This window comes from Streptomyces sp. YIM 130001 (assembly GCF_003574445.1).
Lineage (GTDB): Bacteria > Actinomycetota > Actinomycetes > Streptomycetales > Streptomycetaceae > Streptomyces.
In genome coordinates this window covers 267757-324752 of record NZ_KZ984555.1, presented here as the reverse complement: position 1 = coordinate 324752, position 56996 = coordinate 267757, and the positions used below count along the sequence as shown (strand labels likewise).

The 56996-nt window shown below is 70.7% G+C and carries 49 protein-coding genes and 1 pseudogene (2 of these 50 only partly in view); 25 read left to right on the top strand and 25 right to left on the bottom strand.

The window, feature by feature from the left end:
• Together DSC45_RS17000 and DSC45_RS16995 are read right to left on the bottom strand one after the other, a co-directional pair.
• Nucleotides 1–1200, bottom strand: partial view of an ATP-binding protein gene (locus DSC45_RS17000; RefSeq protein ID WP_240434674.1) — the 5' portion only. 15 nt of this gene lie to the left of the window's left edge; the window shows 1200 of its 1215 coding nt (coding positions 1–1200); its start codon is at nucleotides 1198–1200; the stop codon falls past the left edge of the window.
• Nucleotides 1197–4625 carry a DUF4132 domain-containing protein gene (locus tag DSC45_RS16995; RefSeq protein WP_240434673.1) on the bottom strand — a complete coding sequence of 1143 codons (3429 nt, stop codon included), beginning with the start codon at nucleotides 4623–4625 and terminating at the stop codon, nucleotides 1197–1199. Before DSC45_RS16995 ends, DSC45_RS17000 begins: the two co-directional genes overlap by 4 nt.
• Nucleotides 4626–4890: 265 nt before the next feature.
• Between DSC45_RS16995 and DSC45_RS16990 the strand changes: the two genes are divergently transcribed.
• On the top strand, nucleotides 4891–5451 hold the full coding sequence (locus DSC45_RS16990; protein ID WP_119291715.1) for a dihydrofolate reductase family protein: 561 nt from the start codon (nucleotides 4891–4893) through the stop codon (nucleotides 5449–5451).
• A gap of 12 nt (nucleotides 5452–5463) precedes the next feature.
• On the opposite strand, the gene DSC45_RS16985 is transcribed toward DSC45_RS16990, so the two are convergent.
• The 3 genes from DSC45_RS16985 to DSC45_RS16975 form a co-directional block, all read right to left on the bottom strand.
• The gene (locus DSC45_RS16985) at nucleotides 5464–5835 is read right to left on the bottom strand and encodes a GntR family transcriptional regulator (protein ID WP_119291714.1); all 372 of its coding nucleotides are present in this window, start codon (nucleotides 5833–5835) and stop codon (nucleotides 5464–5466) included.
• A gap of 4 nt (nucleotides 5836–5839) precedes the next feature.
• Entirely contained in the window at nucleotides 5840–6802 is a 963-nt protein-coding gene (locus DSC45_RS16980) for a DUF1648 domain-containing protein (protein ID WP_119291712.1), read from the bottom strand.
• Nucleotides 6803–6986: 184 nt separating this feature from the next.
• On the bottom strand, nucleotides 6987–7949 hold the full coding sequence (locus tag DSC45_RS16975) for a LysR family transcriptional regulator (RefSeq protein WP_119291710.1): 963 nt from the start codon (nucleotides 7947–7949) through the stop codon (nucleotides 6987–6989).
• A 183-nt stretch (nucleotides 7950–8132) separates the two neighbouring features.
• Here DSC45_RS16975 and DSC45_RS16970 point away from each other — a divergent pair, with 183 nt between their 5' ends.
• Nucleotides 8133–8777, top strand: a complete 645-nt coding sequence (locus DSC45_RS16970; protein WP_119291708.1) for a dihydrofolate reductase family protein — start codon at nucleotides 8133–8135, stop codon at nucleotides 8775–8777.
• 66 nt (nucleotides 8778–8843) lie between these two features.
• Here the strand turns inward: DSC45_RS16970 and DSC45_RS16965 are convergent, their stop codons facing one another.
• The 3 genes from DSC45_RS16965 to DSC45_RS16955 all read right to left on the bottom strand — a co-directional run bounded on the left by DSC45_RS16965 (nucleotide 8844) and on the right by DSC45_RS16955 (nucleotide 12617).
• Nucleotides 8844–9428 carry a TerD family protein gene (locus tag DSC45_RS16965; protein WP_119291706.1) on the bottom strand — a complete coding sequence of 195 codons (585 nt, stop codon included), beginning with the start codon at nucleotides 9426–9428 and terminating at the stop codon, nucleotides 8844–8846.
• Between the two features lie 128 nt (nucleotides 9429–9556).
• Nucleotides 9557–11482: a right-handed parallel beta-helix repeat-containing protein gene (locus DSC45_RS16960; RefSeq protein ID WP_119291704.1), complete on the bottom strand. Its 1926-nt coding sequence runs from the start codon at nucleotides 11480–11482 to the stop codon at nucleotides 9557–9559.
• Nucleotides 11483–11897: 415 nt separating this feature from the next.
• Nucleotides 11898–12617 (bottom strand): TetR/AcrR family transcriptional regulator, encoded by a 720-nt coding sequence (locus tag DSC45_RS16955; RefSeq protein WP_119291702.1) that lies wholly within the window; start codon nucleotides 12615–12617, stop codon nucleotides 11898–11900.
• Between the two features lie 142 nt (nucleotides 12618–12759).
• On the opposite strand from DSC45_RS16955, the gene DSC45_RS16950 reads away from it, so the two are divergent.
• Complete coding sequence (locus DSC45_RS16950) at nucleotides 12760–13959, top strand: FAD-dependent monooxygenase (RefSeq protein WP_119291700.1); 1200 nt, start codon at nucleotides 12760–12762, stop codon at nucleotides 13957–13959.
• Nucleotides 13960–14071: 112 nt separating this feature from the next.
• Here the strand turns inward: DSC45_RS16950 and DSC45_RS16945 are convergent, their stop codons facing one another.
• A complete protein-coding gene (locus tag DSC45_RS16945) occupies nucleotides 14072–15208 on the bottom strand; it encodes a threonine synthase (protein WP_119291884.1) in 1137 nt (378 codons plus the stop codon).
• Between the two features lie 308 nt (nucleotides 15209–15516).
• Here DSC45_RS16945 and DSC45_RS16940 point away from each other — a divergent pair.
• The 12 genes and pseudogenes from DSC45_RS16940 to DSC45_RS16885 all read left to right on the top strand — a co-directional run.
• Nucleotides 15517–16731, top strand: a pseudogene (locus DSC45_RS16940) (S8 family peptidase); the annotation flags it as partial.
• Nucleotides 16732–16931: 200 nt separating this feature from the next.
• Nucleotides 16932–17882 (top strand): DUF4190 domain-containing protein, encoded by a 951-nt coding sequence (locus DSC45_RS16935; protein WP_119291698.1) that lies wholly within the window; start codon nucleotides 16932–16934, stop codon nucleotides 17880–17882.
• Nucleotides 17883–18242: 360 nt separating this feature from the next.
• Nucleotides 18243–18995, top strand: coding sequence for a GntR family transcriptional regulator (locus tag DSC45_RS16930; RefSeq protein ID WP_119291696.1), 753 nt, complete (start codon nucleotides 18243–18245; stop codon nucleotides 18993–18995).
• A 292-nt stretch (nucleotides 18996–19287) separates the two neighbouring features.
• A complete protein-coding gene (gene urtA, locus DSC45_RS16925; protein ID WP_205571360.1) occupies nucleotides 19288–20496 on the top strand; it encodes an urea ABC transporter substrate-binding protein in 1209 nt (402 codons plus the stop codon).
• A complete protein-coding gene (gene urtB, locus DSC45_RS16920; RefSeq protein WP_119291692.1) occupies nucleotides 20496–21392 on the top strand; it encodes an urea ABC transporter permease subunit UrtB in 897 nt (298 codons plus the stop codon). The genes urtA and urtB overlap by 1 nt, the downstream gene beginning before the upstream one ends.
• A 98-nt stretch (nucleotides 21393–21490) precedes the next feature.
• Entirely contained in the window at nucleotides 21491–22570 is a 1080-nt protein-coding gene (gene urtC / locus DSC45_RS16915; protein ID WP_240434687.1) for an urea ABC transporter permease subunit UrtC, read from the top strand.
• Complete coding sequence (urtD, locus tag DSC45_RS16910; protein ID WP_119291689.1) at nucleotides 22567–23334, top strand: urea ABC transporter ATP-binding protein UrtD; 768 nt, start codon at nucleotides 22567–22569, stop codon at nucleotides 23332–23334. Before urtC ends, urtD begins: the two co-directional genes overlap by 4 nt.
• 59 nt (nucleotides 23335–23393) lie before the next feature.
• Nucleotides 23394–24086 carry an urea ABC transporter ATP-binding subunit UrtE gene (gene urtE / locus DSC45_RS16905; RefSeq protein WP_119291880.1) on the top strand — a complete coding sequence of 231 codons (693 nt, stop codon included), beginning with the start codon at nucleotides 23394–23396 and terminating at the stop codon, nucleotides 24084–24086.
• Between the two features lie 205 nt (nucleotides 24087–24291).
• Entirely contained in the window at nucleotides 24292–24474 is a 183-nt protein-coding gene (locus DSC45_RS16900; protein ID WP_119291687.1) for an SPOR domain-containing protein, read from the top strand.
• A gap of 271 nt (nucleotides 24475–24745) precedes the next feature.
• Nucleotides 24746–25153: an NUDIX hydrolase gene (locus DSC45_RS16895; protein WP_119291685.1), complete on the top strand. Its 408-nt coding sequence runs from the start codon at nucleotides 24746–24748 to the stop codon at nucleotides 25151–25153.
• A gap of 205 nt (nucleotides 25154–25358) precedes the next feature.
• Nucleotides 25359–25769 (top strand): ATP-binding protein, encoded by a 411-nt coding sequence (locus tag DSC45_RS16890; RefSeq protein WP_119291683.1) that lies wholly within the window; start codon nucleotides 25359–25361, stop codon nucleotides 25767–25769.
• A 210-nt stretch (nucleotides 25770–25979) separates the two neighbouring features.
• Nucleotides 25980–28502, top strand: coding sequence for a SpoIIE family protein phosphatase (locus tag DSC45_RS16885; protein ID WP_119291681.1), 2523 nt, complete (start codon nucleotides 25980–25982; stop codon nucleotides 28500–28502).
• Nucleotides 28503–28578: 76 nt separating this feature from the next.
• Here DSC45_RS16885 and DSC45_RS16880 read toward each other — a convergent pair whose 3' ends face one another.
• From DSC45_RS16880 to DSC45_RS16835, 9 genes are all read right to left on the bottom strand, one after another.
• A complete protein-coding gene (locus DSC45_RS16880) occupies nucleotides 28579–29292 on the bottom strand; it encodes a PspA/IM30 family protein (RefSeq protein ID WP_119291679.1) in 714 nt (237 codons plus the stop codon).
• Between the two features lie 78 nt (nucleotides 29293–29370).
• Nucleotides 29371–31398: a TPM domain-containing protein gene (locus tag DSC45_RS16875; RefSeq protein ID WP_119291878.1), complete on the bottom strand. Its 2028-nt coding sequence runs from the start codon at nucleotides 31396–31398 to the stop codon at nucleotides 29371–29373.
• Nucleotides 31399–31836: 438 nt separating this feature from the next.
• Entirely contained in the window at nucleotides 31837–33258 is a 1422-nt protein-coding gene (locus DSC45_RS16865; RefSeq protein ID WP_119291676.1) for a glucoamylase family protein, read from the bottom strand.
• A gap of 150 nt (nucleotides 33259–33408) precedes the next feature.
• On the bottom strand, nucleotides 33409–34611 hold the full coding sequence (locus DSC45_RS16860) for a glycoside hydrolase family 1 protein (protein ID WP_119291675.1): 1203 nt from the start codon (nucleotides 34609–34611) through the stop codon (nucleotides 33409–33411).
• Nucleotides 34612–34719: 108 nt separating this feature from the next.
• Nucleotides 34720–35616 carry a carbohydrate ABC transporter permease gene (locus DSC45_RS16855; RefSeq protein ID WP_240434672.1) on the bottom strand — a complete coding sequence of 299 codons (897 nt, stop codon included), beginning with the start codon at nucleotides 35614–35616 and terminating at the stop codon, nucleotides 34720–34722.
• Nucleotides 35613–36605, bottom strand: a complete 993-nt coding sequence (locus DSC45_RS16850) for a carbohydrate ABC transporter permease (RefSeq protein WP_119291673.1) — start codon at nucleotides 36603–36605, stop codon at nucleotides 35613–35615. Before DSC45_RS16850 ends, DSC45_RS16855 begins: the two co-directional genes overlap by 4 nt.
• 43 nt (nucleotides 36606–36648) lie before the next feature.
• Entirely contained in the window at nucleotides 36649–37893 is a 1245-nt protein-coding gene (locus DSC45_RS16845) for a sugar ABC transporter substrate-binding protein (RefSeq protein WP_119291672.1), read from the bottom strand.
• Between the two features lie 271 nt (nucleotides 37894–38164).
• Nucleotides 38165–39271, bottom strand: a complete 1107-nt coding sequence (locus DSC45_RS16840) for a sensor histidine kinase (RefSeq protein ID WP_119291670.1) — start codon at nucleotides 39269–39271, stop codon at nucleotides 38165–38167.
• Nucleotides 39264–39959: a response regulator transcription factor gene (locus DSC45_RS16835; RefSeq protein ID WP_119291668.1), complete on the bottom strand. Its 696-nt coding sequence runs from the start codon at nucleotides 39957–39959 to the stop codon at nucleotides 39264–39266. Before DSC45_RS16835 ends, DSC45_RS16840 begins: the two co-directional genes overlap by 8 nt.
• A gap of 86 nt (nucleotides 39960–40045) precedes the next feature.
• Here DSC45_RS16835 and DSC45_RS16830 point away from each other — a divergent pair, with 86 nt between their 5' ends.
• On the top strand, nucleotides 40046–41221 hold the full coding sequence (locus DSC45_RS16830) for a lipid II:glycine glycyltransferase FemX (protein ID WP_119291666.1): 1176 nt from the start codon (nucleotides 40046–40048) through the stop codon (nucleotides 41219–41221).
• A complete protein-coding gene (locus DSC45_RS16825) occupies nucleotides 41218–41673 on the top strand; it encodes a GNAT family N-acetyltransferase (protein WP_119291664.1) in 456 nt (151 codons plus the stop codon). Before DSC45_RS16830 ends, DSC45_RS16825 begins: the two co-directional genes overlap by 4 nt.
• Nucleotides 41674–41911: 238 nt before the next feature.
• Here DSC45_RS16825 and murF read toward each other — a convergent pair whose 3' ends face one another.
• The gene (gene murF, locus DSC45_RS16815) at nucleotides 41912–43255 is read right to left on the bottom strand and encodes a UDP-N-acetylmuramoyl-tripeptide--D-alanyl-D-alanine ligase (RefSeq protein WP_119291662.1); all 1344 of its coding nucleotides are present in this window, start codon (nucleotides 43253–43255) and stop codon (nucleotides 41912–41914) included.
• A gap of 127 nt (nucleotides 43256–43382) precedes the next feature.
• Here murF and DSC45_RS16810 point away from each other — a divergent pair, with 127 nt between their 5' ends.
• The 6 genes from DSC45_RS16810 (at nucleotide 43383) to DSC45_RS16785 (ending at nucleotide 49010) form a co-directional block, all read left to right on the top strand.
• Nucleotides 43383–44372, top strand: a complete 990-nt coding sequence (locus DSC45_RS16810) for a D-isomer specific 2-hydroxyacid dehydrogenase family protein (RefSeq protein WP_119291660.1) — start codon at nucleotides 43383–43385, stop codon at nucleotides 44370–44372.
• A complete protein-coding gene (vanA-Sc, locus tag DSC45_RS16805) occupies nucleotides 44365–45405 on the top strand; it encodes a D-alanine--(R)-lactate ligase VanA-Sc (protein ID WP_119291659.1) in 1041 nt (346 codons plus the stop codon). The genes DSC45_RS16810 and vanA-Sc overlap by 8 nt, the downstream gene beginning before the upstream one ends.
• Nucleotides 45406–45410: 5 nt before the next feature.
• Complete coding sequence (gene vanX / locus DSC45_RS16800; RefSeq protein ID WP_119291875.1) at nucleotides 45411–46028, top strand: D-Ala-D-Ala dipeptidase VanX; 618 nt, start codon at nucleotides 45411–45413, stop codon at nucleotides 46026–46028.
• A gap of 150 nt (nucleotides 46029–46178) precedes the next feature.
• Complete coding sequence (locus DSC45_RS16795) at nucleotides 46179–46838, top strand: M15 family metallopeptidase (protein WP_119291657.1); 660 nt, start codon at nucleotides 46179–46181, stop codon at nucleotides 46836–46838.
• Nucleotides 46825–47949, top strand: a complete 1125-nt coding sequence (locus tag DSC45_RS16790) for an endonuclease/exonuclease/phosphatase family protein (protein WP_240434671.1) — start codon at nucleotides 46825–46827, stop codon at nucleotides 47947–47949. The genes DSC45_RS16795 and DSC45_RS16790 overlap by 14 nt, the downstream gene beginning before the upstream one ends.
• A gap of 83 nt (nucleotides 47950–48032) precedes the next feature.
• Nucleotides 48033–49010 (top strand): acetylxylan esterase, encoded by a 978-nt coding sequence (locus DSC45_RS16785; protein WP_119291655.1) that lies wholly within the window; start codon nucleotides 48033–48035, stop codon nucleotides 49008–49010.
• Between the two features lie 16 nt (nucleotides 49011–49026).
• Here the strand turns inward: DSC45_RS16785 and DSC45_RS16780 are convergent, their stop codons facing one another.
• Nucleotides 49027–49881 (bottom strand): alpha/beta fold hydrolase, encoded by an 855-nt coding sequence (locus DSC45_RS16780; RefSeq protein ID WP_119291653.1) that lies wholly within the window; start codon nucleotides 49879–49881, stop codon nucleotides 49027–49029.
• Between the two features lie 161 nt (nucleotides 49882–50042).
• Here DSC45_RS16780 and DSC45_RS16775 point away from each other — a divergent pair, with 161 nt between their 5' ends.
• Nucleotides 50043–50432, top strand: coding sequence for a VOC family protein (locus DSC45_RS16775; RefSeq protein ID WP_119291651.1), 390 nt, complete (start codon nucleotides 50043–50045; stop codon nucleotides 50430–50432).
• A gap of 22 nt (nucleotides 50433–50454) precedes the next feature.
• On the opposite strand, the gene DSC45_RS16770 is transcribed toward DSC45_RS16775, so the two are convergent.
• The 5 genes from DSC45_RS16770 to DSC45_RS16750 all read right to left on the bottom strand — a co-directional run bounded on the left by DSC45_RS16770 (nucleotide 50455) and on the right by DSC45_RS16750 (nucleotide 56549).
• The gene (locus tag DSC45_RS16770; RefSeq protein ID WP_119291649.1) at nucleotides 50455–51870 is read right to left on the bottom strand and encodes an FGGY-family carbohydrate kinase; all 1416 of its coding nucleotides are present in this window, start codon (nucleotides 51868–51870) and stop codon (nucleotides 50455–50457) included.
• A gap of 92 nt (nucleotides 51871–51962) precedes the next feature.
• Complete coding sequence (locus DSC45_RS16765; protein WP_119291648.1) at nucleotides 51963–53429, bottom strand: FAD-binding oxidoreductase; 1467 nt, start codon at nucleotides 53427–53429, stop codon at nucleotides 51963–51965.
• A gap of 76 nt (nucleotides 53430–53505) precedes the next feature.
• Nucleotides 53506–54282 (bottom strand): SDR family NAD(P)-dependent oxidoreductase, encoded by a 777-nt coding sequence (locus tag DSC45_RS16760; RefSeq protein ID WP_119291646.1) that lies wholly within the window; start codon nucleotides 54280–54282, stop codon nucleotides 53506–53508.
• A gap of 148 nt (nucleotides 54283–54430) precedes the next feature.
• The gene (locus tag DSC45_RS16755; protein ID WP_162929248.1) at nucleotides 54431–55747 is read right to left on the bottom strand and encodes an MFS transporter; all 1317 of its coding nucleotides are present in this window, start codon (nucleotides 55745–55747) and stop codon (nucleotides 54431–54433) included.
• Nucleotides 55748–55982: 235 nt separating this feature from the next.
• Nucleotides 55983–56549: a glycerol-3-phosphate responsive antiterminator gene (locus DSC45_RS16750; protein ID WP_119291870.1), complete on the bottom strand. Its 567-nt coding sequence runs from the start codon at nucleotides 56547–56549 to the stop codon at nucleotides 55983–55985.
• A gap of 348 nt (nucleotides 56550–56897) precedes the next feature.
• On the opposite strand from DSC45_RS16750, the gene DSC45_RS16745 reads away from it, so the two are divergent.
• Nucleotides 56898–56996: the start of a zinc-binding dehydrogenase gene (locus DSC45_RS16745; RefSeq protein ID WP_119291642.1), read on the top strand. The gene runs 1020 nt beyond the window's last position; 99 of the gene's 1119 nt are visible here — the first part of the coding sequence; it begins with the start codon at nucleotides 56898–56900; the stop codon falls past the right edge of the window.

The following is a 56996-nucleotide window of genomic DNA, read 5'->3' as shown; positions in this document are numbered from 1 at the left end:
GTGGCGTGCCTCGTGCAGTTCGCGCCACTGCGGGCCCGAACGGCGCGGGACGTCCTGCTCCAGGAAGCGGCGCAGTCGCGCCAGGTCCTCCGGGCTGTCCTTGGCCGCGGTGCCCGCGAGCCCGGCCACCACGTCCGCCGCCGTGCCCTGCTCGCCGCGCAGGAACCAGCCCCGTACCCCCACCGAGTGGGCCACCGACACCGCCTCCGCGGTGCTCATCACCGTGGACATCCGCTCGCCCTGCCCGGTGGTGCCGCGCAGTTCGCGGAAGGTGCCGACCAGGACCTCGAGGACGTCGCGGCGCGGCGGCGGCCGCACACCGGACTGCCGGAGCAGGGCCGTCGTCTCGGCCTCCACCAGGGCCAGTTCGGTGGCGAAGTCGGGGATCGGGAAGACCGTCTCGAAGTTGAAGCGGCGCTTGAGGGCGGCGCTCATCTCGTTGACCCCGCGGTCGCGGGTGTTGGCCGTGGCGATGACGTTGAACCCCTGGCGGGCGAACGTCAGGCCGTCGGGGCCGTCGAGTTCGGGGATCGCGACGACCCGGTCGGAGAGCAGGGAGAGCAGGCAGTCCTGCACCTCGAGCGGACAGCGGGTGATCTCCTCGAACCGTACGATCCGCCCCTCGGCCATCCCGCGCAGCATCGGCGCGGGCACCAGGGAGCGCGGTGAAGGGCCTTCGGAGACCAGGAGGGCGTAGTTCCACCCGTACTTGATCTGGTCCTCGGTGGTGGCCGCGCCGCCCTGCACGGTCAGCGCCGAGGTGCCGCTCACCGCCGCCGCGATCAGCTCCGACAGGAGCGATTTGGCCGTGCCCGGCTCGCCCACCAGCATCAGACCGCGGTTCGTCGCCAGCGTCACCAGGGCCCGCTCGACCAGCGAGGTGTTGCCGACGAACTTGCGGCTGACGCCCGCCGCTTCGTCACCGACGACGAAGCGTCGGGCGGCCCGCAGACTGAGCTGCCAGCCCGGCGGGCGCGGATCCTCGTCGGCCGCCCGCAGCGCGGCGAGCTCCGCGGCGTACCGGACCTCGGCGGGCGGGCGCTGGTGCCGCTCGGCCCCGTCGGCCGACATATCGGCGGCTGACGAGCCGGCTGACGAGCCGGCGGACGAGCCGGCCGACGAGCCGGCTACGGAATCGGCCGCCGAACCGATCGGCGGCGGCCCGCCTTCCGACGAAACCGGCACCGTCGGCCCGGTCATCGCCCGGTCACCTCCGTCAGGTCCGTGAGCAGCTCCGAGACCGTCACCGGATCGAGGTCACCGAGCCGCAGCGGATGGTGCACATCGCGCTGGAAGTAGGCGCTGGCCGAGTCGCCGAGCCACACGACCCGCAGGGTCTGGTCGCCGAATTCGTGCACCATGCCGACAGGGATGCCCGGGGTGAGGTCCAGATTCAGCCACCTGCCCCGGCCGACCCGCCGGGACATCCATTCCTCCATACCCCCGTCCTGCGGCGCACCGCGCTCCCAGCCGCGCTGGGTGAGCCCGAGCAGCTTGCCGACGGGGACGGCGATCCCCTCGAAGCGGGCGAGCCGATAGCCGGCCGCCTCCTCCTCGGTGAGTGCGTACGCCGGACGCCCCAACTGCCGGAACGGCTGCAGGATCTCGTAGTCCGCGAACAGCTCGGACCAGACGTCCTGCTCCGCACCCAGATCCAGCGGATGCGCGACCCGCACGGCCGCCTTCTCCGGCAGCGTCAGCGCATCGTCCTCGACGTCCGCGAACGTACGGTCCTCGGCGACCCGGAAGGAGCGCACCGTGCCGTCCGCCTCGCTCAGCCACACCAGCCGTCGCACCAGATGCCACAGCAAGGGGTGGGCCACGAACAGCCTGTGGAACTCGTCCGTCGTCCACGACCGCTGTGTGACCATCGCCTGCTCGAGCCGAAGGACCTGGTCGGACGCGACCGTACGGACGTCCTTCTTGAGTGCCGCGAACCGCTTGCGCTCGGCAGGCGCCAGCTCCTGGTCGTCCTTCACCCCGGGCGCGGGCAGCGCCTTGCGGACCTTGCCGGCCTCGTCCCGCACGAACGGCCGCAACTGCTCGTCGAAGCCGACGGTGAACCGGCGCGGGCCGTAGTCGACGACCGTGCTGCCGTCGGCGTCCAGGCCGAGGTCGGGAACCAGTCGGTCGCCCAACTGCTCTGCGGTGAGGCCGAGTTCGTCCGCGACTTCGGTGATCTTCTCTGCGGCGCGGGCCCTGAGGCCTTTGAACTTCACCCGCTGCGAGATGCCGTGCAGATGCATCAGCGCCACATCGCTGCCGATCGCCGCGAGTACGTCGAGCCCGGCGACCGCGCGCTGGTGTGCGGCCTCGCCGGGCCAGATGCGCAGCAGCGGGCTGAGGCGGCGCACGGTCTCGTCGTCGCCGAGCAGGCCGAGTGCGTCAAGGACCCAGCCCTCCTTGCCCGGCATGCCGACGAGCTGCCACCGCTCGAACAGGCCCCAGGCGAAGGCCGCGAGGGACGCGGGCGTGCAGTGCTGCCGCAGTACGGCCACGCCCGGGTAGGTGTCGCCCGGCCGGGACATCGCGAGCATGGTGAGTGCGTGCCGGGTCGCGTCGGCGCAGAGTGCGCCGCCGCCGTCCGTCAGCAGGATCTGCGGCAGCGCCGCGGGGTCGGCCCAGGCAGGCAGCGCCGGGACACGCTTGGGCAGCGCGAACTCCATCGGGTCGCTGTCCAGGATCTCCGCGACGATGCCGGCCGCCTCCTGGCCACCGGGCGCCGCGGCCTCGCGGACCGCCTCGATTCCGTGCCGTACGGCGAGGAGCTTCAGCGCCGCCTCGGCGCCACTGCGAGCGGTCCCGACCGGGCCGACGGCGGCGGGGAGCAGATACGGAACGGCCGCCAGGCCGTGCCGCGCGAGCCAGCCGCGGGCCGTGGACTCGGCCGCCTTCGCCTGCAGCAGCCAGTCGCCGACGAGCGCCGCGACCTCGGTGCTGAGGAACGGCAGGACCACCGCTCGCATCCCCGCCGTCTTGGACCGGGCCGCGCCGAGCACCAGCCCCAGCGCGTCGGTCCCGAACTTCGCGGCCAGCGGCTTGAGTTGAGTCTCGTTCCCATAACTGACGGGTGCGTAGTCGGGTAGGAGTGCGCGGATCTCGTCCGTGGGCCCGAACAGGAGCAGCGGGACGGCGCGCGCGACGGCGCGTTCCCTGCCGGCGCGCAGTTGCTCCATGCGCTGTGCCAACTGGTCCTCAGGTACCGCCCGTTGATGAATCCAGCGTGATACGACCGACCACTCCTCCTCCTCGCCGGGCTCCCACACCAGCTGCGGCTCGGGCGCCGCGGGAAGTGTGCCGGCCACCCGGGGCTCGGGCGCCTTCGGGCGCTTGCGGGCCCATGGCGGGTCGGCCAGGACTGCGGGCAGCGCGGTGGCGGGCGCATCCGCCACGCGGTCGCGTCCGTCGAGCAGCGGCGCGATCCGGTCCACCACCTCCGGGGCGAGGTCCCCCAGCGCGGCCTCCAGCAGTGTGCGGTGGGCCAGGACGTGCTGGGTGAGCCAGCCGGCCGCGGACTCCGCCTGCTTGCCCCGGCCGCCCGAGGCCACGGCGGCGAGTACGCGTGTGGCCCGCAGCGGATAGCGCTCCATCGCGCGGGCCAGGCTCGCGCGCACGTTCTTGTCGCCCGCGTGTGTCACGAGGATCCGCAGGGCGTCGTCGTTCGGCAGTTCGGCCAGGGCGCGGGCCACCCAGCGGGTCTCGCCGGCGCTGGGTGTACCCGTCAGCGCCTCGTCGAGCAGCGGTGCGAACGCCTGACCGGTGCCTTCGGCGAGGGTGGCCGTCGTTCTCATGCTCCAGTCGGCCGGGACCAGATTCAGCGGTCGCGGGAACTTCTCGACCTGTTGGGCGGAGCCGAGCGAACACAGCAGCATCGCCCGAAGTTGCGGCCCGGCCGCATCCGCCTCCGAGCAGCATTCCTCCACCCATCCCTGCTCGCCGGGAACCAGGTAGGACACCACGATGCGGCGGCGCAGACAGTCCCGGGACTCGGCGAGGGCCGCTACGACCTCCGCGTACGTGTCGTCGTCGGAAACGGCGATCAGGGCGCGGATCCGGTCGGAGACGTAGTACCGCATCGGGTACGTGCGGAGCGACCCGTCATCCGGTTCCCGCACGAGGTGCCGGTCCCGGCGCTCCCTGCCGCGCTGTGTCCATCGCGCCGCGACGTCGCTGTAGGCGACCGCGGCCCGGGCGGCGAACGGCAGGCCGTGGGTCAGTACCCAGGCGTCCGCCATCCTTCCGTCGCGGAGATCCCAATGCGGGTTCATCGCCGTGACAGCCGCGACGCCCAGCGGATTCGGGCTGCCGTCCAGGTGAGCGCGGGCAGCGGCGACGATCTGGGGGTCGCTGTCCGGCGAGGTGAGGAACGCCTCGTTCGATTCGGCGGTGTCGGCGAGGCGGGCCAGCGCCGCCTGCGCGGCCTCCGGATCCGGGGGCGGCACGCGTTGTGTCGACACCCCACGTCGGGGGTGGACGACCTTTCGCCACGACGCCGGGATCTTGAAGCTTTCCTCATCAGGGAACACCACGGCGACATCACCGCCCGCACCGTCCACGGAACCCCCGTCCCCCGTCACTTCGCCGCTCCGCACCGAACCGTCGTCCCCACCCCGAAAACCCTCCACGGTCTCCTCCTCCTCGACGCACATCACGGTGTGCCCCCTCCGGCAACTGCCGCCACACTAAACGGCCCCACCGACAACACGGCCCCCGCGCCTCTCCCCGCCCCCGTCGTGCGCTCGGCGCAGGTCTCGCCCAGGTCTGGCGCAGGTTGAGCAGGGCTCACCGCCGGATGAGCGATCGGTGCTTGTTCCCGCTCCGGCCCGGGGCGACCATGGGCCGCGCGGGGCTCGTCACCGCGCCCCGGAGACCGCTCAAGGCGGACCACCCATGCCGCAGGGCAAGCTCATCCACTTCGTGGCCCAGTCCCTCGACGGGTACATCGAAGGGCCGCAGGGCGAGTTCGACTGGACCGTCATGGACCCCGAACTCTCCGCGTACTCGCAGGAGGTGAGTGATGTCGCGGACGCGTTCCTGCACGGCCGGGTGGTGTGGGACATGATGTCGGGCTACTGGCCGCGTGCCGAGGAGATCTCGCACCACGAGCACGACCTGAAGTTCGCGCCGATCTGGCGTGAGAAGCCCAAGTACGTCGCCTCCCGCACCCTGGAGAAGGCCGACTGGAACACGCGTGTCCTGAGCGGCGACGTCGCGGCCGAGATCCGCGAGATCAAGGCGTCCGGCACGAACCTGGTCCTCTTCGGCGGCTCCTCCCTCGCCGCGCACCTCACCGAGCACCGGCTGATCGACGAATACTGGATCTCCGTGCACCCGGTGGTGCTGGGTGGCGGCAAGCCCGTCTTCCAGGACCCGCAACGCTTCGGCGTACGTCTCCTCGATGCCCGCACCTTCGACTCCCAGGTCGTCCTGATGCGCTACGCCCCGGCGTGAACTACCGCTGTTTCAGGGGGTGTCGCCCAGATCGCGGCCACTGAGGGCGGACTGCACGAGAGCCAGGAGCTCCGTGTCCGTGACACCGGCACCGCGGGCCCCCTCGACCAGGTGGTCGATCAGGTCGGGGATACGGGCCCGCTCCGGGGTCGCGGTGACGACCGCACCGCGGCCCGGGCGCAGGTCGATCAGGCCCTCGGCCTTGAGGATCTGGTAGCCGCGCAGGACCGTGTGCATGTTGACCTCCAGGAGCCGGGCCGTCTCCCGGGCGCTGGGCAGCCGGTCGCCGAGCGCCAGTTCGCCCTCCGTCAGGGAGCGTCGTACCGAGGCCGCGATCTGTTCGGCCAGGGGCCGGGGTGCGGCCGTGTCCACTCTGATCAGCACGTCGCTACGCCTTCGGGTCCTGGCGCGCGACGAAGTCGTTCAGCAGTGCCGCCGCCGTCTTCGCGTCCCGTACGACGACGAGGAACTCGCGCCCGTGCGTCAACTCGATCCACAGCCCTTCGCCGGACGCCCACGCGAGACCGCTGCGGCGGCCCACTCGCCGGTAGCCCCAGCCGCCGAGGTCGGTCAGCGGATGGATCCGCGCGGCCCGCGCCCGCTGCACCTGGTCGAGGGCGATGACCCGGCGCGGGAAGGCGAGCCACGGCAGGCGCAGCGCGAAACCGTGTCGGGTGACGCTGGCCCGCAGCTGCGAGACGACCAGCATGACGACGCCCAACGGCAGGGCGATCCACGTGAGTTGACGTACCTCGACGAGCAGGCCGATCAGCCCCGCGGCGACGAGCGCGGCGCCGGCCACCTGGACCCAGGCGGGCGACGCGGGCGCCACCCACACGGCCTGCTCACCGGCGCCGAGCCCGATCGACGACGGTTGCTCACCGGTGGCGTCCCGCGACCCGTCGTGCGCAGGGGTGAGCCAGGCGCCGAGGAGGCCGGCCGCGAGGGCCGCCAGGACGCACCAACCCAGGTTCCAGATGGGCAGTTCGGCCTGCAGTCCGTCGTCCACGTCCGCGTTGGCGAGCACGGTGAGGACGAACGCCACGCCGAGTCCGACCGGCAGCGCGAAGGCCGTGACGTACACCGGCCGGGACGGTGCGTCGTCGCGGTGGGCGATCAGGGCGAGGGTGACGGCCAGGGCCAGGAAGACCACCAGCACGATCCACACGAACGCCGGTTTCGCCGCCACCCGGTCGGCGCCGTCCGTGCCGAAGTGGACGGCCACCGGATCGGGCAGCCGGGCCCACTGGGTGGCGGCGACCACGCCCACGGTCAGGCCCGCGAGTACCGCGGGCAGGGCGGCGAGGGTGGCGCGCCGTTGTGGCGCGGCAGCCGGGATCGATCCGTTCATGGAGGGCCTCCCGCTCGTCTCGTACGCTGATTGTTCGCATCATGCTAGAACAATGGGCCGCAGATGGCGAGCCCGCGTATCGCCGGACGGGGAGGCCGGTCAGGGCGGAGTGCCATCAACCAAGCGTCAACAGGCCCTACAGAGCGTGGAGTTGAGGTGCACCCGCACCCTCGGACGGAACCTCTCAGGCGGAACCGTCGCGGCCCGTGCCCGACCCGGTCCACGCCTCCGCCTCGCGCACGACCGCATCGACATACGCGGCGCGCACCCCGGTCGGCGGCTGTCCCGCGGGCCACAGCAGGCCGAACTCGACGGGCGGGGTGTCCGAGAACGGCACGACGGTGACCCCGGGCCGTGCGTAGAACGTGTCCGCCCACGTCACCACCATCGTCACGCCCTTGCCGGCCGCGACCTGCAGGTGGAGCTCCTGCCAGTTGGTGCCCATGGGGCCGTGTGGGATCGGACGCCCGGACGGCGTGGCACGCGGGAAGTACACGTCGAGCCAGCTCTGCGGGATGTCACCGCTCGGAGCGAGCAGTTCCACGTCCGCGAGGTCCTCGAGGCTCACCGTCGGACGCGTGGCGAGCGGGTGGCCGGACGGCACGAGCAGCGCGCGGGAAGTGGTGTGCACCACCGGACCGTGCGCGATGTCCGGCTCGTCGACGGGCAACTCCGTCACTTGCAGGTCGAGTCGACCGGACCGCAGCAGCCCGAGCGGATTGCCGAGCGGCACCTCGCGGATGTCGACGTCCCAGCCGGCGTACGCGGTGCGGACGGTGTCCGCGGCCCGCAGCAGCAGCTCACCGATCGGTGACCCGGAGTAGCCGATCCGCACGGTCCCGGTGGAGGTACCGGCCGTCTCCACGGCACGCGCGAACGCCTGCCGGATCTGCCGGTGCGCGGGGATCAGATCGTCCCGCAGCTGCTTGCCGACCGCGGTCAGTGCGACACGGCGGCTGCTGCGCTCGAACAGGGGCGCACCGATGCGCCGCTCGAGCCGCTTGATGGTCTGGCTCACCCGGCCCTGGGACAGCCCCAGCCGCTCCGTGGCCCGCCCGAAGTGCAGTTCCTCGGCCACGGTCAGGAACGCCTCGATCTCGTGCCGCTCCACCCGTGCCTCCCCGATCAGTGAGTAGCGCTCAATCATCACTGAGTCCGACACACATGGTCCAGCCATCCAACCGGCACCGCGGCCCGCCCGACGGCTGCTTCCAGCTGCCCGTGATCGATGAGTTCGGCTCAACTCCCCTTGAACGAGCGGCTCTTGATCCGATCCTGACCTGCGGGAAAACTGACCCGGCACCGAAGAGATTCCGAGAGGAAACAAGCCATGAAGCTCACCGTGACCACCTTCGTGACGCTGGACGGAGTCCAGCAGGGCCCCGGGGGAGCCGAGGAGGACGCCAGTAACGGCTTCGACCTCGGCGGCTGGCTGGTCCCCTACGTCGACGCCGGTTTCGGCGAGATCTCCGGCCCGTGGATGGACGACGCGGACGCGTTCCTGCTCGGCCGCCGGACGTACGACCTGATGAAGGCCCACTGGCCGAACGTCACCGACCCGGCCGACACCGCCGCGACCAAACTCAACACACTGCCCAAATACATCGCGACCAGCCGGGCCGAGGGCCTCGACTGGTCGGGCTCCCACCGGCTCGACGGGGATCTGGCCCGGCGGGTCGCCGAACTCAAGGAGCAGCCGGGCCGCACGCTCCAGGTGCACGGCAGCGGAAAGCTCGTCCAGTTCCTGCTGCGGCACTCGCTCGTGGACGAGCTGCGGCTGCTCACCTTCCCGGTCGTCCTGGGCAAGGGGCAGCGGCTCTTCGAGCCCGGGGTGGCGCCCGGCGCCTGGAGGCTGATCGCCACGCGCCCGACCGAGAAGGGCGTCATCGGTCATACCTACGCGTACGAGGGCAAGCCGGCCCTCGGTGCGATCGTCGTCGACGCGCAGGGCAAGGAAGAGCTCGTCACCACCTGAACCGGTGACGAGCGCGAGGTGCCGTGCGGCGGGGGCCGGCCGCGGCCGGCCCCCGCCGGCCGTCGTCTACTTGCTGACGGCGAAGCGCATGAGGGCGTGCTCGTCGCCCTGCTTGATCTTGCCCGTCTCGTTGATCACCTGGAGCTTCCAGTTCGCACCGGCGCGCATGGCCTTGGCGACCGCGCAGCCGTTGTCCGAGGTGAGCAGGCTCGGCCAGATGTCGGCGACCTGCGAGGTGCTGCCGCCCGTCGCGTCGTACACCTTGAAGCTCACGTTGCGCGCGAGCTGGAACGAGCTGCGCTTCTTGTAGGCCGCGGCGATGAACACGATGCTCGTGATGTTCTCCGGCACCCGTGCGAAGTCGACGGTGACCGTCTCGTCGTCGCCGTCGCCGTGCCCCGTCTGGTTGTCGCCGGAGTGCAGGAGCGAGCCGTTGCCCAGCGGGTCGAGCGAGTCCAGGCCCGCGAGGCGTACCGGGTCCTCGCCCTGCATGGCGATGGCGATCAGGTCCAGGTCCGTGCCGCCCTTACGGCGCAGCTTCCCGACCAGGCCGCCGCTGCTGCCGGCCGTCGGGTCCCAGGAGACCCCGATGGACAGGTGGGTCACTCCGGCCAGGTCCGCCGGGCCGTCTTCCTTCTTGAGCGTGATCACGCGTCTTCCCCTCCGTGGTGGCTTTCTCTAAGTGTGCCCTCCTGTCGCCGCTACCGGTGCTCCGCCCCCGGACCGTGTCCGGGGGCGGAGTCGCTCACTTTGCCGCTTCCTGCTCGGTCACTCGGTCGTCACTCGGTCGGTTCGCCGTCGATCACGAACTGTGATCCCGGTTCGATCACCACATCGCCCGTGGACGATCCCGAGATGCTCACCTCGCTCAGCGTGGCGCTGCCGCGGGCACCCCCGTGCGCGAGGATGCCGGCCCCGTTGTTGGACTTGTCGATCGTGACGTTCTCGATCTTCGCGTCCGGTACGGCACCGCCGCCCGACTTGAACTGGATCCCGTCGTACGTCGAATCGCTGATCTCGGTGTCCCGGATCGTCACACCCGGGATGTCCTTCGACGCGGCGAACAGGGTGATCGCCCCGAATTCCTGGGCCTCGCCCCAGAAGGCGCCGCCCGTACGGTGCAGGGAGTTGCCCGCGATCAGGGTCTCGCCGGAGAACGGCAGCGGGTCGTGGTCCGTGGCCAGCATGATGCCGGGGTAGTTCATGGTGTCGGACACGACGTTGTTCTCGATGGTGTTGTCGTGGCCGCCGTAGATCGCGATGCCGTTCGCGCGCCACGGGAGTTGGATCGTGTTGTTGGTGAAGTGGTTGTCGTGGCCGATGTCGGTGGCCGTGTCCTTCACGTACTGGCTGGCCCAGACGGCGAGCGCGTCGTCGCCGGTGGTGCGGAACGAGGAGTCGGTGACCGTCGAATTCCTGGTGCCGTTGGTGAAGTTGACTCCGTCGGCGTAGGTGTTGCGGATCCGCATCCCGGTGAACTCGAGGCCGTCGCCAGGCCCCCACAGCTCGGGGATGTTCGAGTAGTCGCGGCCGACCCAGGCGCCGACGTTGGCGTGCTCGATCCAGACGTTGCTGATCTTCGTGTCCTTGCCGAAGCGGCCGTTGAGGCCTACGCCGCCCTCCTGGTTGCCGTCGCCGCCGCGGATGGCGCCCGAGCCGAAGATGGCGATGTCGGAGATCTGGGTGTTGTCGTCGATGTCGAAGCCGAAGTTGCCCTCGTGCGGGTGGTTGATGCCGCCCGCCTCGTGCGGCGGGGTCAGCGTGTACAGCTGCGAGTGCCACATGCCCGCACCCCGCACCGTCACGTCCCGGATACCGACCTGGTTGAACTCGCCGCGGTCCTCCGGGTCGTCGGTGAGGATCTTCTGCTCCTGGCGCCACTGGCCCGCCGGGATCCACACGCAGTCGATCTCGCCCTCCTGGTCGGCGGTGACCGCGCTCTGGATGGCCTCGGTGTCGTCCTTGCCGTCGTCGGGCACGGCACCGTACTCGGTGATGGAGGTGCACTCGGCGGGCTTCTCCGCCGGGGGTGCGACCTCCTCCAGGTCGATCAGGTCGACGATCTGGAACGCGGCGTTGTCGTCGTCGTCCCGCTGCAGCTTGAACTTGGTGCCGGCCGGATACGACTTCTCGAGCAGCGCGTGCGACTCGTCGAACAGCCGCCTGGCGTCGCCGCCCGGGGTGTTCGTCAGGCCTTCGGGGTCGTCGGTGCTGCCGTAGAGCCAGCTGTGCTTGGACGTCAGGTCCAGTTTCTGCACGAACTCGCCGTCGGCGTACAGGCTCAGCGTGGTGTCGGCGCCGCCGCCGCCCGCCGCGTCCGGCACGGAGTTGCGTACGACGATCGAGTTCGAGGCGTTCGTGGAGGTGAACTCGACGTTGTCTCCGGTGGCTTCGAGGCGCACCGACTTCCGCCCCGACGACTCGGTGGCGAAGTTGGTGTGCCCGAAGGTGCGCTTGGCGTCGGTCTCCAGCAACTCGCCCTCGTACGTGGCGTCCTCGGCCTCGTACTCGACGTACGGCAGATCGGCGCCGCGCTCGGGAGCAGCCGCCTGCGGCAGCGCCTTGTCGGTGTCGGCGGCCGAGGAGGTGGCCGGGGAGAGGCCCGCCGCGGCGAGGGCGGCCAGCGCGGCCACCGTGATCAGGGGGCGGGTCCGGCGCTTGCCGGGGCGGTGCTGTGTCGGCTCGTGGGGGTGTCTGCGTCTCATGGGGAAGTCCTCTGCGGCTCGCAGTCGCGGGTTCAATTCCGAGTGACAGTCGGAAACTTGCAGGGCTTGCGTGAGATTTTTGAGCTACATCATCGATGTCTTGCGCATGCGTGACACAGGCTGAACGCGCGCCCGGCGATTGTCAACGGTCCTCACGCCCCTTGCGACAGAAGGCAGTTGGGGCGGGAGAGGCCTCGGCGGCGGAGGTGCGGGGGGCTGCGTCCGTCGCCGTGCCTGCCGTCGGACCTGCCGAATCGCCTGGCCACGCGGCACGGAGCGACGGCGCACGGGGGTCGGGCCGGCGGGCCGATTCACCTGGGTGACGGCCGAACCGCGACGCGCGGCGGATCCGCGGTGAGGGCCTGCGGCGGAGTGCACCGGGGCCCGGCCGGCCGGGCATGCGACTCCGGCGGTGTCACGTGCGGCGTTCGGCGATCAGTGCCGTCAGGCCGTCCAGGATGCTCCGGAGTCCGAACTCCCACGCGTCGTCCTGTGTGCCGGACTCCGCGGCCGAGGCGAGCGCAGCCGTGAGCGCCGGGAAGCGCTCGCCGTGCTGCTCCATCAACTCTCCGAGCAAAGCGCCGAGTCGGGCGTCCGGGTCCTGGGCCGGTCCGGCCGTCCTGCCGTGCTGGGCGATGGTCCTGGCGTGGCCGACGAGCAGTACCGCGGCGTCCATCCGCTCGGAACCGTCCAGGCCCGTCCCGTCCAGCGCGGAGATCGCGCGCTCCATCCAGCTCAGTTCGCGCGGTCCCATCACGCGCGGGCCGGTCGTGGCGTCCAGCAGCCAGGGGTGCCGGTGGAACCGGGTGAGCAGCGCGGCGGCCCAACCGGCCAACTGATCACGCCAGTTGCCGCGACCCTGGCCCGTGGCCGGGCATTCACCCAGTGCCGAGTCCACCATCAGGGCGATCAGTTCCGCCTTGCCGGGGATGTACCGGTAGAGCGCCATCTTGGTGACGCCCAGCCGCGCGGCGACCCGCTGCATCGAGACCTCGGCCAGCCCGTCGGCGTCGGCGAGGTCGATACCGGCGCGGGTGACGCGGTCCAGGTCGAGAGTCGGCCGGGGGCCCCGCGACGGCCGTGCGTGCGGACCCCACAGGAGTCGCACCGTCTCGGCGTGTGTGCCGCCGCCCATGCCTGTCGCCTCCTCCGCGCCTGTCGCCTCTCCCGCCCGGCTTCCCGACCGGCGGGTTGTGCCCGCCCAGAAACCGTGTCTATCGTACACAGTAATTAACCGTGTCCACCGGACACGGTTTCTCGACGGAAGGCATTCCTCCATGTCCCGGCGTGTTCTGATCTCCGGCGCGAGCGTCGCCGGTCCGGCTGTGGCGTACTGGCTCGCCGAGTACGGCTTCCGCCCCACGGTCGTCGAACTGGCCCCGGCGCTGCGCAGCGGTGGCCAGGCCGTCGACTTCCGCGGCGAGGCCCATCTGAGCGTTCTCGAGCGGATGGGCGTGCTGGACGAGCTGCGCCGCCTCGACACGGGCGGCAGCCCGATCCGGTTCGTCGACGAGGCGGGACGCACCCGGCTGCGGCTGCCCGCCGAGTTCGCCGGTGGCGCCGTCGAGGTGCTGCGCGGCGATCTGTCCCGGGTGCTGTACGAACACTCGCTGCCCGGCACCGAGTACGTCTTCGGCGACACCATCACGCGCCTCACCGAGACACCCGGCGGCATACGCGCCGAATTTCGCCACGGCGTGCCCCGTGACTTCGACCTGGTGATCGGCGCGGACGGCCTCCACTCCACGGTCCGCCGACTCGCCTTCGGGCCCGAGGAGGACTGTGTGCGCCACCTCGGCTACTACGCGGCCACCTGGGAACTGCCCAACTATCCCGGCCTGGCGGGCGAATCCGTCGCCCTCAACGTCCCCGGCCGCTTCGCTTCGATCGGCCCGGACCACCGCGATCCGTCCCGTGCGGGCGCCTTCCTCGTCTTCGCCTCCCCCGAGTTGAGGTACGACCGGCACGACCTCGAACAGCACAAGCGGATCGTCGACGAGGCCTTCACCGGCCTCGGTCGGGAGGTGCCGGTGCTGCTCGACTCACTGCGTGCGGCGCCCGACCTGTACTTCGACTCCATCAGCCGCGCGGACGTGGACACCTGGTCGAAGGGGCGGGTGGCGCTCCTGGGCGACGCCGCGTGCGGGGCGACCATCGGCGGCATGGGCACCGGGACCGCTGTCGTCGCGGCGTACGTCCTGGCCGGTGAACTCGCGAGCGCACCCGGCGATCACCTGACGGCCTTCGCCCGCTACGAGAACCGGCTACGGCGTTACGCCCAGACCTGCCAGAGCGGAGCCGACCGCACCGGAAAGTTCCTCGCCCCCCGAACGAGATTCGGCCTCACCGCCCGAAACACGCTCCTCTCCCGTCCCTTGCTCCTCAAAGCCATGCTCAGTCTCGGAGACCGGGTCAGCACGGTGCCGCTGCCGAACTACCCGAACCACCTGACCCCCCGAACCGCCCGAACCAACTGAGCCCGTCCGGTGATTGAGGACACTCCATGCCAGTCCGGCGCTTGCGGACCGGGCCGCCGGGCCGCCGGGCCGGTGCCTGGAACGGCGCCGCCGTCGGCGAGGCGAGAAGGAATCAAGCCGGTCCGGCGCCAGGGGACGCGGCCGGGGCGCCCGCGAAAGCCCCGCGTACGCCCGCGCCGCACAAGGGAACGACCACCCTCCGCGCGCCCCACCGCTCGGACCCCGCAACCGCGGCCCAGCACGCGACTCCCGTGGGCTCCACATACAGCCCGCGCCCCGCGAGATCCCGTTGGGCCGCCCCGATCTCCGCCTCCGTCACGGTCAGCACATCGCCCCCGAACTCCCGTACCACGGAAAGAATTTGGCGGGCCCGGGGCGGACGTGCGATAGCGATGCCCTCGGCCAGGGTCGCGGACGCCTGCACGGGTTCACCGAGGTCCCGCGCCCCTGCGCGCCATGCCGCCGCGATCGGTGACACCGCCTCCGCCTGCACCGCGTACAGCGTCGGAATCCGTCCGATCAGTCCCGCCCCGTGCAGCTCGCGCAGTGCGAGCGCCGCGCCGAGCAGCAGCGTTCCGTTGCCCACCGGCAGTACCAGGACCTCCGGCAGTCGCCCGCCGAGGTCCTCCCACAGCTCGTGCACATAGGTCTTCGTGCCGTGCAGGAAGTACGGGTTGTAGACGTGGCTCGCATAGAACGTGCCGGCCTCGTCCGCCGCCCCGCGCGCCGCATCGGCCGCCGCGGCTCGGTCGCCGTCGACCTCGGCGACCCGCGCCCCGTGCGCCCGGATCTGCTCCAGCTTCTTCCCCGAGGTGCCGGCCGGTACGAACACCGTGGTGGGCAGGCCCGCTCGCGCGCAGTACGCGGCGACCGCGGTGCCGGCGTTGCCCGTGCTGTCGGCGACCACCCGGTCCGGGCCGAGGCGTAGGGCCAGTTCGGCGAGGAGTACGGCGCCGCGGTCCTTGAACGACAGGGTCGGCTGCAGGAAGTCGAGCTTGGCCGACACGGCCCCCTCGAGCGGCACCAGCGGGGTCCGCCCCTCGCCGAGGCTCAGCGTGGGAGAGCCGATCGGCAGGCATTCCGCGTAGCGCCAGAGCGAGTTGACCCGTCCCGCGAGCGACTTCAGCGGGGTGGGCGTCGGGTGGTAGTCGAGATCGAGCGGGCCCTTGCAGACCGGGCAGCACCACGCCAGAGAGGTGCGCACGCGGGTGCCGTCGACGGGGCAGACACAGTCGGGCAGGAGGCTCATCCGCGCAGCGTAGTCGCGGTGCAGGCGCACGGCCGGGGGCGCGCGCCGGGCGCCGCCGGGCGGATCGCGACCCGTCCGACCGGCCCTGCGGTGAGATGTGCTGACACATGACACCTCGTCATGTCACGTGTGTGGCAAGGGCGTTAAGCCACCCACGGGCCTCTTGTGGGAATCATGTGCATCGGTCAATCTTTCACCGGAAGCAGTCGGGAGTACCGGACCCCGGGCACCGGAATCCGGTGGTGATTGTCATGCTCCTGTCGCGCATCCCCCCCCACCAGCGCACCATCGACGAGGAGGACCCTCAGATGGCAGTTGTGCGTCCCCACACCCACAGATTCACCGGTCTGGCCGCCACGGCCGCAGCAGCAGCCGTCGCGCTCGGCCTGACCGCCGCGCTCCCCGCGGGCGCAGCGGACCGCGGCCAGGCCGCCAAGGGCGTCATCGAGAACGCCGGAGCACCGGGCGCGATATCCGGCAGCTACATCGTCACGCTCGACGAGGACGCCGCACGGGCGGGCTCGAAGGCGGGCAAGCAGGTCGCCGCGGAGCACGGCGCGGACATCGAGCAGACCTACCGCTCCGCCCTCAACGGCTACGAGGTCAAGGCGAGCAAGGCCGAGGCCCAACGCCTCGCCGCGGACCCGGCGGTGGCCTCGGTCGTGCAGAACCGCACGTTCACCGTCGACGCCACCCAGGCCGACCCGCCCTCCTGGGGCCTCGACCGCATCGACCAGCCGGCGCTGCCGCTCGACAGCAGCTACACCTACCCGGACTCGGCCGGTGAGGGCGTCACGGCGTACATCATCGACACCGGCGTCCGGATCAGCCACGAGGACTTCGGCGGCCGCGCGACGCACGGCTACGACGCCATCGACGGGGACGAGACCGCGAACGACGGCCACGGTCACGGCACCCACGTCGCCGGTACGGTCGCGGGCACCGCGCACGGCGTCGCCAAGAACGCGGACATCGTCGCCGTCCGCGTACTCGACGACAACGGCTCCGGCACCACCGCCCAGGTAGTCGCCGGCATCGACTGGGTGACCGAGAACGCCGTCAAGCCCGCGGTCGCCAACATGAGTCTCGGCGGCGGCGCCGACAGCGCCCTCGACGAGGCGGTACGCAACTCCATAGCCTCCGGCGTCACCTACTCGCTCGCCGCGGGCAACGAGTCCACCGACGCCTCCACCCGTTCGCCCGCCCGCGTCGAGGAGGGCATCACCGTCGGCGCGACCGAGTCCACCGACGCCCGTGCCTACTACTCCAACTACGGCTCCGCCCTGGACATCTTCGCCCCGGGCTCCGAGATCACCTCGTCGTGGAACACCTCGGACACCGCCACCAACACCATCTCGGGTACGTCGATGGCGGCCCCGCACGTGGCCGGCGCGGCAGCCCTGTACCTGTCCGGCAACGCCGACGCGACCCCGGACCAGGTCCGCGACGCCCTGGTCGACGCGGGCAGCCCCGACGTCGTCGGCGACCCGGGAACGGGCTCGCCGAACGTGCTCCTGAACGTCACCGAGTAGGACGCGGCAGCGTCGCCGGCCCAAGAGGTGACGCTTCGGCGACCGGTGCCCGGCGCCCGCGCACGCCCTCCCGGGCGTGCGCGGGCACCGTGCTCACGCCTCGGGTTCTGTCCGGGTGCCCGCGGCGGTGGGCGGCGTACCGCGTACGATCGCGCTGCGTTCGCCGGACCGAGTGGGGGAGCAGACACATCGTGGCCATACCGCCGCCGCCCGAGGGGCCGCCGTCCCGTCCGCAGTCCGATCCGGCGGCGGGCGGTCAGTCGTATCCACCGGGCGGCGGGCCGCCGCATCCGTATGCGCAGCAGCCGCATCCCCATCCCCATCCCCATTCCCATCCGTCTCCGGGGCAGCAGCCTCCGCCGCCGTACGGCGGGTGGCCGGGCGCGCAGCCGTACGGCTACGTCCCGCAGCCGCCGCCGGTCAACGGCCTGGCCATCGCCGCCCTCGTGCTCGGCATCCTCTGCTTCCTGCCCCTGGTCGGTCTGATCCTCGGCGTGCTCGCGCTGTCGCAGATCAACAAGCGAGGTGAGCGCGGCAAGGGCCTGGCCGTCGCGGGCATCGCGCTCTCCGCGATCGGGGCGGTGCTGCTCTCGGTCTCGCTGGTGACCGGGGCGGCCGGTGAGTTCGTGGACGGCTTCCGCGAGGGGATGGACGAGGCCCGCGAGAGCAGCGGTCCGTTCTCGCTCGAGAAGGGGCAGTGCTTCGACGTCCCGGGCGGACGGATGAGCGGCCAGGCGCGCAACGTCGACGTGGTGTCCTGCGAAGAGCCGCACGACGGCGAGGTGTTCGGCTCCTTCCGGCTCTCCGGCGACAAGTATCCGGGGGAGTCGCGGATCAAGGACATGGCCGACGCCAGGTGCTCGAGCCTGGCCGACACCTACGTGGGCGACCCCGCCGCCGTGGGAGACGAGGTCTACCTCTTCTTCTACGGGCCCACCAGGGCCAGTTACCTGAGGGGGGACCGTGAGGTCTCCTGCATCCTCCACAAGGAGAACGGCAAGCTGACGGGCTCGCTGCGGGACGCGGGCCGCGACGACGGCGGCAGCGGCGGGACGGGCGGCGGCAGCGGTGGTGGCGACGGAGGGTCCGCAGGCACGGGCGGCGGCGTGGAAGACGGGCCGGGCCCGGGACGCGAGGTCTGACCCGCGCCGGGATGTGTGAACCGCGGCCCCCGAAAGGGCGGTTGACGCCACATCTGAGTCACGGAGCGTGATGTTTACCTCGGGGTAAGGTGCACGCTCCGTGAGCGGAACGAGGCGGCAGCGTGGGCGAGACCTGTCGGCATGTGGTGATCCGGTGACGACCCGGTGCGGTTCCGGCGTCGGGGCGCGCTGCGCCCAAGGGGCGCGGTGGGTGGGGGAGTTTCCTTGATCGTGAGGTGGGGCGAAAAGTTCCCGGGCACGCGCAAGTCATCACATTGAGTGGTTCTTTGGCCTGGGGTTGCGGTCAACAACCCACGGTTGCCACGCTGTCGCTGTCTGTCAACCTGATGGGAGCGGCCAGTGACTTTCGGTGAGCAGCCGGCGTATCTGCGCGTTGCGGATGATCTCAGGCAGCAGATTGTCAGCGGCTCGCTGCCGCCGCACACCCGGCTGCCTTCGCAGGCCCGGATCCGCTCGGAGTACGGCGTATCGGACACCGTGGCGCTCGAGGCGCGCAAGGTGCTGATGGCCGAGGGGCTGGTCGAGGGCCGTTCGGGCTCGGGGACCTACGTGCGCGAGCGGACGGTGCCCCGGCGGGTGGCCCGGTCCGGATACCGCGCGGGGGACGGCACCACGCCGTTCCGCCAGGAGCAGGCGGACAGCAGAGCGCGCGGCACCTGGGAGTCCCGCAGTGAACAGGACCTGGCGGACCAGGAGATCGCCGGCCGCCTCGACATCAAGACCGGCGACCGCGTGATGTGCACGCGCTACGTCTTCCGGGACGCGGGCGAGCCGATGATGCTCTCCACCTCCTACGAACCCTTGGCCATCACCGGCCGTACGCCCGTGATGCTCCCCGAGGAGGGTCCGCTCGGCGGCTGCGGAGTGGTCGAACGCATGGCGGCCATCGACCTGGTGGTGGACAACGTGGCGGAGGACGTCTCCGCCCGCCCCGGCCTCGCCGAAGAGCTGCACGCGCTCGGCGGCGTGCCCGGTCATGTCGTCATCGCCGTCGAGCGGACGTACTTCGCCTCGGGCCGGCCGGTCGAGACGGCCGACATCATCATCCCCGCCGACCGCTACCGGGTCGGCTACCACCTGCCGGTGAAATAGCACCGCACCCCGCCGCCCGTCCCTGCCCGGACAACTCGTCGCCGAATAAGCCCTGTTGGGCTTCCCGTCCGTATACGAGGCGCCGGTGGGCGGGGCCGGGGCACGGGCGCGCGGGGGAATATACGCACGGGAAAGTGCAGCGAAACACCTTGGAAACAGGGCCGCTTGAGGCTGTGGACGCGCTTCGGGGGCGCGCTCCGCACGCCCTCGGTCCCTGTTTCACGTGCCCCGCCCCGGGGCCAGGAGGTGGACGTTGTCCAGGTACTTCCCCCGTCGAGTCGTGGCCCCGGCCATGGTTCTCTCGGCCGCCATGGTGCTCTCCGCCTGCGGCGCCAAGACCGACACCGGCGGATCCTCCGCGAAGGGCGTCGAGGCCGACACCTCCAAGGACACCGTCAAGGTCGGCATGCTCAACTCCCTGTCCGGCACCATGGCGATCAGCGAGGTGACCGTACGCGACTCGATACGGCTCGCCATCGACGAGATCAACGCGGACGGCGGCGTCCTCGGCAAGAAGATCCGCCCCGTCGGCGAGGACGGCGCCTCCGACTGGCCGACCTTCGCCGAGAAGGCGGGCAAGCTCATCAAGGAGGACCGGGTCGTCGCCACGTTCGGCTGCTGGACCTCCGCCAGCCGCAAGGCGGTCAAGCCCGTCTTCGAGAAGAGCAAGTCGCTGCTCTTCTACCCCGTCCAGTACGAGGGCCTCGAGCAGTCGCCGTACATCTTCTACACCGGCGCGACCACCAACCAGCAGATCGTGCCCGCGCTCGACTACCTCAAGGCCCAGGGCAAGAAGTCGATCTACCTGGTCGGTTCCGACTACGTCTTCCCGCGCACCGCGAACAAGGTCATCAAGGCCTACGCGAAGGCCAACGGGATGAAGGTGCTCGGCGAGGACTACGCCCCGCTCGGCTCCACCGAGTTCTCCACGATCGCCAACAAGGTGAAGGCGGCCAAGGCCGACGCCGTCTTCAACACCCTCAACGGCGACTCCAACGTGGCGTTCTTCAAGGAGTACAAGTCCGCCGGCCTGACCGCGTCGAAGATGCCGGTCGTCTCCGTGTCGATCGCCGAGGAGGAGGTCAAGTCCATCGGGCCGCAGTACCTCAAGGACCAACTGACCTCCTGGAACTACTACCAGACCACCAAGGGCGAGCAGAACACCGACTTCGTCGACGCCTACAAGGCCGAGTACGGCAAGGACAAGCCGACCAGTGACCCGATGGAGGCGGCGTACACCTCCGTCCATCTGTGGAAGGCCATGGTCGAGAAGGCGAAGTCCTTCGATCCGGAGAAGGTGAAGGCCGCCGCCGACGGCGTCACCTACGCCGCCCCCGAGGGGGAGGTCACCGTGGACGGGCCCACCCAGCACATCCACAAGACCGCCCGCATCGGCCGGATCGGCGCCGACGGTCTGATCGAGCAGGTCTGGGACTCCGGGAAGCCGATCGAGCCGGACCCGTACCTCAAGGGCTACGACTGGGCCTCGGGACTGTCCTGATGACAGTGATCCTCGGTCAGTCCTTCACCGGCATCAGCATCGGTGCCGTCCTGCTGCTCATCGCGCTCGGCCTGTCCCTGACCTTCGGGCAGATGGGCGTGATCAACATGGCGCACGGCGAGTTCATCATGGCCGGCGCCTACACCACCTACGTCCTGCAGCAGGCGCTCGGTGACGCGGGCCTGTCCCTGCTGCTCGCGCTGCCCGTCGCCTTCCTGGTGGCCGGCACACTCGGCGCCCTGCTCGAATGGCTGCTCATCCGCCGCCTGTATCTGCGCCCGCTCGACACGCTGCTCGTCACCTGGGGCGTCTCGCTGATGCTGCAGCAACTGGCCCGGGACATCTTCGGCGCGCCCAACGTCCAGACCAGGGCACCCGAGTCGCTCACCGGAAACGTCACGCTGATCGGCGGGGACGACCCGCTCACCGTCGCCAACAGCAGGCTCTTCATCCTGGGCCTCGCGCTCGCCGCAGTGGCCGCGCTGGCCCTCGTCCTCGCCCGGACGCCGCTCGGCCGCCGCATCCGGGCCGTCGTGCAGAACCGCGATCTGGCCGAGGTGTCGGGGATCTCCACCGCGCGCGTGGACCGTACGGCGTTCTTCGTCGGCTCGGGGCTCGCGGGCGTGGCGGGAGTCGCGCTCACCCTCGTCGGGCCGATCGGGCCGACCATGGGCACCAACATCATCATCGACGCGTTCCTGGTCGTCGTGGTGGGCGGGCTCGGCCGGCTGAAGGGGACGGTGATCACCGCGTTCGTGCTCGGCGTCCTGCAGGCGGTCCTCGAGTACTCGACCACGGTCTCCGCGGCCAAGGTGGTCGTCCTCGTCGGCATAGTCGCCTTCCTCCAGTGGCGGCCCCAGGGCCTCTACACCCTGCGCACCCGGAGCCTGGTTTGAAGATCCCGAAGCTGTCCCCGAAACCGGCGGCCCCGACGACCTCCACGGGCTCGAAGCTCGCCCGCCCCGCCGCGGGCTTCGGCGCCGCCGCCGTCCTCCTGTTCGTCGCCGCCCCGCTGCTGCTCACCGACTTCCGGCTCGGACTGCTCGCCAAGTACCTGTGCATCGCGATGGTCGCCGTCGGTATCTGTCTGGCATGGGGGCGCGGCGGGCTGCTCACCCTCGGCCAGGGCCTGTTCTTCGGCCTCGGGGGCTACGCGATGGCGATGCACCTCAAACTCGCCGACGCGGGCCCCGGCGAGTTGCCCGACTTCATGGTCCTGTACGGCGCCGCGGGCGAACTGCCGTGGTGGTGGAGGCCGTTCGAGTCACCGGTCTTCGCACTCTCCGCGACCGTACTGCTGCCGATGGCGGTCGCCGCGGTGATCGGCACGCTGGTGTTCCGGCGCCGGGTCAAGGGCGCGTACTTCGCGATCCTCAGCCAGGCGCTCGCCGCCGCCTTCGCCCTCTGGCTGATCGGCCGGCAGTCGACCACCGGCGGCACCAACGGCCTCACCGACATCCAGGGCTTCTTCGGCTACGACCTCGACGACCCGGTCAACCAGCGCACGGTGTACTTCGTCATCGCCGCGGCCCTGCTGGCCCTCGCGGCCCTCGTACGCCAGCTCATCCACAGCCGGTACGGCGAACTCCTGGTCGCCGTACGGGACTCGGAGGAGCGGGTCCGCTTCCTCGGCTACGACCCGGCCCTCGTCAAACTGGTCGCGTACGTGGTGGCCGCGGGTGCGGCCGGACTCGCGGGCGCGCTGTTCGTACCCGCCGTCGGGATCATCTCGCCGGCCCTGATCGGCATCGTGCCGTCCATCGAGTTCGTCATCGGCGCAGCGGTCGGCGGGCGGGCCAGCCTGGTCGGCGCGATCCTCGGCGCGGTCGCCGTGATGTGGGCGAAGACCACGCTCTCGGAGGAGTTCCCGGGCGCCTGGACGTATTTCCAGGGGCTGTTGTTCGTGCTGGCGCTCGCCTTCCTGCCGGGCGGACTCGCCTCGCTCGTACGCAAGGTGCGGGAGCGGCGCGCGGCGGGTCCTGCCGACCACGACACCCCACCGGACGCCGCGGACACGGCCGGTACCCGATCGGCGGCCGTGTCCGCCAAGAGCCCCGAGGAGGTGACGGCATGAGCGAGCTGCCGGGTCTCACGATCCGCGGACTGCGGGTGGCGTTCGACGGATTCACCGCCGTGGACGGAGTGGACCTCGATGTGCACCCCGGCGACCTGCGCTTCCTGATCGGTCCGAACGGTGCGGGCAAGACCACCCTCGTCGACGCCGTCACCGGACTGGTACGCGCCACCGGCTCGGTGGAGTTCGGCGGCCGGCAGCTGCTGGGCCGGCCGGTGCACCGGATCGCGCGCAGCGGTATCGGGCGCACCTTCCAGACGGCCACCGTCTTTGAGGAGTTGACGGTGCTGCAGAACCTGGACATCGCGGCAGGCGCGGGACGCGGTGCGGGCACCCTGCTCCGGCGCCGCCGCTCGGTGCCCGCACCGGTCACCCGCGCCCTGGACACGATCGGGCTGGCGGACCTCGCCGAGCGCCCGGCGGGCGTGCTCGCACACGGCCAGAAACAGTGGCTCGAGATCGGCATGCTCCTGGTGCAGGACGTGACGCTGCTGCTGCTCGACGAGCCGGTCGCCGGCATGAGCCAGGACGAACGCGACGCGACGGGCGCGCTGCTGCGTCGTATCGCCGAGGAACGCACCGTCGTCGTCATCGAGCACGACATGGCCTTCATGCGGTCCTTCGCGCGCAGCGTGAGCGTGCTGCACGCAGGCAGGGTGCTCAGCGAGGGGACGGTCGCCCAGGTGCAGGCCGACCCGCGCGTGCAGGAGGTCTATCTGGGCCACGCCGCCGCGTCGGCCCCCGAACTGCGGGAGGCGCCTTGACCACGACGGCAGGCGAGACAGCGGCGGGGGAGCCGACGTCGGGCACGGGGCCCGCCCGGATCCTGGAGCTCGACACCGTACGGGCCGGATACCGGCGCACGCCCGTCCTGCACGGGGTCACGGTCTCGGTCCCGCGCGACGGTGTGGCCGCGGTGCTCGGTCACAACGGCGCCGGCAAGTCGACGCTCCTGAGGGCCGCCGCCGGACTGCTCGTCCCGCGCTCCGGCCGGGTGCGGCTCGACGGCGAGGATGTCACGCGCCGGTCGCCGCACCAGCGGGTGGCCCGCGGGCTCGGGTACGTACCGCAGGGACAGCAGTGCTTCCCGCAGCTGACCGTCGCGGAGAATCTGCGGCTCGTCGCGGACGGCCGGGCCCGCGGGCGGGCGGCGACGGACGAGGCCCTCGACCTGTTCCCCGCGCTGCGTGAGTCGTCCCGGCGGCGGGCCGGCCTGCTCTCCGGCGGCCAGCGGCAGCAACTCGCCCTGGCCCGCGCCCTGGTGACCGAACCGCAGGTGCTGCTGCTCGACGAACCCACCGAGGGTGTCCAGCCCTCCGTCGTCGCCGAGATCGAGGAGGCGATCCTCGCCCTGACCCGGCGCGGCGGCCTCTCCGTGCTCCTCGTCGAGCAGCACGTGGGCTTCGCCCTGCGGGGCGCCGACCGCTACTACGTACTGGAGGCCGGCCGAGTGACCTCCAGCGGCACGGGCGGACAGCAGGCCCACGAAGCGGTACGCGAAGCCCTCAGCGTCTGACCCCGGCAGCGGGAGAGCCCGCCAGGGGGCGCACCGGATTCCGTGCGCCCCCTGGGGCGTGGCTGATTGTGTACCTCGTTGTGCCATTCCGTATCCGCTGAGTGAAGGTCGGGCGTACGCTCGGGCATATGCGGAGTGAGGTTTCGACAGCGCCCCCGACGACAGGCGCGGCCCGGCGGTTATCGACGTCCCGGGGAGGCCCGAGATGAGCGACAGCGGCGCGGTACTTCCCTGGCTGGTGATACGCGAGGACGACAGCGGCAACCGCTACCGGATCGGCAGGTACGCGACGAAAACCGAGGCGCAGCGGGTCGTGGACGCCCTCGGCGACCGCCCGCAGCACCAGCAGGTGTACTGGGTCGAACGCCTCGGACAGAAGACCGGCTGACCCCGGCGGGCCACCCCGGCCCGGTTTTCCGGCCGCGCGATTCCGGCCGAGTGCAGTCCCCGGTGCGTCTCGTCGCGCCGGGCCGCCCGGCTCGTACGCCCCACGCCTGCCACCGCCGTGCTCCGTCGCGCGCCCGCCGTGCGCCCCTCGGGTGCCACCGGCGCGCGACGTCTGCGCGGTCACGGCCGCACCGGACGATCGCGGCCCGTCGGGACCTCCGTACCACCGCACCCGTAGGCTCCCGTCCGGAGAACACCGACCGATGTGACCGATGAGGGAAGCGACGTTGATCGACACAGTGGCCTGGGTGCGTATCGAGGGCGGGCGGATTCTGTGCGCACGCTCCCGCGGCAAGGACGTCTTCTACATCCCCGGCGGTAAGCGCGAGCACGGCGAGAGCGATCTGCAGACGCTGATCCGCGAGGTCGAGGAGGAGCTCAGCGTGGCCGTCGTCGAGTCCAGCGCCTCCCCGCTCGGCGTCTACGAGGCGCAGGCGCACGGCGAGGCGGACGGCGTCCTGGTCCGGATGAGCTGCTACGCCGCCGACTACCGGGGCACGCTCGAGGCGGCGGCCGAGATCGAGGAGACGGCCTGGTTCGGCTATGCGGACCGCCCTGCGGTCGCTCCCGTCGACCAGCTGCTCTTCGACGACCTGAAGGCCCGCGGCGAACTGATCTGAGCCGAGGGCGCCGGGTTCTGAGGCAACGCCAGCGAAGTCCCGGGCGGCGGCGGAGCGAGCCGAGCTCGCGGCAGTGGTTCGACGGCAGCGGTTCCGATCCAGCGGTAGCGGTACAGCTCGTTGCATACCGGGTATGTGCTCAATAACCCTGACAAACCATTTGTAATCGGACAGGGTGTGCCGCCGTCCTGGGAAGTGATCGCGCGTGCTCGAGACCGAAGGCGACTGCGCCGAGTGGGCCTTTCCCGCGGAACCCGGTGCGGTGCGCACCGCCCGTGGCGCGGTGCGTGCACAACTCGCCGCCTGGGATCTCGCCTCCCTCTCGGACGTGACCGTACTGCTCGTCAGCGAACTGGTGACCAACTCCCTGCGCTACGCCTCCGGGCCGATCGGCGTCCGCATCTCCCGACTGCCCGGCCCGGCGGCCGGTCTCCTCGTCGAGGTTTCCGACCCGTTGCCCGAGCCGCCGCGGGAGCGAGCGGCCGGCTCGGAGGACGAAGGGGGGCGCGGTCTGCAATTGGTGGCCTGTTCTGCCCGTCGCTGGGGTACGCGTCCGGGCAGGACAGGAAAGACCGTGTGGTTCGAGTTGGCGCAGCCGGGACACCAGGCCGACTGACCACCGCTCTCCTGTCCGCGGCTGAAAACGGACGAGGTCGACGGGAGCTGTGAACGTGGTGTTGCGCGGGGCCGTAGTGCTGGATACTGCGGGCAAGCCGCCCGGACGCACCTGGTCGGTCGGCGGTGAGCTGGAGGGGACGGTCGCGTGAGCGAGATACCAGCCAGGGCGCAGGGGCCCGAGGAGGAGGGCCGGTCGCCGGGCGACATCATGTGGAAGAGCAGTACGCCCGGATCCCTCTACGACTACGTGCAGGTCGCCTCCTTCTCCATCGGCGCCGACGGGGTCGTCGACCAGTGGAGTGCGCGCGCCGCCGAACTCTTCGGAGTGCCGCCGCAGGACGCCGTCGGCCGGGACCCCATCGAGGCCTTCGTCCCGCCCGAACTGCGTGATCTCGGACACCGCAAGGTCAGCGAGATCCTCGACGGCCGCGAATGGACCGGTATCGTCCCCTTCCGCTTCGCCTCCGACGGCTCCATGGACGGCATCGCCGAGGTCTATGTGATGCCGACCGAGACCGAGGACGGCGAGAAGGGCGCGGTGTGCCTCGTCGTCGATGTCCGGGCGCTGCGCCGCATCGAGACCGACATCGCCGCGGCGGAGGCGATATTCGGCCAATCGCCGTTCGGATTCCTGCTGTTCGGCACGGATCTGAAGGTGCAGCGGGCCAACCGGCGCTTCGCCTCGGTCTTCGGCGGGGCGGCTGACGACCACCGCGGGCGCACCGTTCACGACTATCTGCCGCGCCAGGAGGCCGACCGGATGGCGGCCGCGCTGCGGCACGTCCTGGAGACCGGTGAGTCCGTGACGGACATGCAGATCATCGGGCCCGCCCCCGGGGCATCGGACCGCAGGCACTGGTCGATCAACCTCTACCGGGTGCACAGCGGTTCCGGCCGGCCGATCGGCGTCGCGGGCCTCGGCACCGACGTCACCCGCCGGCAGGCCGCCGCCCGCGAGGCGGCCCACGCCCGCCGCAACCTGGCCCTGCTCAACGAGGCCGGCGCCCGGATCGGCAACTCCCTCGACCTGGAGGCCACCGCGCGCCAACTGCTCGACGTGACCGTCCCGGTCTTCTGCGACCTGGCCTCCGTCGACCTCTACCAAGGACTCCTCGACGGCGACGAGGCGCCGCCCGGCCTCGGCGGCTACCCGCGGGCCAAGTCAGGGGGAGGCAGCGCGGAACTCCGCAGGGTCGCCTTCGCCAGCGCCGTCTCGCAGGCACCGCTCGAGGAGGACCCGGTCCCCGTCGGTTCCGTGCACCACTACGGGTTCAACTCGGCCGACGCCGAAGCTCTGCGCACCGCCCGCCCCGTGATCGTCCCCGCCGAGGACGGCAGCCTCGTCCACTCGACGCTCGCCGTGCCGATGGTCGCGCACGACACCGTGGTCGGCCTCGCCCGGTTCTCCCGCGCCAAGGGGAGTGAGTCGTTCGGCGAACGGGACCGGGCGCTCGCGGTGGAACTCGCCGCCCGCGCAGCCGTCTGCATCGACAACGCCCGGCTCTACCGCCGCGAACACGAGCGCGCCCTCATCCTGCAGCGCTCCCTGCTGCCCCCGGGCGACCCCGCCGCCGCGGGCCTCGACATCGCCTGCCGCTATCTGCCGGGCAACGCCGCCACCGAGGTCGGCGGCGACTGGTTCGACGTCATCGAACTACCCGGCCACCGCACCGCGCTCGTCGTCGGCGACGTGATGGGCCGCGGGCTGCGCGCCGCCGTCGCCATGGGTGAACTCCGCACCGCCGTAAGGACGTTGGCACTCCTCGACCTGGAACCGGCCGAGGTGCTCTCCGCACTCGACGAGGTCGCCCGGGGCCTCGGCACCCCCTGGGGCCACCAGCGCACCGGCGCGGCCGGCGCCCAGCGCTCACCCCGGTCCGCGGCTGCCAACCGCGACGCCGACCCCTCCGAGGTGTACCTCGCCACCTGCGTCTACGCCGTCTACGACTCCGTCACCCGCCGCTGCACCTTCGCCAACGCCGGCCATCTGCCGCCCGTGCTCGTGGAACCCGACGACCCGGCCCTGATGCTCGACGTGCCGCCGGGCATGCCGCTCGGGGTGGGCGGCGAACCCTTCGAGGAGGTGGAGGTCGAACTGCCCGAAGGGGCACTGCTCGCCCTCTACACCGACGGCCTCGTCGAGTCCCGGGACCATCCCCTCGACGACGGCCTGCGCGCCTTCCGCAGCGCCATCAACGACCCCGCACCCGCCCTCGAGGACGTCTGCGACCACGTCCTGAACACCCTCGACACCCACCACGGCGAGGACGACATCGCGCTCCTCGTGGCCAGGGTGCAGGGGCTGCCCGAGGACGCGGTCGGCGACTGGACGCTGCCGCGCGAGCCGCGCTCGGTCGGCAAGGCACGGGAGCTGGCCCGCGCCCGCCTGCAGAGCTGGAACCTCGAATCCCTCGTCGACACCACGGAGTTGCTGGTCAGCGAGCTGGTCACCAACGCACTGCGGTACGGCGAGGGCGAGATCCGACTCCGACTGCTGCTCGACAGGACCCTGGTCTGCGAGGTCTGGGACGCCGGTCTCGTCCAGCCGCGCAGACGCCGCGCCCGCGCCACCGACGAGGGCGGACGCGGACTGCAGCTGGTCGGCCTGCTCAGTGCCGGCTGGGGCTCGCGCCGTACCCCTCGCGGTAAGACGGTCTGGTTCGAACTCCCGCTGCCCGGCGGGCGACCGACGGCGGAACCGACGGTGGAGCAGCTGCTCAGCATGTTCTGAGCGCCCGGGCGCCTTGTGCCGATACGCGCTCGCCGGAGCCCTGACGGCTGCGCGCCGCAACGTGTCAGGGCGTGCCCTAGGTCGTCGCCTTGAGGGACGCCAGACGTGCCTCGATCTCCGCGCGGTCGCCGAGCGAGTCGAGCTCCTCGAACTGCGCGTCGAGGGACGAGGCCGCGAGCTCCTGCTTACCCAGGGCCCGGGCCTCCTCGCGCCGCACCTTGTCCTCGAACCGGCCCAGGTCGCTCGTCGGGTCGAGCACATTGATGCTCGCCGCGGCGTCCATCATCTTGTTCTGTGCCTCGGCCGTCTTCGAGCGGGCAACCAACTCGTCGCGCTTGGACTGCAGTTCGGCGAGTTTCTCCTTCATGCGGGAGAGCCCGTCCTTGAGCTTGGCGACCACCTCGTTCTGGGCGGCGATCGTCGGCTCGGCGTCCTTGGCCTCCCGCTCGGACTGCAACTGGCGCTGCAGCGCCACCTTGGCCAGCGAGTCGAAGCGGTCGGCCTCCGCGCCGTTCGCGTCGGCCCGCAGCTGATCGGCCTTGCTGCTGGCCGCCAGCGCCTTCCCGCCCCAGGCGCCGGCCGCCTCGACGTCCTCCTTGTGGTCGGCCTCCAGGAGACGCAGCTGGCCGATGGTCGTGGCCACCGCCTGCTCGGCCTCCTGGATGTTGTTGGAGTAGTCGCGGATCAGCTGGTCCAGCATCTTCTGCGGATCCTCGGCCTGATCGAGGACCGCGTTGATGTTCGCCTTGGCGAGCTGGGTGACACGGCCGAGGATGGTCTGCTTCGTCATGAGAGCTCCTGCTACGTCGGTGGGTCGCCGCTGAGGTGGGTGCGGCCGAGAGGAGGGAACGGGCCGGGGCGCGATGGATCAGAACCTCCCGCCACCCCCCATCCGCCCCCTGGTTCCCCCACCGCCGAAGCTCCCGGGCCCGCCGAATCCGCCGCCCCCACCGCCGAACCCGCCGCCCCCGCGCCCGCCCATCCCGCCGAGGATCTGCCCGAGCAGAATCCCGCCGAGCACTGCCCCGCCCGACCCGCCGCGGCCGCCGCCCATGCCTCCGCCGCCGAACGGACCGCCCGGGCCGCCGTACGACCGCACGTCCTGCTCGGCGAGCTGCTGTGCCTGGCGCGCCAGGGCGTCGGCCTGCTGTGCCTCGGCCAGTGCGGTCGACGCGTCGGGAGCACCGAGTTCCCGGGCCCGCTCAAGACGGCGCTGCGCTTCGGCGAGCCGCGTCCTGGCGACGCTGCCGACGGCACCGCGGTGCGTGGTGATGTAGTCCGCGGCTGCCGCGATGCCGCTGCGCGCGGTCAGCAGGGCCTGGTCGAGCAGTCCGCGGGCCCGCACATCGCTGGTCTCGCGCTCCCGGGCGCCGGCCAGCGCCTCGTCGAGGGCCGTGTCCGCCTCCTCGACACGGCGCAGGGCGTCGATCGGGTCGTAGCGGCCGGTGGTCTCCCGCTTGACGTCGGTGAGCACGGTCTCCGCGCGGGCGATACGGCCCTGCAGATCGGCGGTCGAGGTGCCTGCGGCGGTACCGCTCAGCATGCCGCGCGCGTCCGCCAGGTCGGTCTCGGTCTCGGTGAGGGCGCCGGGCAGGCGTTCCGCGGCCTCGGCCAGCTCGCCCGCGAAGCGGTCGACGGCCTCGACCAGGGTGGTGGCCTGGTCGACCGCGGCCTCGGCGGCCCGCAGCGGTACGGCTGCCGCACTGTTGTCGCCCGCGTCGACGGCCGTACGGGCCTCGGCCAGCTGGGCCTCGGCGAAGGCGAGGCGTTCGGCGGCCTCGTCCGGGTGGCCGGCCACCGTCGCGCACGCCGTCTGCGTGTACGTCTCGCCGAGGGTGGCGAGGGTGTCCCTGGCCCGGTCGGCACGGCCGGAGAGCTCACGGAAGGCCTGCTCCGCGTGCGCGAGGGCGTCGGGTGCACGCTCCTGCAGGGACCGCAGCGCGTCGAAGGCCGCGGCCTCCGCGTCGAGCCGCTCGCCCGCGGCCGTGCACCGGCTGACGATCTCCTCCAGCATCCGGCGCTTCGTCGCGTCGTCCTCGGGGAACGCGTCGTCCAGCTCCTGGCGGATCCGGAACGCAGCCGTCAACTCGGTCTTGGCGTACGCCAGAGCCGCGCCGAACGGCCGCGCCGCCTCCGCACCGAACTGGGCGGAGGCGAAGCCCAGTTCCTCCTCGCTGGTGCGCACCGAGTCGTCGGTCTCCACCAGGAGTTCCTTGGCACGGGCGTCGAGCTCCGGCAGCGGAGTGACCGGCTGTTCCGGTGTCCCGCCGTGCGGTGTCGTGCGCGTCATGGCCCGCCGCTTGCGCCGGGAGTAGGCGTACAGGGCGATCCCGCCCGCACCGGCCACGGCGATCACCGGGAGCGCCAGATCGCCGGCGGAACCGGATCCACCGCCACCCCCGGGATCCGCCTCACCCGGAGTGATCGCCGGAGTCGGCACCGGCTGCCCGGACAGCGTCGCCGCATAGCCGTCGGCGGCGCCGATCGCGGCGCCGGCCCAGTCGTTCCGCCGCAGCGCGGGCTCGACGGCGGTGCGTGCCACCTCCCGCAGTTGCTCCTCGCTCAGGCCGGACCCGGGGTCGGCGGAGTAGGCGTACTGGCGGTCGTGGGTGGCGACGGCGAGCAGCAGGTCGTCGGCGCCCAGGCCGTTGCGCTCGGCGGTGGCGTCGGCCCAGCTCTGTGCGGAACGCCCGGAGAAGTCCCGTACGTAGGCGACGAAGAGCTGCAGCCCGTGCTCGCTGTCGAGCCGCTGCAGCGCCTTCGTCACATCCGGCTCGCGGTCACCGAGCGCATCGGGCTTGTCGGTGACCTGCCCGTCCCGGGAGAGCGTCACGGGATCGTCGGCCGCGGCGGGCAGGGCGAGAGGCCCGAGCACGAGCACCAGCGCGGCAAGCATCCGCGCGGCGAGCGCCGCAGGGCCGGACACCCAGCCCAGGGGTATCCGGCCCGACGCACCACGCGATGCCCGACTCGTCGTCACACGGGGAGCGTATGACCCATTTGTCCGGCCCGCGAATCAGGTAGCGCCCGTCCCTCCTTGTCGCCGCCGGGGCGCTAGCGGCGGACCGCGTAGTCGCCCAGACCGTTCCTGACCAGCCCGAACACCTCCTGCGCGAGGTCGATCAGCACCGGACGAATGGCGTCGACGCTCTCGCCCTCCGTCCGTCGCCGGTGGATCTCGCCGTGCAGCGAGGTTCGTCCTGTCCCTCCTGCTGCCGAAGCACTCCGCCCCGGCGCGCCCGCAGCCACAACTGGGCGTACACCCGCGGGATTCCACTGGCTGACAGAGGGCCGCAGGCCCCGGAACCGCCGCGGCCCGGGCTGCCCCTGCGCGTCACACGCCGAACCGCTCCGCCTCCAACAGCGGCCGTACCCTCCGTGCGAAACCCCCGCCCGTGAAGGCCCGCTTCAACAGACCCGGCCGCAGTTCCTGCGCGAGCGCCGCAGCGACCATCCCCTGGTCGAGCGCCAGCACGAAGTCGCTGACCCGGCCGTCCCCGCCCACGTCCACCGAGTCCCGGAACCCGAACCGCGGGTCGTACGCCCCGAAGTCCGCCGCCAGCGCCCGGAGGTTCGCCACCGCCTCGGTGCGCGCGTACGGCAGCGCGAGGAACGAGGCGTGCGGAGTCACCACTCCCTGCGACCGGTAGCCGTCGACCTGCATACCGATCCCGTCGACGCCGTACTCGCTGTATCCACCGGCCGGGATGTTCGACGGCGAGAAGCCCCAGTAGCCGTACTTCTCCTCCGCGAGACCGTGCTCGATGTGGCTGCGTACATACCGCCGGTGCGTACGCCCCCAGGAGCGCGGCGACCACTCCGGCTCGGGCACGAACAGCGGCACCATCAGCGCCTCGAACATCGACCCGCCCCAGGTCGGCACCAACTTCCGGCCGCGGTACGTGTAGTGGCCCTGCCACACCCGGATCCCGTCCACCGTCACGTACGAGCCCCCGGGCTGCTGCTCCTGCTCGTGCTCCGGCAGCATCGTGCGCAGCAGGTGCCAGTAGTGGTCCGTGGGCAGCGAGCCGTCCGCGATTCCGAGGTAACTGGCCATCCTGGGCTCGGTGTTGAGCGCCCCGTAGTGGTGCTCGGTGGGTTCGCCCCTGCCGGGACCGTCCGGCCAGTAGCCGCCGCGCAGCTGGCCCGGGTGTGCCACCGGATCCGCCGCTTCGTACGGCGTGTAGAAGTACGACCAGTCCGCGTCCGCGAGCAGGCGCGCGATGCGCGGGCGCAGCGAGGGTTCGGCCTCGGCGGCGACGCGGAGGCCGGTGACGAGCCAGGCGTTGTCGACCGACGAGAGGAACGGCCGGATCGTCTCACCCGTGCCCGGCCAGCTGGTGAGCACCGAACCGTCGTACGCGTCGTACCAGTTGACCCACCAGCCGTGGAAGTGCTCCAGGCGCTCGACCGCGGAGACGGTACGGGTGAGTCGGCGCCGGCACTCGGCCCTACCGATCACGCCGAGCCCCTGCGCGGCCACCGTCGACCACAGCCCGCACCCGATGTTCGTCGGTGACGTCTGCCGGGACAGTTCGGGGGTCGTACCGCTGACGTCCATCTTGTCGGTGGTGAGACCGAAGCCGGTCGTCATGGTCGTCAGGGAGCGGTAGGTGTCCTCGAACCACCTTTGCAGCAGGGCCCGTTCGGACCCGGACGGACGCCGGTCCGCGGTGGCGCTCGCGGGCGCCGCCGAGAGGGCCAGAGCCGAACCGGCGGTCACCGATGCGGCAGCGAGAAACGTACGACGATCCATGGCGCGGCTCCCATAGCAGAGGGACGGTGCAGTGACAGGGCGTACGAGGAGGGGAACCGGCCGGCCCGACGGGGCGGTGGGGCCGGCCGGAGTCCCGCGGGGACCGGCGGAGTCAGGACCGCCGGCCCCCGGGTCGGAGAGCGCGAGCCGTCACGCGCAGGCGCGGCGCGGCAGCTCGCGGCTGTGGCCGAGTCCGCCCAGCCACTCGGCGGACGGGCGGGCGGTGCGCTCGAAGGTCTTCCAGTCGACGGCGATCAGGCCGAACGTCGGCTTGAAGGAGCCCCATTCGTAGTTGTCGAGGGCGCTCCAGGCCAGGTAGCCCTGGACGTTCAGGCCGTCCTCGAGGGCTGCGGCGACCTCGCCGAGCGCCCCCGCGTAGTAGTCGAGCCGGCGGCTGTCGTCGCTGGTCGCGATGCCGTTCTCGGTGACGATCAGCGGGACGTCGCCGACGATCTCGGCGGTGTGCCGCAGTGCGTGCCCGACGGCCGTCGGGTAGTACTCCCACTGCGTCAGCGTCCGCTCGACGTGCTCCGGTGCCGGGATCGGACCCTCGGGGCCGATCGCCGTGCGGGTGTAGGACTGCACGCCGATCCAGTCGTCGTCGCGGGCGGCCTCGATGAAGACGTCCTCGCGCGGGTGGCGGTAGGCGGCCGTGACCTCCTCGGCGCCGGGCAGTGCCTGGTAGACCTGGTTGGCGACGGTCCAGCCGACCTGGATCTCGGAGTTGATCGCGCGGACCTCCTTCACCGCGGCCTTGTGCGCGGCGATCACCGCGTACGTGGTCTCCTCGTGCGGTGTCGGCAGCCCGGCCGGCGGGAAGCCGATCTCGCCGCGCTTGGCGAGGCCGGCGGTCACGGACACCATGTTGGGCTCGTTGATCGTGCACACATGGCGTACGCCGTCGCCGATGACCGGCGCACACGCGGCCACGTAGCGGGCGAACAGCTCGACCGCGCCCTGGGCCGTCCAGCCGCCGCGCGCCTCGAACCACTGCGGCACGGTGAAGTGGTGCAGCGTCACCATCGGGCGCAGACCGCGCACGAGCGCGCCCTCCACCATCCCCCGGTAGTGGGCGAGTTCGGCGTTCGAGAACCGTCCTTCGGCGGGCTCGATGCGCGCCCACTCGATGCTGAAGCGGTAGTCGGTGAAGCCGAGCGAGGCCAGCAGATCCATGTCCTCGCGCCAGCGGTGATAGCTGTCGCAGGCGTCCAGGCTGGGCTCCTGGATGTGCGTACCGGTGGAGTGCTCCTTCACCCACCAGTCGCTGTTCGTGTTGTTGCCCTCGATCTGGTGGGCGGCGGTGGAGGCGCCCCACAGGAAGCCTTCGGGGAACGGGGTGGTGCTGTGCGTCATCGCGGCATGTCTTTCTCGTACGGAGGGGCGCGGACGGTCGGGCGGAGATACGGGCACGCCGGGGGCACCCGCCGGCGCCTGACGACGACGGGAGCGCGGGCGCGCGGACTACTTCATGCCGGCGGTGGCGATGCCCTGGGTGAAGTGCCGCTGCATGGCGATGAAGACCACGAGCACGGGCAGCACGATCAGGAACGAGCCGGCCATCAGGACACCGTTCGACCCGCCCGCCTTGTTCGGGTCGGTGGCGAACGTGGCCAGGGCCACCGGCAGCGTGTACTTGTCCGGATCGTTGGTCGCGATCAGCGGCCAGACGAAGTTGTTCCAGGAGCCGAGGAACGTGAAGATCGACAGCGTCGCGAGCGCGGGCTTGACCAGCGGCATCGCGATCCGCCAGAAGATGTACCACTCGCCGGCGCCGTCCATCCGCGCCGCCTCGAGCAGCTCGTCCGGGATGGACTGCATGAACTGGCGCATCAGGAACACCCCGAACGCGCCCGCGGCGAACGGCAGTACAAGACCCGCGTAGCTGTCGATCAGCTGCAGCTTGCTCATCAGCACGAACAGCGGAAGCAGCATCAGGTTGCCGGGGACCATCAGGGCGCCGAGCACCACCGCGAACACCTTGTTCTGTCCGACGAACTTCAGCTTGGCCAGGGCGTAGCCGAGCATCGAGCAGAACACCAGGTTGGAGACGGTGACCAGGACGGCCACGATCACCGAGTTCATGAAGTACAGCGGCAGATCGAGGTCGTCGAGCAGCTGCCGGAAGTTGGCGAGCGTCCACTCGGTGGGGATCCACACGGGCGGGCTCGCGGTCAGCTCGCTCTGCGACTTGAAGGCCGAAAGACCCATCCACAGGAACGGCGCCGACATGACCAGCAGACCGACCGAGAGCAGGACGTACGTCAGCGGCCTGCGCGCCCGGCGCTTCCTCACCGGCCCGGAAGCAGCTGCGGAAGGGCGCTCGGAGGTGAGGTGCGGGACCTTCGTGGGGGCGCTCATTCGGTGTTGTCCTTCAGCAGTCGCAGCTGCAGCACCGTGATGGCCATGACCACCACGAACAGCACGTAGGCCATGGCGCTCGCGTAGCCCATGTGGAAGAAGTTGAAGCCCTCGCGGTACATGTTCAGGGAGACGGTCAGGGTGGAGTCGGACGGGCCGCCCTGGGTCATCACGAACGGCTCCTCGAAGACGTTGAGATAGCCGATCGTGGTGATCACCGTCGCGTAGAGGATGGTCGGCCTGAGCAGCGGCACCGTGACCAGCCGGAACTCCTGCCAGGGGCCGGCGCCGTCGAGGCGCGCGGCTTCCCGCGTCTCGGTGGGGACGGCCTGCAGGCCGGCGATGAAGAGGACCATGACCGTGCCGAGGTTCCGCCACACCGCCATGACGATCATCGACGGCATCGCGAGCGCCTCCGAGCCGAGGAAGTCCGGTGAGGTCAGGCCCACTTCGGAGGCGAGCCCGGCGATCAGCCCGTCGCTCGGGTCGAGCACGAAGCGCCAGACCACGGCGATCGCGACGATCGAGGTGACGACGGGGGCGTAGAAGCCGACCCGGAAGAAGGTCCGCGCCCGGTCGATGCCGTTGTTCAGCAGGACCGCGGTCACCAGGCCGAGGCCGATGGTCAGCGGTACGCCCGCCACCACGAAGTACGCCGTGTTGAAAAGGGACTTGAGGAACCGCTCGTCGCCGAACAGCTTCGTGTAGTTCTCGAGGCCGATGAACTCCGCGTCCAGCGGGTTCGTGACGTTCCGCAGACCGAAGTCCGTGAAACTCATCAGCAGGGTGGCGACGATCGGGAACGCCATGAAGACCGTGAACAGCGCCAGGAAGGGGGTGGAGAAGAGCCAGCCGGCTCTGTTCTGCACACCCAACCGAGGCCGTCCGCGGCTCCGGCGGTCGCCGCCCGGCCCGGTCGGATCGTCCACTGCGGGGGATCCGGCCGCAACCTTGGCCGCGTCAGCGGCACTTCCGGTCGTAGCGCTCATGGCTTCTGCTTCGCTCCTGGTTCTGCCTCGCCGTGCTGCCGGTCTACTTCCCGACGAGTCCCTCGATCTGGGACTGCGCCTCGCCGAGGGCGTCCTCGGCGCTCGCCTTGCCCTGGGTGACCTTGGCGATCGCGATGTCGACCTTGTCGGTGATCTCGGTCCAATTGGGCAGTGAGGGCGAGGACTTGGCAGTCTTCATCTGCTTCTCGAAGACCTTCAGGTTCGGGTCGGAGGTCAGGTCGCCCGACTTCCATGCCGAGGTGTTGGCCGGCAGGTCCTTGGTGCGCTCGTACCAGTCGGCCTGGCCCTTGGTGTCCGTGAGGTACTTGATGAACTCCTCGGCCGCGGGCTTGTGTTCGCTGTCCTTGGAGATGGTCAGCGAGGAGCCGCCGGCCATCGACACGGAGGTCTTGTCCGCGGGCACCTCGGCGACCGCCCATTTGCCCTTGATGCCGGGCTGGCCCTCGTTCAGGAGCGTCACGTGCCAGGGGCCGCCGAAGAACATCGGGACCCGGCCGGTGCCGAAGTCCTTGACCACGTCGTAGCCCGGCTGCACGGACTTGTTGGCGATGCCCTTGTCGAAGTACGAGCCGTACTCCTCGAGGGCCTTGACCGCCTCGGGGCTGTCGACGACCGCCTTGCCCCCGTCGTCGACGATCTCGCCGCCGGCCGAGTACAGGAACGAGTAGAAGTTCTGCACCGTGTCCAGTCCGCTGGGCTGGATGGACAGGCCCCACTTGGTGCCGGCCTTCTTCTGGTAGGCGGTGGCGAGGTCCCGCAGCTCCTTCCAGTCGGTCGGAGCCTGGTCGACGCCGGCCTTCTCGGCGAGGTCGGTGCGGTAGTAGAGGACGCGGGTGTCGACGTACCACGGCACGCCGTAGACCTCGCCGTCCACCTCGCCCTGCTCCCAGCCGGCCGGGAAGAAGTCCGACTTGTCGAAGGTCTTGGTGTCGATCGGCTCGAGCACGCCGAGCTCGGCGAACTCGCCCATGTAACTGCCGCCCATCTGCGCGATGTCGGGCAGATTCCCGGCTGCGGCGGCGGCCACCAGCTTCTGGTGGGCGACGTCCCAGCCGACCGGGGTCACCTTCACCGTGATGTTCGGATTCGCCTTCTGGTACGCCTTCGCGACGTCGCCGAGCTTCTCGCCCTCGGCGCCCATCGCCCAGACGGTCAGCGTCTGCTTCTCGTCGGCGGCTACCTCGGAGCCGGAGCCGCCGCAGGCCGTGACGGCGAGCACCGTGGTGGCGGCGATGACGGCCGATGCGGTTTTGGCTGCGCGCTGCATGGGCGGCTCCTCCTTGAGCACTACCTGAATGTATGCGCTGTCTGTAAGCGCATACATCACTCTTGTTCAGGGGTGCGGGATGCCGCAAGGGGGGTCTTGGTCACACTCCCGTAACGGGCGGGACATCTATGTCGCTCGGGCCTCGCGGGCCCCGACCAATGAACCACCCGTGGTGCGGAGTGTGGGTACTTTGTGACCGATTTCCTACGGTGAGGTGCGGTTCGCCGCTGCCGGGGGCGGGACGGGCCGGGCGGAGCCGCGGCCCGGCCGCTCAGGCTTCACAGGAGCCGGCGGTGCGCTCGGGCGCGCGCGGGAGTTCCACCGCGACCCGCATCCCGCCGCCGGAACGGGGCGCGAGGGTGAGCACCCCGTCGTGTGCCCTGGCGATCGTCTCGACGATGGCCAGGCCGAGTCCGACGCCCGCCGCATCGTGATGGACCCGCTCCGTACCGCGCCGGAAGGGCTCGGTGAGGGTCGCGACCAGCTGCGGGGTGAGCGTCTCGCCGGTGTTCTCGACGGTGAGGACCACGGTCGTGGGACGGACGCCGGTGTGGATGTGGACGGTGCCCTGTTCGGGCATGTTGTGGACGATCGCGTTGTGTACGAGGTTCGTGGTGAGCTGCAGCAGGAGCGCGGGCGAACCGGTCGTGGGCGCGATGTCACCGCCGGCCTCGAGGGTGATGCCGTGCTTCTCCGCGAGCGGATGGAGCGTCTCGGCCGCTTCCTCGGCGACGAGGGACAGATCGACGTGCTCGCGGGTGAACGAGCGCTGGTTGGCGCGGGTGAGGAGGAGCAGTGCCTCGGTGAGGTCGATGGCCCGGGTGTTGACGGCGTGCAGGCGGTCGACGAGTGCACCGGTGTCGTGGTGCGGATCGGCGCGCGCGACGTCGATGAGTGTCTTCGAGATCGCCAGCGGGGTGCGCAGCTCGTGCGAGGCGTTGGCGGCGAATCTCTGCTGCTCCGCGACGTGCGTCTCGAGCTGCTCGAGCATCGTGTCGAAGGCGTCGGCAAGCTCGCGGAACTCGTCCTTGCGGCCCGGCAGAAGGATCCGGTGGGACAGCGATCCGGCCGCGGCCGTGCGGGTGGCGTGGGTGATGCGGTCCAGGGGCGCGAGCATGCGTCCGGCGAGGATCCAGCCCCCCAGGAGGCCGAACAGCAGGAGGAACACCATGACCGCGGCCGCCGTCGGGGCGAAGCTGCGCAGGAACATGGTGCCCGGAGTCGCCCGCACCGCGCCTGCTTCATTGGTCTGCAGCCAGCCCTGTTGCAGGAGGAACACTCCGATGGCGACGATCAGCAGGGCGCCGGCGAGCATGAGGAATCCGGCATAGCTGAGGGTGAGTTTGAGGCGGACGCTCAGGCCGGGCCGCCTATCCACGCTCCGCACCGCCGTGTGCGGTCACGGACGCTGCGTCGATGCGGTAGCCGACGCCCGGCACGGTGGCGATGATCCAGGGTTCGCCGAGACGTTTGCGCAGTGCGGAGACCGTGATGCGTACGGCGTTGGTGAACGGGTCGGCGTTCTCGTCCCACGCCCGCTCCAGGAGTTCCTCGGCGCTGACCACCCCGCCCTCGGCGGCGACGAGGACCTCGAGCACGGCGAACTGCTTCCGGGTGAGTGCGACGTAGCGGCCGTCGCGGTAGATCTCGCGGCGGAACGGATCGAGGCGCAGTCCCGCGATCTCCCGTACGGGAGGCCGGAGGTGGGCACGCCTGCGGTCGAGCGCCCGCAGCCTGAGGACGAGCTCCTGCAACTCGAAGGGTTTCGTCAGGTAGTCGTCGGCACCGAGCCCGAACCCGGAGGCCTTGTCGTCGAGCCGGTCGGCAGCGGTGAGCATGAGGATCGGCATCCCGCTGCCCGAGGCGACGATGCGGGTGGCGATCTCGTCGCCGGACGGGCCCGGGATGTCGCGGTCGAGGACGGCGATGTCGTAGGTGTTGATGCCGAGCAGCTCCAGAGCGGTGTCGCCGTCACCGGCGAGGTCGGCCGCGATCGCCTCCAGGCGCAGGCCGTCACGGATCGCTTCGGCCAGGTAGGGCTCGTCCTCGACAATCAAGACACGCATGGACCAAGGCTACGAGCCGAGGCATATCCTCCGCGTATCGAAAATCGCATACGTGCCGGCAACATCCCGCCGCATCGACTGGTGGCATGTCCTTCAGCGAACCAGTACGCGCAGCAGCCGGAGATCTTGTCGTGCGGCCGATCGGCGCCGTCGAGCACGAGGCGTTCGTACGGGCCCGGCGGGCGGTCAGCTTTCTGCAGACTCCGGCGTGGGGCCGCGTGAAGACCGAGTGGCGCAGCGAGTCGCTCGGCTGGTTCGACGGCCCGCGCCTGGTCGGCGCCGGGCTCGTACTGCACCGGCCGGTGCCGAGGCTCGACCGCTTCACGCTGGCGTATCTGGCCGAGGGCCCGGTCATCGACTGGAGCGGCGAGATCGGTCCATGGCTCGACCCGGCGGCGGCGTACCTCAAGGAACACGGCGCGTTCGCGATCCGGCTCGGCCCGCCGGTGGTCACGGACACCTGGAGCGCCGCCCAGGTCAAGGAGGGCATCGCCGACCCGGACGTCCGGCGGCTCACCGACCTGCCGGCGCAGTGGGGCGACCCGGTCGGTGCGCGCGTGAGCAGCAGCCTGCAGGACGCGGGCTGGCTGCCGCAGAACCCGCAGGACGGGTTCGGGGCCGGACACCCGCAGTTCAAGTACGAGGTCCCGCTGGCGGGCAGGACCGAGGCGGAGGTGCTCGGGGGCATGAACCAGCAGTGGCGCCGCAACATCAAGAAGGCGGCCAAGGAGGGCGTCGAGGTCACGGTCGCCGCCGGAGGGCCGCAGGACCTCAAGGCGTTTCACGACCTCTACGTCCACACCGCCGAGCGCGACCGCTTCACGCCCCGGCCGCTGCGCTACTTCGAGACCATGTTCGCGGCGCTGGGCACCGAAGGCCCCGAGCGGATCACGCTCTACCTGGCCCATCACCGGGGCGACCTGGTCGCCACCACCGTCCTGATCCGCGTCGGAGCCCACGCGGTGTACGCCTATGGGGCCTCCGCCACCGAGAAGCGCGAGGTACGCGGCTCCAACGCCTGCCAGTGGGCGATGATCCGCGACGCGCGAGCCGCCGGCTGCGATGTCTACGACCTGCGCGGCATCACCCCCACCCTGGACGCCGACGACCCGCACGTCGGCCTGGTCCGGTTCAAGGCCGGCACCGGCGGCCGGGCCGTGCGGTACGTCGGGGAGTGGGACCTGCCGCTGCGGCCGCTGGTCTACCGGGCCTTCGACCTGTACATGAAGCGGCACAAGACCGTCAGGCGGCGCGCGCGATGAGCGTGCGGATCCGGCCGGCACACCGCGCCGACGCCTTGGCCGTCAACGAGCTGCTGGAGCAGCTGGGTTATCCGCAAGACGGCCGCGCAGTGACGGCGAGCCGAATCCGGACCTGGGCCGAGGATCCGTCCGGCGCGGCCTATGTGGCTGAGGTCGGCGACCGCGTTCTCGGGGTCATCGCCGTCCAGGTGTGCCCGTTCTTCGAACGTGACGGCTCCTGGGGCCGGATCGTGGCCCTGGTGGTCTGCGGCCGAGCGCGCGGCCGCGGCGTCGGCTCCCGACTCGTCGCGGCCGCGGAGTCCTTCGCCGCCACCCGTGGCTGCGTCCGCATGGAGGTCACCAGCGGGGACCGTCGCCAGGATGCGCATGCGTTCTACCGGCGCCGCGGATACATCGACCAGGCGGGGGAGTCGTCCCGGTTCCTGCGAGACCTGCCGGTGGGCGGCTCCTGACCACGGCGCCGCGCATCCGCTCGAGCCGTAGGGCATGTCCGGAAAGTCCTGCACGGCACTCACGGCGCCCGGCACGCTCCCCCAGCCTCCGGCCGGTGGCACCCCTACTCGCCGCACCGCCCGAAAGCCCGAGTACGTCCAGTACCCCGAGTACGTCCAGTACGAGGACTTCCGGCCGACGCACCGAGAGCACGCACCGGACACCGCGGCACCGCGCACGACTCTCCGGACGGCACACCTAACCGAGCGCGGCGGCGACTTCGTCGAGACGCGCACCGCGGGACGCCTTGACCAGCACCACGTCTCCGGCGGCGAGACGGTCGCGCAGCCAGGCGACCGCCGCGTCTCGGTCGGCGAGGACGACCGCTCGCTCGCCGGCGCCGTCCGCGACCGGCCGGGCCCCTTCGCCCACGGCGGCCACCACGTCGGCTCGCGCGGCGGCGTACGCCCCGACCGCGCGGTGCTCGGCCGCGCTGTCGGGGCCGAGTTCGAGCATCTCGCCGAGCACGGCGATGCGGCGCCCGCCCTCGACGGCCGCCAGTGCGTTCAGGGCGGCGCGGGTCGAGTCGGGGTTGGCGTTGTAGGAGTCGTCGAGCAGCGTCGCCCCGCAGGCGAGGCGGCGCCGCTCCATCCGCCACCGCGACAGCGAGGCGGTGGCCAGCCCGGCAGCGGCCAGGTCGAGCGGAAGTCCGGCCGCAAGTGCCGCCGCCGCGGCGGCCGAAGCGTTGAGCGCCTGGTGGGCGCCGACGAGCGGCAGCGTGACACGGGCCGAGGCGACGGCGGTCCGTAGCGTGCAGGACGGCCGCCCGAGCCGGTCGAGGTCCAGGTCGCGTGCCCGTACGTCGGCGTGCGTGGCCCGGCCGAAGGTGCGGACCGGGCCGTCGGTGAGCGCGCGCATCGCGGCGACCGCGGGATCGTCGGCGTTCAGGACGGCGGTGCCACCGGGCGCGAGACCTTGCACCAGCTCGCCCTTGGTCCTGGCGATGGCGGCGCGCGACCCGAACTCGCCGAGATGGGCCACACCGGCGTTGAGGACGACGGCGATGTCGGGCGCGACCAGGCCGGTCAGCGCGGCGATGTCGCCGACATGGCGGGCCCCCATCTCCAGGACGAGGAACCGGGTGCCCGCCCGGGCGCGGAGCATGGTGAGCGGCACGCCGAGCTCGTTGTTGAGCGAGCCGGCCGTGGCCACCGTCGGCCCGGCACCCGAAAGCACGGCCGCCAGCAGGTCCTTGGTGCCGGTCTTGCCCTGCGAGCCGGTCACTGCGACGACGGTCAGCCCGTCGCGCAGCCGGGCCACGACATGGGCGGCGAGGGTCTGCAGCGCCGTACGGACCTCCTCGACGACGACGGTGGGCAGTGGCGTGGGCCGGGAGCCGAGCACGGCCACCGCACCGGCTCGTCCCGCCTGCTGCGCGTAGTCGTGGCCGTCGGTGTACTCACCGGCGAAGGCGACGAACAGGCCGCCCGGCTCGGCCTGCCGACCGTCGAGCACGGCCGGCGCGGTCACGGCCACCGAGCTGTCACCCACGGCCCTGCCGCCCACGATCTCGGCGATCTCGCCGAGGCCGATCGGAATCACGCCGGTTCCCCGGACTTCATGCCTGGAGTTCGGTACGTCATGCCTCCAGTCAAGGCGGCAGGACGTATCGCGGGCATATCGAAAACCACATACGCCCCGGCAACAACTCACTGCCTTGACTCGGGGCATGACCCACACCGAAACGACCCGCATCACCGTGTACGGATGCGGCCCGGACGAATCCGTTCTGTTCCGCGAACTCGCGCCCGGACTCGGCGTGCGGCCGGCCGTCACCGACGCCCCCGTATCCGAGGCCAATGCCGAACTGGCCGCCGGCAGCCGGTGCATCAGCGTCGGCCACAAGTCGCCCGTCACCCGTGCCACGCTGCGTGCGCTCCGCCGAGCCGGCGTGGGCTACATCTCCACACGCAGCATCGGCTGCAACCACATCGACGTGGAATACGCCGACAGCATCGGCATCCTCGTCGAGAACGTCTCCTACTCGCCGGACAGCGTGGCCGACTACACGCTGATGCTCATGCTGATGGCGGTCCGGGACGCGAAATCCATCGTCCGCCGCACCGATACGCACGATTACCGACTCAGTGAAGTGCGCGGAAAGGAACTGCGCGACCTGACGGTCGGAGTGATCGGGACGGGCCGTATCGGAACAGCGGTCATCGGCCGGCTGCGGGGATTCGGCTGCCGCATCCTCGCCCACGACAGCCGCCCCGCGGACCGCTCCGACACCGGTGTCGAGCGCATTCCGCTCGATGAACTGCTGTGCCGGAGCGACCTGGTCACACTCCATGCGCCGCTCACCGAGACCACGCACCATCTGCTGAATCGGCAGCGCCTCGCACGGATGAAGCGAGGCGCGCTGATCGTCAACACCGGACGTGGTGCGCTCATCGAAACCGAGGCGCTGGTGCAGGAACTGGAAAGCGGCAGGCTGAGCGGCGCGGCCCTGGACGTGGTCGAGGGCGAGGAAGGAATCTTCTACGCCGACTGCCGGGACGAACCCCCGGAAAGCAAGGCGCTGTTGCGACTGCAGGAGCTGCCGAACGCGCTCATCAGTCCGCACACCGCCTACTACACGGATCACGCACTGCGCGACGCCGTGGAGAACTCCCTCACCAATTGCCTGACGTTCGAAAGCAGGAGTCACCATGGCTAGGCTCAAGGTCGGCATCGTCTTCGGGGGCCGTTCCGAAGAACACCCCGTATCCGTCAAGTCCGCACGTGAGGTGGCCCGGAACCTCGATACGGAGAAGTACGAAGCCTTCTACGTCGGAATCACCGAGAGCGGATCCTGGAAGCTCTGCGAGGGGCCCGACGAGGAGTGGGAGAGCGGCGACTGCCGACCCGTCGTCCTCTCACCGGACAGCGACGTGCACGGACTGCTCACTCTGGAGCAGGGCAGTTACGAAACGATCCGCCTGGACGTCGTCCTGCCCGTGCTGCACGGCACACTCGGTGAGGACGGCGCGATGCAGGGTCTGCTGGAGCTCTCCGGCATTCCCTACGTCGGCTGCGACGTGCAGAGTTCCGCACTGTGCATGGACAAATCCCTCGCCTATGCCGTCGCCGGAAGCGCGGGAATCGCCACGCCGAACTTCTGGACCGTCACGGCCGACGAGACCGTCGATCCCGCCCCGTTCACCTATCCGGTCTTCGTGAAGCCGGCCCGATCCGGATCGTCCTTCGGTGTCACCAAGGTGTCCCGGGAGGACGAGCTGCCGAGCGCGGTGGAAACGGCACGGCGCTACGACGCGAAGGTACTGATCGAAGAGGCCGTCTCCGGCAGCGAGATCGGCTGCGCCATCCTCGGGAAGGGGGCGGATCTCGTCGCGGGCGAGGTGGACCGGATCGCGCTCTCGCACGGGTTCTTCAGGATCCATCAGGAGGACGCCCCCGAGACCGGGTCCGAGAACTCCGTGGCGATCGTTCCCGCAGATATCCCGGAGGAGTCGCGACTCCTCGTGCAGGAGACGGCCAAGGCCGTGTACCGCGCCCTTGGATGCGGCGGCCTTGCACGGGTGGACCTGTTCCTGAAGGAGGACGGAGAAGTGGTGCTCAACGAGGTCAACACCTTCCCCGGAATGACCTCGTACAGCCGCTATCCGCGCATGATGGCGGCCGCGGGGCTGTCGCTTCCCGAAGTGATCGACCGCGCGGTCTCCCTCGCGACGACAGGGAAAATGCGATGAAGACCATGGAGTTGGCCAAGGGCGACTTCGTCTTCGTGGACGAGCTGGCGGCCGGAATCCGCTGGGATGCCAAATACGCCACGTGGGACAACTTCACCGGCAGACCGGTGGACGGATATCTGGCCAATCGCGTCGTCGGGACGAGGGCCCTTTGCGAGGCTCTGGAGCGTGCGCGGGATCAGGCCGCATCGAGGGGATTCGGCCTGCTGCTCTGGGACGGATACCGCCCCCAGCACGCCGTCGACCGCTTTCTTCGCTGGTCGCGGGAGCCGGAGGACGGCCTGACGAAGTCGCGGCACTATCCGAACATCGACAGGGCCGAAATGTTCGAGCAGGGATACGTGGCCGCCAGGTCGGGTCACAGCCGGGGCAGCACCGTCGACCTCACGCTGTACGACCTGGCCACCGGCGAGCTCCTTGCCATGGGCGGCGACCACGACCTCATGGATTCCGTCTCGCATCATGGCGCACCGGGAATCACGCCCGTCGAGGCGCGGAACCGTCAGCGCCTGCGGTCCCTCATGGAGACCTGCGGTTTCCACGCGTACGCGTGCGAGTGGTGGCATTACACGCTCGATGACGAGCCCTATCCGGACACTTATTTCGATTTCCCCATCACTTAGGCCGGGGCTCGCGGTCATGGGGCCGGAGTTCTTTGCTCAAAGGGCGGTGATCGGCCCACGCATGGCCGCATGGCTCCGGGTCAGTCCATATCGCCTGCATATGGAAAATTGCATACGGGCCGGCAACGTCGCTTTGTCTTGACTGATGTCATGACTCGAATCGAACCGAAAATCCGGACACGGCCGGCCCGTACGCCTCTCCTTGTCGGTCTGTCGGCCGCCGTGGCCGTGGTCGCCGTGGCCCTCGCCCACCAGGAGTGGAAGCCCTCGCTCTCCGCGCAGTCCGCGCAGTCCGCGCTCTCCGCGCTCTCCGTGCAGTCCTCGACTTCCGGTCACCGCGGTGAGCTCGACGAGGCCGACGGTGTCGTCCCCGACGGGACCACGGTCTTCGACGACACGGCACCGGCGGTGACCGGGCTCGACGCGAACCTGCTCGAGGCACTCCGTCGAGCGGGGAACGCCGCAGCCGACGACGGAGTCGAGTTCTACGTCAACAGCGGCTGGCGTTCCCCGGATTACCAGGACCAGCTGCTGCGCGAGGCGGTCGCCGAGTACGGGTCCGAACATGAGGCCGCCCGCTGGGTGGCCACCGCGACGACCTCTCCCCACGTGTCGGGCGAGGCGATCGACGTCGGTCGCCGCGCCGCCACGGCGTGGCTGTCCGAGCACGGTGCGGGTTACGGCCTGTGCCAGATCTACCGGAACGAACCCTGGCACTACGAACTGCGCCCCGAGGCCGCCGACCGTGGCTGCCCGCGGATGTACGCCGACCCCACCGAGGACCCGAGGATGAGCAGTGACCGTCAGTGAGTCCGGACCGACGACGATGCAGGTGGACGTGGCGGAGCCCGGGCACGGAGCTCCGGACGACCTCCGCGCATCACCCACCCGAGCCGGCGCGGGCGGGACACGACGCGCGACCGTACGACGCGCGATCGACCTCGGCCTGCGTCCCGGACCCTGGAAGCGCGGCCTCGTGCTCGCGGCGATCGCGCTGCTGCTCGGCCTGTTGCTGCTGCTCCACGGGGAGATCCCGGACACCGGAGGCCTCGGCAGCCTGGTGGAGACCTTCCTGCCGTGGTCCGGCGTCCTCGTCCCGGTCCTGCTCGCCGGCGCGCTGTGGCGCCGCTCCGCCTCCGCGGTCGTCGCACTGCTGCTGCCCGCCGTGGTGTGGCTGACCCTCTTCGGCGGGCTGCTCGGCGACAAGTCAGCGGCGGACGGCGACCTCACGGTCGTCAGCCACAACGTCGGCGCTGACAACGCCGACCCGGCGGGCACCGCACATGACCTGTCCGCCTCGGGCGCGGACGTCCTCGCGCTCGTCGAGGTGCCCGAGCAGGCCCGGAGCACGTACGAGAAGGAACTCGCGGCCACCTACCCGCACCACACCGTGCGGGGCACGGTCGGACTCTGGAGCAAGCGTCCGCTGTCCGGCACCGAACCGGTCGACCTCCAGCAGGACGTCGGACCGCTCGCGGACACCGAGCCGGCCGAGACCGGACTGACGACCGCCCGCGCGCTGCGCACCACCGTGGCCACGGACCGCGGGCCCCTCGCCGTGTATGTGGCGCACCTGGGGTCCGTACGCGTCGATCCCCGGGCGGGCTTCGGGACGGACGGCCGGGACCGGAACGCGAAGGCGCTGAGCAGGGCCGTCGCCGCCGAGCGGAACGAACGGATGGTGCTGCTCGGCGATCTGAACGGCACCACCGACGACCGTGCCCTGGCCGGCCTCACCGCACAGCTGCGCTCGGCCCAGAACGCGGCCGGGGACGGCTTCGGCTTCAGCTGGCCGGCGACGTTCCCCGTGGTGCGGATCGACCAGATCCTGGTCCGCGGCGTGCAGCCCGCGAGTTCGTGGGTACTGCCGGCCACCGGCAGCGACCACCTGCCGGTGGCGGCCGGGATCGACTGGGGGTGAGCGGCCCGGGCGCGGGGGCGCCCCGCGGGGCCGTCCGCCACCGACCTCCCCGTCCGCCACCGACCTCCCCGTACGCTCTCGGCATGCCGTCGCACGTGAGCTTCCCGCACGAGTTCCCCTTCGACCCGGCCCACGGTTACACCGAGGACGACCTGGCGAAGGTCGGCGCCCCGCCGCCGCCCGACGGCTTCGCGGAGTTCTGGCGGAGCAAGTACGAGGCGGCCCGCGCCGTCGCCACCGATCCCGTACTGGGCGAGGTCGAGGAGGAGCGCGACGGCCTGCGCATCCACGGCGTCACCTACACCTCCGTGGACGGCGTGCGGCTCGGTGGCTGGCTGGCACTGCCGACGACCGGGCCCGTCGAGCACGGCTTCGTCGTCTCCCATGGCTACGGCGGCCGTGACACCCCCGGCCCCGACCTGCCGGTGCTGGACCACTCCGCCGCCCTGCTGCCCTGCGTACGCGGCATGGAGACGCGGGGCCTGCAGCCCGGCATACCCTCCGTCGCGAGCGAACACGTCCTGCACGGCATCGAATCCCGCGACACCTATGTCATCGGCGACTGCGTGGCCGACCTCTGGTGCGCCGCCTCGGCCCTCCTGGAGCTGGTCCCGTCCGCGGGCCCTCACCTCGGCCTCTTCGGCGACAGCTTCGGCGGCGGGCTGGGTGCACTCGCCCTGCCCTGGGACGAGCGGTTCGCCGCGGCGCAGTTCACCGTCCCCACCTTCGGCAACCACCCGCTGCGCCTGACCCTGCAGTGCACCGGCAGCGGCGAAGCGGTCCGCGCGTACCACCGCACGCACCCCCAAGTCACCGACGTACTCGCCTACTTCGACGCCGCCACGGCCGCCACCCTGATCGACGTACCGACGATGACGGCCCCCGCCGCCTTCGACCCGTCGGTCCCGCCGCCGGGCCAGTACGCCGTCCACAACGCCCTGCGGGGTGAGCGTGCACTCTTCCCCCTGCGCGCAGGCCACTTCGAGTACGACGGCACCGACCGGGAGAAGGACGCGCTGCGCCGCGCCCGCCGCTCCTTCTTCGCCCGGCACCTGGGCTGACGCCCCAGCCCGGTCACTACAAGTCCCGTACCACGGCCGCCAGTTCGCGTGGCATCGACAGGAACGGCGAGTGCGACGAGTCGAGGCCGGCCACCGATGTCGGATTGTGCGGGAACGCCGCGTCGGCCTCCGCGATGAACCGGTCCTGCACGGCGGGCAGCAGCGCCACGTCGCGGGAACAGGTGATGTACGTACGCGGCACCGACCCCCAGCCGTCCTCGGTGAGGGTCGTGGTGCCGACCGTGATACCGACCGGGGCGTCGGGCGTCAGCAGGCCCACGGCGGCGTGCGCGAGGTCCGGAGCGACGCCACCGTACAGCGCCTCGCGCAACGCCTCCCGGTAGCCGGGATCTTCTGTGGCGAGGTCAAGGCGCAGTGCGCCGGTCACCGCCGGATCGCCCGTGAACAGCGGGCCGATGCGGTTTCCCGCGGCCTCGGGAATTTCGTTGTACGTCGCGGGCAGCACGTCGGACGCCGGCATGAAGGCCGTCAAGTACACGGCGCGCGCGATGAGTCGGGGTGACTCCTGGGCGACCCGGGTGAGGACGAGCCCCGCCGTGCTGTGGGCGACGACCGTGACGGGAGCGCCGCCGCCGACCAGCCGCAGCTGCGCCGTCAGGAGCTCCGCGGCATCGTCGAGACCCACATCCGCCACCGGCGACACCTCCGTGGCGACCGCCTCCGGATCGTACGACCGGCGCGTGAACCACCGGGGCTCGCGGCGCGCGTGCAGCCCGTGTCCGGCCATGTCCACCGCGACGGCCGGGCGGCCCGCGCCCGCCAGATGCGCGACCACCTCACTCCAGCACCAGGAGCCGTGCCAGAGACCGGGCAGGAACAACAGCGGGGAGAGCGGCGCGGTGCGGATCATGGACGTCCTCCAGTCGGCCTTCCGGTACCCGGCCGCCGGCGCGCGCGACCGGCCCTCAGATCCTCCGGCCCCCAGCATGAGCCGTGTCCGGACGCGACGACACCCGTCGGGCGGCCGTAATGGCTTTGCGCCCCTCGCGCCCCTACGGGAGGATCGCGCGCATGCACTCAGCCGTGGCGAACATCGCGATCAACTGTGCCGATGCCTACCGACTGGCCGCATTCTGGAGCCAGGTGACGGGGCGTCCGATCGATCCCGAGGACCGGCCCGGCGACGACGAGATCGATGTGCTGCTGCTTCCCGACGGGCCGATGCTGCACTTCAACGAGGTCCCCGACCCCGAGCGGGGCAAGAACGGCATCCACCTGTGCCTGCGTCCGGACACCACCCGCGAGCAGGAGGTGGAGCGCCTCCTGGGTATCGGAGCCACCCTCGTCGCCGACCGCCGCAAGCCCGGCGGACACGGCTGGGTCGTCCTCGCGGATCCCGAGGGGAACGAGTTCTGCGTTCTGACGTCACCGGACGAGCGCGCGGCCCTGACGGCGCCGTGACACCGGGTCCGCGCGCCCCGGCTCAGCCCAACTGCCGGTAGACCGCGTCGGTGTGCGAGCGCACCGTCTCGTAGACGGCACCGAGACGCTCGTACAGCGCATGGCGTTCGGCGTCGGGCCGGAAGGTCGCGCCGGGGTGAACCATGGCGGACACCGCGGAGGGGAAGTCCGCGTACGCCCCGCACGCGACGGCCGCGCAGATCGCCGCACCCAGTCCGGCGGCACTGTCGGTGCCGGCGCGGCGGGCCGGGACGCCGAACACGTCGGCGAGGATGCCCATCATCAGGTCCGAGTGCGAACCGCCGCCGGATACGACCAACTCGTCGTAGTGACCGCCGAGTTCGTCGGCCATCCGGTGGCCGGCGGCGCCCAGGGTGAGGGCGAGTCCCTCGAGGATCGAGCGGTAGACGTGGTAGCGGCCCTGCCGCCCGTCGAAGCCGAGGATGCTGCCCCTGCGGAAGGGGGCGTCGTCGGGCGCGAGCCAGTCCAGGACGGTCAGGAGACCGTCGCTGCCCGGCGGTACCTTCGCGGCCTCGGCGTTGAGGTGGTCCTCCACCGAGAGACCGGCCGCCCGCGCACCGGCGGCCGCCTCCTCGCCGAGCAGGTCGCGGTACCAGCTGACGGTCCACATGCCGCGCCGTACGCCCTCGCTCTCGTAGAGGTAAGCACCCGGAAGGCAGGCGTAGTTGGTCCAGAACGCGGAGGCGTCCGACACGTACCGGTCACCGACCGCCATGCCCGCCACGTACGTGCCGAGCGACAGCAGCAGCGTGTCCGGTGAGTCGAGGCCGCAGCCCAGGGCCTCGACCGCCTTGTCGTTGGCCGTGGCCACCACCGGCAGACCCTCGGGGATGCCGGTGGCGCGGGCGCAGTCGGCGGTGACCCGACCGAGGACGTCGCCGGGCTGGACGAGATCGAGGAGCATCTCGCGCGGCATGCCCGACTTCTCGAACGCGGTCGGGTCCTGCGACCAGTCGCAGCGGAGCGGGTCGAGGGGCCAGATACCCGCGTAGTTGGCCGCGGTGTCGCGGAACTGCCCGGTCATACGGTGCGTGAGATAGCCGGACGAGGTCGTCACATAGGCCGCCGCCGGGTCGACCGCCTCGTACGGCCGGCCCACTCGCTCGTCCATCCAGCTCATCACCGGCTGGGCCAGGGTGCCGTCGTCGCGCAGCACCGCCCGGCAGAAGCGGATCGTGCACAGGCCGACCCCGGCGATGTCGGCGGGGTCGCCGGGGAAGGCGTCCATCGCCTGCCGGGCGGCCGCGGTGATCGACTCCCACAGGTCGTCGCCCGGGTGCTCGACCACTCCGGGACGCGGAGTGTCGTACGGGCGCAGCGCCTGCCGGCCCTCGCTGACGGTGCGGCCGTGGGTGTCGAAGACGGTCACCTTGGACGACTGCGAGCCGTTGTCGATGCCGATGAAGTAGCGAGTCATGCCCACTCCGGGTGCGTGGCGGTGGCGATGTGCGCGGGGACGGGGGTGCGGGCGGGCGCGGGTACTGCGCGCCCGCCCGCGGGCGGTGCCGGTCAGGCGTTCTCGACCGGGAAGATCGTGCCCTGGTTCATGATGCCGTTCGGGTCGAAGGTCGACTTCAGCGCGGCGAGCAGCGGGTACGCGCTGCCGTGCTCCTCCTTGGTCCAGGCGGCGCGGTACTTGCCGATGCCGTGGTGGTGGACCATCGAACCGCCGACCCTGAGCGCCTCCTCGACGATGATCGCGTTCAGCGGCTTGTGGTACTTCTCGATCTCCTCGCGGGGCTCGCAGTTGATCGTGTAGTCGTAGACGAAGTACAGGTTCGTGCCCGTCTGGTAGCTGTGCGAGGAGTGGGCGCCGAGCATCGTCAGATCGTCCGCGGCGGGGAACTCCGTGCGCACCCGGTGGAGTACGGACTCGTACAGCTCGACGACCTCGGACCAGTCGCAGGAGACCTCGGTGGTGTAACCCAGCTCGGCCTTCTCCAGCATGACGCGCTTCTCGGCCTCGATCTTGTCTGCGCCCCAGTTGAGCTGGTCGAACCAGTCCTCGACCAGCTTCGCGTCGACCGCGGTGTGCGCGTGCTGCGAGGTGACGCGCTCGATCTCCTCGCTGGTGGCGCGGACGATGCCCTCGGGGCCCTCGACGACGAAGATCACGACGCACTTGCCGTCGTAGAAGTGCGAGAAGTGCTGCCGCGCGTCCTCGGGGGAGTAGAGGCGGACCACCGACGGGTGGAAGCCGTCGGTGACGACCTCGCGGATGATCGCGGTGCCGGTGGCCATGTCGTCGACGAGGATGCCGTGGAACTCGTTGTTCTCCGGCTGGTACTTGAAGATCTTGACGGTCACTTCGGTGACGTAGCAGAGCGCGCCCTCGTTGCCGATGACGAGGTGACGGATGTCGGGTCCGGTGGAGCGGCGCGGGACGTTCTTGATCCGGCTGACGGAACCGTCGGGGAAGACGGCCTCCAGGCCCACCACCATGTCCTCGATGGCCCCGTAGAGAGTGGAGAACTGTCCGATGGACCGGGTGGCGACCAGGCCGCCGTACTGGGCGAGCGGCTTGGACTGCGGCGAGTGTCCGGTGGTGTAGCCCTGGGCGCGCAGGGTGTCCTCGAGGGTCTGCAGTTGTACGCCGCAGCCGACCGTGGCCTGCATGTTCTCGGTGTCGATGGAGACGATGGTGTCCAGGCCCGAGCCGTCGAGCACGATCGTGTTCTCGACGGACGTCTCGAGTCCGCCCTCGGTGCTGGTGCGGCCGGTGCGGGCCACCACGTTGATGCGGTGGTCGTTGGCGTAGGCGAGGACCTTGGAGACGGTGTCGGTGTCGGTGGCGTTGACGATGGCCGCGGGGAACGGGCCGTCGTAGATGCCGTGCACCGCCGTGTACTTCTTGAACCGGTCGACGCTCGCCTCACGCAGTTCGTCGGCGTCGGTGACGATCTGCTCGGCGCCGACCAGCTCCTGGAGCGCCGTGACGATCTCTTCGCTGCTCGGTGCTGCCTGGGACTTGACCATGGGACTGTTCACCTTCGTGTTCTGTGCGGGGGTGCGGTTCGGGCGCGAGGGGCCCTGTGATGCGGCGCGGTGGGCTTCAGCGCACCAGGTAGCCGCCGTCGACGCTGAGGACATGGCCGTTGACGTAGTCGGAGGCGCGGCTGGCGAGGAAGACGGTGGCGCCCATCAGGTCGGCGACGTCACCCCAGCGGCCGGCCGGGATGTGGTCGCGCACCTGGCGGTCGGCCGCCGGGTCCGCCCGCGTGGCCTCGGTGAGCTTGGTGGCGAAGTAGCCCGGGGCGATGGCGTTGACCTGGATGTTGTACTGCGCGAGCTCGTCGCAGTAGGCCTTGGTGAAACCGACGATGCCGTGCTTGGACGCCGCGTAGGCGGGAGACATCCGGCCGCCGAGGAACGAGAAGAGCGAGGCGATGTTGATGATCTTCCCGGAGCGCTGCTCGATCATGAACTTCGCTGCCTCGTGGCCCAGTTCGAACGGCGCCGTGAGGTTCACGCCGATCATCGGGTCCCACTGCTCACGGTCGAACTCGGTGACCTCGCCCAGCTTGTTGATGCCCGCGGAGTTCACCACGATGTCGACGGAGCCGAAGGCGTCCACACAGCCCTCGACGACCTGCTTCGGTACGCCGGGACGGGTGAGGTCGGCGGCCAGGAACTCCATGCGGCGTCCCGCGGCCTCGATCTGCTTGCGGGTCCCGCCGTCGTCCTCGACGAGCGCGGGGACGAACACGTTGGCGCCCGCCTTGGCCAGGGCGATCGAGAACGCCTGGCCGAGGCCGGTGTTCCCGCCGGTGACGATGGCGTTGCGGCCCTCGAGCGAGAAGAGGTCGAGAGAGAAGTCGTGGATGTCCATGGTGCTCACCTGCTTGTCGTGGAAGTGCTGGGTGACCGTGCGGTCGTGGTGGGCGGGTGCGGGGTACGGCCCGGTGGGTGGCCGCGTCCACCGCGAGGTTCGTCGGCGTACGGCGGCGGGGGCGTGCCGTCGCCGGGTGTCGGGTGACTCAGGAGCTTTCCACCGGTGCGGGGTCCGAGGCGGGTTCCGCCGCGGCCGCGTCGGCCAGGTCCCGCCTGCGCGACCTGAGGGTCAGGGTGGTCATCACCAGACCGAGCAGGGCCGTGACGAGGAGGAAGGCGAACAGCGCCGAGTAGCCGCCGCCGCGCTCCGGCACAGCGGGGCTGGCGTCCGGATCGCCGATCCACCACGCGGCCAGCGTCGGCAGGAAGGCGTCCGGCAGGTACGCGAGTCCGGAGGCCAGGCCGATCACACCGCCGCGCTGGCTCTCCGGCACACCGACCTCACCGATGGTCGCCCAGTACACCCCACGGCTGGCGAAGACCATGAAGCACAGGACGAACATCAGGACCAACGCCACCCAGGCCAGGGCGGGTTGACGCGGAAGGACCAGGAAGAGGAGGGCGATCATCGCGCTGCCGGCGAACATCCAGCGCAGGAAGCGGGGCGAGGACCGGGTGACCTTGTCGACGACCACGCCGCCGATCGGACCGGCGACGAACTGGAAGACGTAGGTGCGGACCACGCCGATCACGGCGATCATGGCCGCGGCCACGCCGTACTGGTGCTCGAGCAGCGGCGAGAAGTAGCCGAGGGTGGTGTAGAAGCAGTACATCAGCATCGCGGTCAGGCCGATCAGCCATGTGTACTTGTTCTTCGCCGCGGCGAGCAGCTGCCGCAGGGTGACCGAGCTGCTGCCGAGACGGGCCAGCTGCTCCCGGTTCTCCTTGACGAACACGCCGATCGATACGGCGAGCAGGAAGCACAGCAGGCCGTAGACCCGGATCAGCCACAGCACTCCCGCCGATTCGGCGACCGCGACGGACACGACCACCGTGCCGGCGAAGCCCACCACCGTGGACACGATCCCGCGCACACCCTCCAGGAACCCGAAGAGCCGGCCCTGCTCGGAGGAGTCCCCGAGCATCCCGATCGCCTTCACCAGAGCGGGCCAGTACAGCCCCATCCCGAGTACGGCGGTCAGTACGTGTGCGGCGAGCGTGCCCAGGTAACCGGGCGCGAGGGAGAGGTACAGGTCGAGTACGCCGACACCGGCCAGGGCGATGACGATCAGCCGCTTCGGCGGATAGCGGTCCGCGAACCAGCCGCCGAAGAAATACATCACCATCGCCACGATGCCGAACACGGAGACGATGTTTCCGTAGTCCTGCGACGTGAGTTCAAGTGCCCGTGCGGTGGGGCCCAGGTAGACGAAGCGAATATAGGCGACCTGGAAAATCACGCCGCCGGTCATCGAGAGCAAGAAGAAGCTGACCCACTTCTGCTTCCCTCCGGGCGCCGTCATCGCGCGGCTCGATAGGCGCCGAACGCCCTGGGACACGTCACAGTGACCACCCCTTCGTGGAAAAGGACACAAAAAAAGAACAGCAATCTCCCTGTGCAGGAAGGTTGCTGTTCTCTCGGCTCTAGCAACTGCTCCGGTCAAGAACCGGAACAACATCTGAAGTTTTCGGGCGGTTCACCGCCGTCTGCCGAGCACGTTAGAACCGTGCTCCCCGGCCTGTCAATGGAGACCCGTGTCACATCCGCCAGACGTCCTGGTTGGACGAGGCGATGGCCGTAGCACCCGCCTGAAGTGCGGCGATCACGTCTTCCTTGTCGCACACGAGCCCGCCGGCGATGACCGGGGCGTCGATGTCGGCGACGACCCAGCCGATCACCCGGGGCATGCAGCCCGGCAGGATCTCGATGGCGTCCGCCTTCGAGATGCTCAGCTGCCGGGCGAGGTTGCGGTACGAGAACGAGTCGATCAGGAAGAACCGGTGCACGGCGAAAAGCCCCTGCTCCCGGGCCGCTCGCACCATGAATGCCTTCGAACTGAGAATTCCGTCCGCGGCGGTGTTCTCGCGGATGAAGGAAACGACGATCTCCTTGCCCGCAAGGCCTTCCAGAAGGTCGACGTTCACGAGTACGGTGCGTCCGGCGTCCTTGAGTCTGCGCACCGTCGACGAAATGTCGAGCACGGATCCGTACAGCAGGAACACGACCGGGCAGTCGGTGCGCAGTACGGCCTCGAGCCCCTCCTCGTCCTTCACGCTGGCGACGACGGGGTTCTCCTCCAGGAGGTCCAGCAGAGAGCGGCTCACGGTGGTCTCCGGAAGTGACGGGGGCGGGTGCTCCATGGGCGGGGTGCTCCACGGTACGACTCCGTCGCGACTGACGGGGGTCGCCCCCGGCTCCACCGTCCGGCCCTGTCCCGCCGAGTGCCTCCATGGCTGCCTTCTCCCAGCGATCTACCAGGTCACCGGCCCGCTTCCCCGGTAAATGACGAGCCGTCACATCACCACCCCAGGATGGGGATTGACACCTCGCTCCGCAGGACTCCACACTCGATTTCGCCACCCGGAACCTGTTCCGTATCTGGAACCGCCGGATCGGCCTTCTCCTCCATTCCTTTCCCCGGCCCGAGGGCCGTGTCGTAACGGAGCCGCCCCATGGAGATCACCGCAGCCGTGCTCAGCGCACTGAACGCGCCGCACGACTTCCGTCGTCTCACCCTCGATCCGCCCCGGCGCGACGAGGTACTGGTCAAG

Bases quoted from the DNA above. Each gene is read 5' to 3' on its own strand.
- DSC45_RS16990 (WP_119291715.1), top strand. From the start codon at position 4,891: ATGCCGCAGGGCAAGCTCATCCACTTCGTGGCCCAGTCCCTCGACGGG.
- DSC45_RS16945 (WP_119291884.1), bottom strand. From the start codon at position 15,208: ATGAGCCTCCTGCCCGACTGTGTCTGCCCCGTCGACGGCACCCGCGTG.
- DSC45_RS16830 (WP_119291666.1), top strand. From the start codon at position 40,046: ATGTCCTTCAGCGAACCAGTACGCGCAGCAGCCGGAGATCTTGTCGTG.
- DSC45_RS16755 (WP_162929248.1), bottom strand. From the start codon at position 55,747: ATGACGGCGCCCGGAGGGAAGCAGAAGTGGGTCAGCTTCTTCTTGCTC.
- DSC45_RS16860 (WP_119291675.1), bottom strand. From the start codon at position 34,611: ATGACGCACAGCACCACCCCGTTCCCCGAAGGCTTCCTGTGGGGCGCC.
- DSC45_RS16785 (WP_119291655.1), top strand. From the start codon at position 48,033: ATGCCGTCGCACGTGAGCTTCCCGCACGAGTTCCCCTTCGACCCGGCC.
- DSC45_RS16850 (WP_119291673.1), bottom strand. From the start codon at position 36,605: ATGAGCGCTACGACCGGAAGTGCCGCTGACGCGGCCAAGGTTGCGGCC.
- DSC45_RS16950 (WP_119291700.1), top strand. From the start codon at position 12,760: ATGTCCCGGCGTGTTCTGATCTCCGGCGCGAGCGTCGCCGGTCCGGCT.
- vanX (WP_119291875.1), top strand. From the start codon at position 45,411: ATGGAGTTGGCCAAGGGCGACTTCGTCTTCGTGGACGAGCTGGCGGCC.
- DSC45_RS16780 (WP_119291653.1), bottom strand. From the start codon at position 49,881: ATGATCCGCACCGCGCCGCTCTCCCCGCTGTTGTTCCTGCCCGGTCTC.
- DSC45_RS16885 (WP_119291681.1), top strand. From the start codon at position 25,980: ATGTGGAAGAGCAGTACGCCCGGATCCCTCTACGACTACGTGCAGGTC.
- DSC45_RS16770 (WP_119291649.1), bottom strand. From the start codon at position 51,870: ATGACTCGCTACTTCATCGGCATCGACAACGGCTCGCAGTCGTCCAAG.
- DSC45_RS16895 (WP_119291685.1), top strand. From the start codon at position 24,746: ATGAGGGAAGCGACGTTGATCGACACAGTGGCCTGGGTGCGTATCGAG.
- urtB (WP_119291692.1), top strand. From the start codon at position 20,496: ATGACAGTGATCCTCGGTCAGTCCTTCACCGGCATCAGCATCGGTGCC.
- DSC45_RS16835 (WP_119291668.1), bottom strand. From the start codon at position 39,959: ATGCGTGTCTTGATTGTCGAGGACGAGCCCTACCTGGCCGAAGCGATC.
- DSC45_RS16775 (WP_119291651.1), top strand. From the start codon at position 50,043: ATGCACTCAGCCGTGGCGAACATCGCGATCAACTGTGCCGATGCCTAC.
- DSC45_RS16825 (WP_119291664.1), top strand. From the start codon at position 41,218: ATGAGCGTGCGGATCCGGCCGGCACACCGCGCCGACGCCTTGGCCGTC.
- urtA (WP_205571360.1), top strand. From the start codon at position 19,288: ATGGTTCTCTCGGCCGCCATGGTGCTCTCCGCCTGCGGCGCCAAGACC.
- DSC45_RS16810 (WP_119291660.1), top strand. From the start codon at position 43,383: ATGACCCACACCGAAACGACCCGCATCACCGTGTACGGATGCGGCCCG.
- DSC45_RS16955 (WP_119291702.1), bottom strand. From the start codon at position 12,617: ATGGGCGGCGGCACACACGCCGAGACGGTGCGACTCCTGTGGGGTCCG.
- vanA-Sc (WP_119291659.1), top strand. From the start codon at position 44,365: ATGGCTAGGCTCAAGGTCGGCATCGTCTTCGGGGGCCGTTCCGAAGAA.
- DSC45_RS16855 (WP_240434672.1), bottom strand. From the start codon at position 35,616: ATGAGCGCCCCCACGAAGGTCCCGCACCTCACCTCCGAGCGCCCTTCC.
- urtD (WP_119291689.1), top strand. From the start codon at position 22,567: ATGAGCGAGCTGCCGGGTCTCACGATCCGCGGACTGCGGGTGGCGTTC.
- DSC45_RS16960 (WP_119291704.1), bottom strand. From the start codon at position 11,482: ATGAGACGCAGACACCCCCACGAGCCGACACAGCACCGCCCCGGCAAG.
- DSC45_RS16970 (WP_119291708.1), top strand. From the start codon at position 8,133: ATGAAGCTCACCGTGACCACCTTCGTGACGCTGGACGGAGTCCAGCAG.
- DSC45_RS16845 (WP_119291672.1), bottom strand. From the start codon at position 37,893: ATGCAGCGCGCAGCCAAAACCGCATCGGCCGTCATCGCCGCCACCACG.
- DSC45_RS16760 (WP_119291646.1), bottom strand. From the start codon at position 54,282: ATGGACATCCACGACTTCTCTCTCGACCTCTTCTCGCTCGAGGGCCGC.
- DSC45_RS16865 (WP_119291676.1), bottom strand. From the start codon at position 33,258: ATGGATCGTCGTACGTTTCTCGCTGCCGCATCGGTGACCGCCGGTTCG.
- DSC45_RS16900 (WP_119291687.1), top strand. From the start codon at position 24,292: ATGAGCGACAGCGGCGCGGTACTTCCCTGGCTGGTGATACGCGAGGAC.
- DSC45_RS16975 (WP_119291710.1), bottom strand. From the start codon at position 7,949: ATGATTGAGCGCTACTCACTGATCGGGGAGGCACGGGTGGAGCGGCAC.
- DSC45_RS16875 (WP_119291878.1), bottom strand. From the start codon at position 31,398: ATGCTTGCCGCGCTGGTGCTCGTGCTCGGGCCTCTCGCCCTGCCCGCC.
- DSC45_RS16980 (WP_119291712.1), bottom strand. From the start codon at position 6,802: ATGAACGGATCGATCCCGGCTGCCGCGCCACAACGGCGCGCCACCCTC.
- DSC45_RS16765 (WP_119291648.1), bottom strand. From the start codon at position 53,429: ATGGTCAAGTCCCAGGCAGCACCGAGCAGCGAAGAGATCGTCACGGCG.
- DSC45_RS16795 (WP_119291657.1), top strand. From the start codon at position 46,179: ATGACTCGAATCGAACCGAAAATCCGGACACGGCCGGCCCGTACGCCT.
- DSC45_RS16880 (WP_119291679.1), bottom strand. From the start codon at position 29,292: ATGACGAAGCAGACCATCCTCGGCCGTGTCACCCAGCTCGCCAAGGCG.